General features: G+C 67.2%; 49 protein-coding genes and 1 pseudogene (1 of these 50 running past the window's edge). 26 read left to right on the forward strand and 24 right to left on the reverse strand.

Going from position 1 to position 56,498, the window contains the following annotated elements; genetic code table 11:
• Positions 1 to 194 precede the first annotated feature (194 nt).
• The 3 genes from QN347_RS03475 to QN347_RS03485 all read left to right on the forward strand — a co-directional run bounded on the left by QN347_RS03475 (position 195) and on the right by QN347_RS03485 (position 2,823).
• The gene (locus tag QN347_RS03475) at positions 195 to 1,280 is read left to right on the forward strand and encodes an ATP-binding cassette domain-containing protein (RefSeq protein ID WP_323493965.1); all 1,086 of its coding nucleotides are present in this window, start codon (positions 195 to 197) and stop codon (positions 1,278 to 1,280) included.
• 28 nt (positions 1,281 to 1,308) lie between these two features.
• The gene (locus QN347_RS03480; RefSeq protein WP_322163746.1) at positions 1,309 to 2,103 is read left to right on the forward strand and encodes a universal stress protein; all 795 of its coding nucleotides are present in this window, start codon (positions 1,309 to 1,311) and stop codon (positions 2,101 to 2,103) included.
• 81 nt (positions 2,104 to 2,184) lie between these two features.
• Entirely contained in the window at positions 2,185 to 2,823 is a 639-nt protein-coding gene (locus tag QN347_RS03485; RefSeq protein WP_322163747.1) for an NAD(P)H-dependent oxidoreductase, read from the forward strand.
• On the opposite strand, the gene QN347_RS03490 is transcribed toward QN347_RS03485, so the two are convergent.
• Together QN347_RS03490 and QN347_RS03495 are read right to left on the reverse strand one after the other, a co-directional pair.
• Positions 2,797 to 4,017 carry an acetate/propionate family kinase gene (locus QN347_RS03490; RefSeq protein ID WP_322163748.1) on the reverse strand — a complete coding sequence of 407 codons (1,221 nt, stop codon included), beginning with the start codon at positions 4,015 to 4,017 and terminating at the stop codon, positions 2,797 to 2,799. The genes QN347_RS03485 and QN347_RS03490 overlap by 27 nt on opposite strands.
• Positions 4,014 to 6,374 (reverse strand): phosphoketolase family protein, encoded by a 2,361-nt coding sequence (locus tag QN347_RS03495; protein ID WP_322163749.1) that lies wholly within the window; start codon positions 6,372 to 6,374, stop codon positions 4,014 to 4,016. Before QN347_RS03495 ends, QN347_RS03490 begins: the two co-directional genes overlap by 4 nt.
• A gap of 353 nt (positions 6,375 to 6,727) precedes the next feature.
• Between QN347_RS03495 and QN347_RS03500 the strand changes: the two genes are divergently transcribed.
• Positions 6,728 to 9,154 carry a hybrid sensor histidine kinase/response regulator gene (locus QN347_RS03500; RefSeq protein WP_322163750.1) on the forward strand — a complete coding sequence of 809 codons (2,427 nt, stop codon included), beginning with the start codon at positions 6,728 to 6,730 and terminating at the stop codon, positions 9,152 to 9,154.
• Here the strand turns inward: QN347_RS03500 and QN347_RS03505 are convergent.
• On the reverse strand, positions 9,151 to 10,209 hold the full coding sequence (locus QN347_RS03505) for a transporter (protein WP_323493966.1): 1,059 nt from the start codon (positions 10,207 to 10,209) through the stop codon (positions 9,151 to 9,153). The genes QN347_RS03500 and QN347_RS03505 overlap by 4 nt on opposite strands.
• Before the next feature lie 19 nt (positions 10,210 to 10,228).
• On the opposite strand from QN347_RS03505, the gene QN347_RS03510 reads away from it, so the two are divergent.
• The 4 genes from QN347_RS03510 to xth are packed head-to-tail and all read left to right on the forward strand — an operon-like array spanning position 10,229 to position 13,269.
• Positions 10,229 to 10,615 carry a DUF393 domain-containing protein gene (locus tag QN347_RS03510; RefSeq protein ID WP_322163752.1) on the forward strand — a complete coding sequence of 129 codons (387 nt, stop codon included), beginning with the start codon at positions 10,229 to 10,231 and terminating at the stop codon, positions 10,613 to 10,615.
• The gene (locus QN347_RS03515) at positions 10,612 to 11,106 is read left to right on the forward strand and encodes a DUF427 domain-containing protein (RefSeq protein WP_322163753.1); all 495 of its coding nucleotides are present in this window, start codon (positions 10,612 to 10,614) and stop codon (positions 11,104 to 11,106) included. Before QN347_RS03510 ends, QN347_RS03515 begins: the two co-directional genes overlap by 4 nt.
• A 10-nt stretch (positions 11,107 to 11,116) precedes the next feature.
• Positions 11,117 to 12,472, forward strand: a complete 1,356-nt coding sequence (locus tag QN347_RS03520) for an AarF/ABC1/UbiB kinase family protein (RefSeq protein WP_322163754.1) — start codon at positions 11,117 to 11,119, stop codon at positions 12,470 to 12,472.
• Positions 12,469 to 13,269, forward strand: a complete 801-nt coding sequence (gene xth / locus QN347_RS03525; RefSeq protein ID WP_322163755.1) for an exodeoxyribonuclease III — start codon at positions 12,469 to 12,471, stop codon at positions 13,267 to 13,269. Before QN347_RS03520 ends, xth begins: the two co-directional genes overlap by 4 nt.
• Here xth and QN347_RS03530 read toward each other — a convergent pair.
• The 3 genes from QN347_RS03530 to QN347_RS03540 form a co-directional block, all read right to left on the reverse strand.
• Entirely contained in the window at positions 13,262 to 13,537 is a 276-nt protein-coding gene (locus QN347_RS03530; RefSeq protein ID WP_229839168.1) for a hypothetical protein, read from the reverse strand. The two genes, xth and QN347_RS03530, sit on opposite strands and share 8 nt — an antisense overlap.
• Before the next feature lie 38 nt (positions 13,538 to 13,575).
• Complete coding sequence (locus QN347_RS03535; protein WP_133188340.1) at positions 13,576 to 13,797, reverse strand: hypothetical protein; 222 nt, start codon at positions 13,795 to 13,797, stop codon at positions 13,576 to 13,578.
• A gap of 99 nt (positions 13,798 to 13,896) precedes the next feature.
• The gene (locus QN347_RS03540; protein WP_323493967.1) at positions 13,897 to 14,922 is read right to left on the reverse strand and encodes an alpha/beta hydrolase; all 1,026 of its coding nucleotides are present in this window, start codon (positions 14,920 to 14,922) and stop codon (positions 13,897 to 13,899) included.
• Positions 14,923 to 15,074: 152 nt separating this feature from the next.
• Between QN347_RS03540 and QN347_RS03545 the strand changes: the two genes are divergently transcribed.
• Entirely contained in the window at positions 15,075 to 15,374 is a 300-nt protein-coding gene (locus QN347_RS03545) for a putative quinol monooxygenase (protein ID WP_322163757.1), read from the forward strand.
• Positions 15,375 to 15,399: 25 nt separating this feature from the next.
• Here QN347_RS03545 and QN347_RS03550 read toward each other — a convergent pair whose 3' ends face one another.
• Positions 15,400 to 15,657: a hypothetical protein gene (locus QN347_RS03550; RefSeq protein WP_322163758.1), complete on the reverse strand. Its 258-nt coding sequence runs from the start codon at positions 15,655 to 15,657 to the stop codon at positions 15,400 to 15,402.
• A complete protein-coding gene (locus QN347_RS03555) occupies positions 15,654 to 16,334 on the reverse strand; it encodes an arylesterase (RefSeq protein WP_322163759.1) in 681 nt (226 codons plus the stop codon). Before QN347_RS03555 ends, QN347_RS03550 begins: the two co-directional genes overlap by 4 nt.
• Between QN347_RS03555 and QN347_RS03560 the strand changes: the two genes are divergently transcribed.
• Positions 16,325 to 17,026 carry an ABC transporter ATP-binding protein gene (locus QN347_RS03560; protein WP_322163760.1) on the forward strand — a complete coding sequence of 234 codons (702 nt, stop codon included), beginning with the start codon at positions 16,325 to 16,327 and terminating at the stop codon, positions 17,024 to 17,026. The two genes, QN347_RS03555 and QN347_RS03560, sit on opposite strands and share 10 nt — an antisense overlap.
• Entirely contained in the window at positions 17,023 to 19,512 is a 2,490-nt protein-coding gene (locus tag QN347_RS03565; RefSeq protein WP_322163761.1) for an ABC transporter permease, read from the forward strand. Before QN347_RS03560 ends, QN347_RS03565 begins: the two co-directional genes overlap by 4 nt.
• Here the strand turns inward: QN347_RS03565 and arfB are convergent.
• Positions 19,509 to 19,931 (reverse strand): alternative ribosome rescue aminoacyl-tRNA hydrolase ArfB, encoded by a 423-nt coding sequence (gene arfB / locus QN347_RS03570; RefSeq protein ID WP_189674758.1) that lies wholly within the window; start codon positions 19,929 to 19,931, stop codon positions 19,509 to 19,511. The two genes, QN347_RS03565 and arfB, sit on opposite strands and share 4 nt — an antisense overlap.
• Positions 19,932 to 20,015: 84 nt before the next feature.
• Here arfB and QN347_RS03575 point away from each other — a divergent pair, with 84 nt between their 5' ends.
• On the forward strand, positions 20,016 to 20,501 hold the full coding sequence (locus QN347_RS03575; RefSeq protein ID WP_322163762.1) for a GAF domain-containing protein: 486 nt from the start codon (positions 20,016 to 20,018) through the stop codon (positions 20,499 to 20,501).
• Between the two features lie 297 nt (positions 20,502 to 20,798).
• Entirely contained in the window at positions 20,799 to 21,494 is a 696-nt protein-coding gene (locus QN347_RS03580; RefSeq protein ID WP_323493968.1) for an RcnB family protein, read from the forward strand.
• A 7-nt stretch (positions 21,495 to 21,501) separates the two neighbouring features.
• Here QN347_RS03580 and QN347_RS03585 read toward each other — a convergent pair whose 3' ends face one another.
• Positions 21,502 to 22,821 (reverse strand): M20/M25/M40 family metallo-hydrolase, encoded by a 1,320-nt coding sequence (locus tag QN347_RS03585; protein WP_322163764.1) that lies wholly within the window; start codon positions 22,819 to 22,821, stop codon positions 21,502 to 21,504.
• A 138-nt stretch (positions 22,822 to 22,959) separates the two neighbouring features.
• Positions 22,960 to 23,412, reverse strand: coding sequence for a universal stress protein (locus tag QN347_RS03590; RefSeq protein ID WP_133188318.1), 453 nt, complete (start codon positions 23,410 to 23,412; stop codon positions 22,960 to 22,962).
• A 140-nt stretch (positions 23,413 to 23,552) separates the two neighbouring features.
• On the opposite strand from QN347_RS03590, the gene QN347_RS03595 reads away from it, so the two are divergent.
• The 5 genes from QN347_RS03595 (at position 23,553) to QN347_RS03615 (ending at position 28,445) form a co-directional block, all read left to right on the forward strand.
• Positions 23,553 to 24,893, forward strand: coding sequence for a pyruvate dehydrogenase complex dihydrolipoamide acetyltransferase (locus QN347_RS03595; protein ID WP_322163765.1), 1,341 nt, complete (start codon positions 23,553 to 23,555; stop codon positions 24,891 to 24,893).
• The gene (locus QN347_RS03600) at positions 24,893 to 25,117 is read left to right on the forward strand and encodes a hypothetical protein (RefSeq protein ID WP_133188314.1); all 225 of its coding nucleotides are present in this window, start codon (positions 24,893 to 24,895) and stop codon (positions 25,115 to 25,117) included. The genes QN347_RS03595 and QN347_RS03600 overlap by 1 nt, the downstream gene beginning before the upstream one ends.
• A 10-nt stretch (positions 25,118 to 25,127) precedes the next feature.
• Entirely contained in the window at positions 25,128 to 25,526 is a 399-nt protein-coding gene (locus tag QN347_RS03605; protein ID WP_322163766.1) for an acyl-CoA thioesterase, read from the forward strand.
• Positions 25,519 to 26,913, forward strand: coding sequence for a dihydrolipoyl dehydrogenase (lpdA, locus tag QN347_RS03610; protein WP_133188310.1), 1,395 nt, complete (start codon positions 25,519 to 25,521; stop codon positions 26,911 to 26,913). Before QN347_RS03605 ends, lpdA begins: the two co-directional genes overlap by 8 nt.
• An 83-nt stretch (positions 26,914 to 26,996) precedes the next feature.
• Complete coding sequence (locus tag QN347_RS03615; protein WP_322163767.1) at positions 26,997 to 28,445, forward strand: hypothetical protein; 1,449 nt, start codon at positions 26,997 to 26,999, stop codon at positions 28,443 to 28,445.
• An 11-nt stretch (positions 28,446 to 28,456) separates the two neighbouring features.
• On the opposite strand, the gene QN347_RS03620 is transcribed toward QN347_RS03615, so the two are convergent.
• Positions 28,457 to 28,939 (reverse strand): polymer-forming cytoskeletal protein, encoded by a 483-nt coding sequence (locus QN347_RS03620; protein WP_322163768.1) that lies wholly within the window; start codon positions 28,937 to 28,939, stop codon positions 28,457 to 28,459.
• A gap of 35 nt (positions 28,940 to 28,974) precedes the next feature.
• Complete coding sequence (locus QN347_RS03625; RefSeq protein ID WP_322163769.1) at positions 28,975 to 29,808, reverse strand: hypothetical protein; 834 nt, start codon at positions 29,806 to 29,808, stop codon at positions 28,975 to 28,977.
• 227 nt (positions 29,809 to 30,035) lie between these two features.
• Between QN347_RS03625 and QN347_RS03630 the strand changes: the two genes are divergently transcribed.
• Positions 30,036 to 30,368, forward strand: a complete 333-nt coding sequence (locus tag QN347_RS03630; RefSeq protein ID WP_189674750.1) for a phasin family protein — start codon at positions 30,036 to 30,038, stop codon at positions 30,366 to 30,368.
• Positions 30,369 to 30,389: 21 nt separating this feature from the next.
• Here QN347_RS03630 and QN347_RS03635 read toward each other — a convergent pair whose 3' ends face one another.
• The 5 genes from QN347_RS03635 to QN347_RS03655 all read right to left on the reverse strand — a co-directional run bounded on the left by QN347_RS03635 (position 30,390) and on the right by QN347_RS03655 (position 37,266).
• On the reverse strand, positions 30,390 to 30,908 hold the full coding sequence (locus QN347_RS03635; RefSeq protein WP_322163770.1) for a GNAT family N-acetyltransferase: 519 nt from the start codon (positions 30,906 to 30,908) through the stop codon (positions 30,390 to 30,392).
• 110 nt (positions 30,909 to 31,018) lie between these two features.
• Entirely contained in the window at positions 31,019 to 32,524 is a 1,506-nt protein-coding gene (locus tag QN347_RS03640) for an efflux transporter outer membrane subunit (RefSeq protein WP_322163771.1), read from the reverse strand.
• Complete coding sequence (locus QN347_RS03645) at positions 32,521 to 35,721, reverse strand: efflux RND transporter permease subunit (RefSeq protein ID WP_322163772.1); 3,201 nt, start codon at positions 35,719 to 35,721, stop codon at positions 32,521 to 32,523. The genes QN347_RS03640 and QN347_RS03645 overlap by 4 nt, the downstream gene beginning before the upstream one ends.
• A gap of 9 nt (positions 35,722 to 35,730) precedes the next feature.
• Positions 35,731 to 36,909, reverse strand: coding sequence for an efflux RND transporter periplasmic adaptor subunit (locus QN347_RS03650; RefSeq protein ID WP_322163773.1), 1,179 nt, complete (start codon positions 36,907 to 36,909; stop codon positions 35,731 to 35,733).
• 174 nt (positions 36,910 to 37,083) lie between these two features.
• Complete coding sequence (locus tag QN347_RS03655; RefSeq protein WP_026046530.1) at positions 37,084 to 37,266, reverse strand: hypothetical protein; 183 nt, start codon at positions 37,264 to 37,266, stop codon at positions 37,084 to 37,086.
• A gap of 107 nt (positions 37,267 to 37,373) precedes the next feature.
• Between QN347_RS03655 and QN347_RS03660 the strand changes: the two genes are divergently transcribed.
• The 4 genes from QN347_RS03660 (at position 37,374) to QN347_RS03675 (ending at position 43,537) form a co-directional block, all read left to right on the forward strand.
• Positions 37,374 to 40,052 (forward strand): TonB-dependent receptor, encoded by a 2,679-nt coding sequence (locus QN347_RS03660; RefSeq protein ID WP_322163774.1) that lies wholly within the window; start codon positions 37,374 to 37,376, stop codon positions 40,050 to 40,052.
• 76 nt (positions 40,053 to 40,128) lie between these two features.
• The gene (locus tag QN347_RS03665; RefSeq protein ID WP_322163775.1) at positions 40,129 to 41,397 is read left to right on the forward strand and encodes an MFS transporter; all 1,269 of its coding nucleotides are present in this window, start codon (positions 40,129 to 40,131) and stop codon (positions 41,395 to 41,397) included.
• A gap of 67 nt (positions 41,398 to 41,464) precedes the next feature.
• The gene (locus QN347_RS03670; RefSeq protein WP_322163776.1) at positions 41,465 to 42,571 is read left to right on the forward strand and encodes an S-(hydroxymethyl)glutathione dehydrogenase/class III alcohol dehydrogenase; all 1,107 of its coding nucleotides are present in this window, start codon (positions 41,465 to 41,467) and stop codon (positions 42,569 to 42,571) included.
• Positions 42,572 to 42,688: 117 nt separating this feature from the next.
• Entirely contained in the window at positions 42,689 to 43,537 is an 849-nt protein-coding gene (locus QN347_RS03675) for a GGDEF domain-containing protein (RefSeq protein ID WP_189674745.1), read from the forward strand.
• A 276-nt stretch (positions 43,538 to 43,813) separates the two neighbouring features.
• On the opposite strand, the gene cydX is transcribed toward QN347_RS03675, so the two are convergent.
• The 3 genes from cydX to QN347_RS03690 are packed head-to-tail and all read right to left on the reverse strand — an operon-like array spanning position 43,814 to position 46,691.
• On the reverse strand, positions 43,814 to 43,933 hold the full coding sequence (gene cydX, locus QN347_RS03680) for a cytochrome bd-I oxidase subunit CydX (RefSeq protein ID WP_322163777.1): 120 nt from the start codon (positions 43,931 to 43,933) through the stop codon (positions 43,814 to 43,816).
• 18 nt (positions 43,934 to 43,951) lie between these two features.
• Entirely contained in the window at positions 43,952 to 45,094 is a 1,143-nt protein-coding gene (gene cydB, locus QN347_RS03685) for a cytochrome d ubiquinol oxidase subunit II (RefSeq protein ID WP_322163778.1), read from the reverse strand.
• A 16-nt stretch (positions 45,095 to 45,110) separates the two neighbouring features.
• Positions 45,111 to 46,691 (reverse strand): cytochrome ubiquinol oxidase subunit I, encoded by a 1,581-nt coding sequence (locus QN347_RS03690; RefSeq protein ID WP_322163779.1) that lies wholly within the window; start codon positions 46,689 to 46,691, stop codon positions 45,111 to 45,113.
• Between the two features lie 183 nt (positions 46,692 to 46,874).
• Between QN347_RS03690 and QN347_RS03695 the strand changes: the two genes are divergently transcribed.
• Positions 46,875 to 49,700 carry a hypothetical protein gene (locus tag QN347_RS03695; protein ID WP_322163780.1) on the forward strand — a complete coding sequence of 942 codons (2,826 nt, stop codon included), beginning with the start codon at positions 46,875 to 46,877 and terminating at the stop codon, positions 49,698 to 49,700.
• A pseudogene (locus tag QN347_RS03700) lies at positions 49,586 to 51,073 on the forward strand (APC family permease). The gene QN347_RS03695 and the pseudogene QN347_RS03700 overlap by 115 nt, the downstream one beginning before the upstream one ends.
• Here the strand turns inward: QN347_RS03700 and QN347_RS03705 are convergent.
• The 3 genes from QN347_RS03705 to QN347_RS03715 all read right to left on the reverse strand — a co-directional run bounded on the left by QN347_RS03705 (position 51,050) and on the right by QN347_RS03715 (position 55,468).
• Positions 51,050 to 52,657 (reverse strand): NAD(P)/FAD-dependent oxidoreductase, encoded by a 1,608-nt coding sequence (locus tag QN347_RS03705; RefSeq protein ID WP_322163781.1) that lies wholly within the window; start codon positions 52,655 to 52,657, stop codon positions 51,050 to 51,052. The pseudogene QN347_RS03700 and the gene QN347_RS03705 overlap by 24 nt on opposite strands.
• A 184-nt stretch (positions 52,658 to 52,841) precedes the next feature.
• Positions 52,842 to 53,990 carry an aromatic ring-hydroxylating dioxygenase subunit alpha gene (locus QN347_RS03710; protein ID WP_322163782.1) on the reverse strand — a complete coding sequence of 383 codons (1,149 nt, stop codon included), beginning with the start codon at positions 53,988 to 53,990 and terminating at the stop codon, positions 52,842 to 52,844.
• Between the two features lie 86 nt (positions 53,991 to 54,076).
• Positions 54,077 to 55,468, reverse strand: a complete 1,392-nt coding sequence (locus QN347_RS03715) for a M20/M25/M40 family metallo-hydrolase (protein ID WP_322163783.1) — start codon at positions 55,466 to 55,468, stop codon at positions 54,077 to 54,079.
• A gap of 235 nt (positions 55,469 to 55,703) precedes the next feature.
• Here QN347_RS03715 and QN347_RS03720 point away from each other — a divergent pair, with 235 nt between their 5' ends.
• Positions 55,704 to 56,498: the 5' portion of a zinc-dependent alcohol dehydrogenase gene (locus tag QN347_RS03720; RefSeq protein WP_322163784.1), read on the forward strand. The gene runs 246 nt beyond the window's last position; 795 of the gene's 1,041 nt are visible here — the first part of the coding sequence; the start codon lies at positions 55,704 to 55,706; the stop codon falls past the right edge of the window.

The raw sequence follows: 56,498 nt of genomic DNA on the forward strand, positions 1-56,498 counted from the left end.
GGCCGGGGGGGGTCTGCGCCCGGGGGTTGCCATGGGGGGGGGGGGGGGGGGCAGGGGGGGGGGGGGGGGGGGCGGGGGGGGCCCGCCGGGCCGGGGGGGGGGGGGCGGCGGCGGCGGCGACACTCGCGTGCCTCGGCACGCTGCTCCTCGTCGCAGATCGGCTCGCGACCGCACTGGAGGCCCCGGGGCGGGCGGTGCAACGCGCGACCGGGGCGTTGAAGGACGAGCTCGCCGCACAGGCTGCCGCCGCTGCCGAGCTCCGCTGTTACGCCCTCGAAGGCTGGGCCGCGGCGCGAATTGCCGAACGGAGCGAGACGCTCGGGGACGCCGTCGAAGCGCAAGCTGCGGTGATGGGCTGGTTCGAACTGGCGCAGGCAGTGGCGATCGCGGTCGCTGCGGGTGCGGTGGTCGTGCTTGCGCGGGGGCATGGTGCGGCAGTGATGGCGCTCTCCGCCCTCGCCGCGGCGATGACGATCGATGGCGCCGCACCGTTGGTGCGAAGCCTGGCGCAGCGCGGCGCAGTCCGCGAGGCGGAGGCGCGGCTGGGCGCACTGCTCGACGGCGGATCGCTATCACCGACACGCCAACTGGCGGTCGCGTGTCCATCGATTACCTTTGCGTTTGCCGATGGCCCACTGCTTCCCGGCGCACGAGTCCAGCTTGCCGGACGTTCGGGAGCCGGCAAGACACGCTTGGTCGAAACGCTGCTCGGCCTCCGGCCCGCCGAGCGCGGACAGGTCTGGTTCGACGATCGCGACCTCGTCGATATCGCGAGCGACCTCCGCCGCGAGATCTTCGGCTGGGTCCCGCAGGACGCGGCTTTGCTGTCGGGAACCGTCCGCGACAATCTGCTGCTAGGCTGTGCGCAGGCCGACGAGGCGGCGCTCTGGCAGGCGCTTCACGATGCCGCGCTCGACATGCGGGTACACGGTTTGCCGCAGGGGCTCGACAGCTGGATCGGCGAGAACGGTGCGCGGCTGTCGGGCGGCGAACGGCGGCGGCTCGCGCTCGCGCGGGCCTATCTCCGCCCGGCGTCGTGGCTGGTGCTCGACGAGCCGAGCGAAGGGCTCGACGCCGCGACCGAGGAAATGGTTATAGCGCGCCTCGCCGCCCGCCTGACGAGAACGCGGCAAGGACTGTTGCTGGTCAGCCACCGGCCGGCGTTCGCCGCGTTCTGCGACCAAGTCGTATCGCTCGACGTGCCAGGGTGGGCGCTGCGGGGCGGTCCGCCGCGCGTATCCGTAGGTTTCCCGATATCGGCGGGTGCCGCCGCCGCATAGCGTCGCATCATCATCAAGGGAGGCGGCGATGAAAAATGTTCTATTGCTCGTGCACGACGATACCGGGCAGGAATCGCGGATCCAGGCTGCGCTCGATCTGACCCGTGCGCTCGACGGCCATTTGTCGTGCGTCGACGTCGTGGTTCCGGCAACGCTCAACGGTGATTATTATGGCATCGCCGCGGTCGGCTTGCTCGAGGACGAACGGACTCGCGAATCCGAAAACAAGATCGAAATCGTCGCGCGGCTCGCCCGCGAGGATGTACGCTGGGATTGGACCGACGCGACTGGGCCGCTCGCCGACTCGGTGCTCGACGTGGCGAAACTCGCCGACCTGATCGTCCTGAGCCGCAAGCTCACCGATGAACGCGATCCCGACATGCGAGACGTCGCGAGCCGCGTGCTGATGCAAGCGCGCACGCCGATCGTTGCGGTGCCCGACACGCTGACGCGGCTCGCGCTCGCGCGCGTGCTGATCGCCTGGGATGGTCAGGGATCGGCAGCCGCGACGCTGCGGGCGTGCGTGCCGCTGCTGGCGCTTGCCGACGCGGTCGAGATCTTCATGGCGCGCGATGGCGGCGAGCGCACCGAGCCGACCGAGGCGGCGGAATATCTTTCGCGTCATGGCATCCACGCGACCATCCGGACGATCGACGACGGACTAACCGCCCCCGACCGTTTGATCGAGGCCGAAGCCGCACGCTTCAACGCCGATTACATCCTGATGGGCGGCTACACCCACGGTCGCCTGCTCGAGACGTTCGGCGGGGTGACCAAGCGGATGCTGGGCATTTGCAAACTGCCGTTGGTGCTGAGCCACTGAACGCATCCGCGCGGTCCTCCGTAGAATCCCGTAGCGCGCGGTCCGGCACCGCAGGGTATCGCGTTTATAAGGAGATCTCGCATGCCTGACACTCGTTCCAAGCCACCGCGGCACGTCGTCATCCTCTGCCATCCCGAGCAGGACAGCTTCAACGCAGCGATGGCCGCAGCGTATAGCGCGACGGTGCGCGAGCAAGGCCATGAGGTGATCGTCCGCGATCTCTATGCGATGGGGTTCCATCCCGTGCTGAAATCGGCCGAGCGCCCGGGGCCAGGCGAGCGCCAGTTTGCAGACGTCGCCGAAGAGCTCGCGGTGCTCAAGGACAGCGACGTCTTCGTCCTCGTCTATCCGATCTGGTTCGGTGGGCCACCGGCGATGCTCAAGGGCTATGTCGAGCGTGTGCTCGGCAGCGGGGTGCTGCCCGACGCGGTCTACGAGGGTACCGCCAAAGGCGTGCTGGCGGGCAAGCAATTGCTCAGTTTCACGACCTCGGGCCTGAAGGAGATATGGCTCGACGAGATGGGCCAGTTGCGCGCGCTCACCCAGGCGTTCGACCATTATATCGAACACGCCTTTGCGATGGCGCCGTCGCGGCACGTGCATTTCGGCCATATCACCCCCGACATGGAGCCGGGCTGGGCGCGGCGCCACCTCGAGGAAGTCCGCGGCCAGGCGCGCGCGATCGTCCGCGCGCTAGACGGGCTCGTCGTCGCGGAGTGAGGGGTTGCTCGCGCCGAGCAGGTCGGCACTGTGCAGCGCGATCTGCGCGTCCTCCTGCGCGGCGAGCACGCGGAGCACGACGCGCGAGGAATCGCCGCTGATCGTCTCGGCGCCAGCGGCATTGCGGGCGGGATCGAGCGCGACTCCCATCCAGGCGAGAGCCGTCGCGGCGGTCGCTCGCACCCCGCAATCATGCTCGCCGATCCCGCCAGTGAAGACGATCATGTCGACCCCACCGAGCGAACACGCCATCGCGGCGAGCATCTTGGCGAGCGAGTGCCCGAACATCGCGATCGCAAGCGCGGCGTCGGGCTCGGTCGGTGCGGCGGCGTTGAGCCTGCGCAGGTCGCTGTCGATCCCCGATATGCCGAGCATTCCGCTCTCGCGGTCGACCAGCGTGGCCAGCGTCGCGGGCGTGTAGCCGCAGTCGCGCAGCAAATGCAGCAGGATGCCGGGATCGAGGTCGCCGGTGCGCCGCCCCATGATCAGCCCGCCGGTCGGGGTCAGCCCCATGCTGGTGTCGATCGAGCGGCCGGCGCGCACCGCGGTGACGCTCGCGCCATTGCCGAGATGCGCGATGATCAGCCGCTCGGGCAAAGCCGGCCCGAGGTGTCGAACGATCGATTCACACGAGAGGCCGTGGAAGCCGTAGCGCCGTACTCCCCGATGGCGCAGTGCCTTGGGGAGCGGGAGTGTGCTCGCCACCGCCGGCATCGTCGTGTGAAAACTGGTGTCGAAACACGCGATCTGCGGGCAACCCGGGAAATATCCTTGCGCGGCGTTTATCGTCGCCAGCGTGGCGGGGATATGGACTGGCGCGAAGCTGCGGACGCTTTCAAGCTGATCGAGCACCGCATCGTCGATCAGCACCGGCGCGAGCAAGCGCGGCCCACCGTGGACGAGGCGATGCCCGATCGCCGCCGGTGCTGGAAGGTCCGAGCGTTCGAGCACATCGACGACGTGGCCGATCCACGATCCTGGCGCGGCCTCGCCGAGCGAATGGTCGACATGGAAGCGTCCGGTGGCGGAAGCTGCATGCAGCCGAACCGCACCGCCGCCCTCGGTCTCGATCTCGCCCGTCAGCAGCGGCTCGGCCTTGCCTTCGGCGACATCGAACAGCCCGAACTTGAGCGACGACGATCCGCCATTGAAGGTCAGGATCACCGTCCCCGCGCTTCCGGCTGCAGCAGTCACGCCGACCAGCGCCAGTCCAGGATCTCGGGCAGATCCTCGCCATGTTCGGCGATGTAGAGCTTGTGGCGTTCGATCGCCGCCCAATAGCGGTCGCGCGCCGCAGGCACTTGCGCCTTCAGCCTGGGGATCCGCTCGATCGCGTCGAGCGCGAGGCGATAGCGGTCGAGATCGTTGAGCACGACCATGTCGAACGGCGTCGTCGTCGTGCCCTCCTGCTTGAAGCCGCGGACGTGGATGTTGTGATGGTTGGTGCGGCGATAGGTCAGCGTGTGGATCGTCGCCGGAAAGCCGTGAAACGCGAAGATCACCGGCGTGTCGGTGGTGAACAGCGCATCGAAGGCGTGATCGTCGAGTCCGTGCGGATGTTGATCGCTCGGCTCGAGCACCATCAGGTCGACGACGTTGACGAAGCGGATGCGGATGTCGGGGACTTGCTCGCGCAGCAGCATCACCGCCGCCAGCGCCTCGAGCGTGGGGACGTCGCCCGCGCAGGCCATCACGACATCGGGCGCGTCGTCCTGCACGCCCGCCCAGTGCCAGATCCCCGCGCCCGCGGTGCAATGCCGCACCGCCTCATCGATGCCGAGCCATTGCCACTCTGGCTGCTTGCCCGCGACGATCAGGTTCACATAGTCGCGGCTGCGCAGGCAGTGATCCGCCACCGACAGCAGGCAATTGGCGTCGGGCGGGAGGTAGATGCGCGCGATATCGGAGGTCTTGTTGGCAACCTGATCGATAAAGCCCGGATCCTGGTGCGACAGGCCATTATGGTCCTGCCGCCAGACGTGCGAGGTGAGCAGATAGTTGAGCGAGGCGATCGGACGCCGCCACGCGATCTTGCGGCTGACCTTGAGCCATTTGGCGTGCTGGTTGAGCATCGAATCGACGATGTGGGCAAACGCCTCGTAGCACGAGAAGAAGCCGTGCCGACCGGTGAGAAGATACCCCTCGAGCCAACCCTGGCAGAGATGCTCGCTCAGCACTTCCATCACGCGCCCGCTCGGGCTCAGATTGACGTCGACCGGTTCGACCTCGCCCATCCACGCCTTGCCCGACACGTCATAGACCGCGTCGAGCCGGTTCGAGGCGGTTTCGTCGGGCCCGAACAGGCGGAAGTTCCGGCTGTCGAGATTGAGCCGCATCACCTCGCGCAGATACTGGCCGAGCACGCGCGTCGCTTCGGCCTCGACCGCGCCGGGAGCGGTGAGCGCGATCGCGAAGTCGCGGAAGTCGGGCAGCGACAGCGGCTGGAGCAGCGCGCCGCCATTGGCGTGCGGGTTCGAGCTCATCCGGCGATGCCCGGTCGGGGCGACCGCCGAGATCGCCTCGGTGATCTTGCCGTTCGCGTCGAACAGCTCGGCCGGGCGATAGCTGCGCATCCAGGCGTCGAGCTGGTCGATATGCTCGGGCTTCTTGAAATTGGCGATCGGGACTTGATGCGCCCGCCATGTGCCTTCGACGGGCAAACCATCGACGATCTTGGGGCCGGTCCAGCCCTTGGGCGTCCGCAGCACGATGATCGGCCAGCGCGGGCGTCCGCGGGAAGTGGCGGGGGTTTCGCGCGCATCGGCCTGGATCGTCTTTATCGCACGCAGCACCGTGTCGAGCGTCGCGGCCATCTGCTGGTGGAGCAACGCGGGGTCGTCGCCTTCGACGAAATACGGTTCGTGGCCATAGCCGTGGAGCAGCTCGGTCAGTTCGCTCTTGCCGATCCGCGCGAGGATCGTCGGGTTGGCGATCTTGAAGCCGTTGAGGTGGAGGATCGGCAGCACCGCGCCGTCGCGCGCGGGGTTGAGGAACTTGTTGCTGTGCCAGCTCGCGGCGAGCGGCCCGGTCTCGGCTTCGCCATCGCCGACGACGCAGGTGACGATCAGGTCGGGATTGTCGAACGCCGCGCCATACGCATGGGCGAGCGAATAGCCGAGCTCGCCGCCTTCGTGGATCGACCCCGGGCATTCGGGCGAGACATGGCTCGGGATCCCGCCCGGCCAGGAGAATTGGCGGAACAGCCGCTCCATGCCGCTGCGGCTGCGCTCGATCGCCGGATAATGCTCGGTGTAGGAGCCTTCGAGATAGGCATTGGCGACCAGTCCGGGGCCGCCATGCCCCGGTCCGATGATATAGATCATGTCGAGATCGTTCGCGACGATCAGCCGGTTGAGGTGCGCGTAGATGAAATTGAGGCCAGGCGTCGTGCCCCAATGGCCGAGCAAGCGCGGCTTGATGTCGGCGAGGCTGAGCGGCTGTTCGAGCAACGGATTGCCGCGCAAGTAGATCTGCCCGACCGAGAGATAGTTCGCCGCGCGCCAATACGCGTCGAGCGCCGCGACCTGTTCGGGGGAAAGGGGATCGGACATGAGCGGCTCCGCAAGGGCCCCGGGGCAGGACCAGCTGCCGACGCGGCGGCCCCGCGCGCAACCGCGCGAGATCCGGCGACCGACCCGACGCTCGTCGCCGTTTGAACGCGCGCTCGCTATACGGGCTTACCCGTAGAGCGCTCCGCTTGCATCCACTGCAGCGGCTTGCGGGCATATTCGCGATCGCGGCGAGGACTGACACGTCGGACCCCGGCACCCATCGCCACAATCGTCGAAATTGCTGGTGTGATGAGAGGTTGCGATGTGCCCTACGAGCACGGTAACGCTACTTTCCGGCATGCGCGCGCATGCCGCTTGCGGAGGTAGGGTTGGTACGCGGAACGCAAGACGGCATGCCGGAACGCAGCGGAACCGCTGCGCGCTCGCGCGTGGCCGACTTGCTGGACGCCGTCGACTGGGCGGCGCATCCGCTGGGCCCGCGCGAGGGCTGGCCGACATCGCTCAAGGCGACGCTTCATCTGCTGCTGGCGTCGCCCGAGTCGATGTACCTGGTGTGGGGCGAGACACGCACTTTCTTCTTCAACGACGCCTATGCGCCGATCCTCGGGCCACGCATCGACGGGGCGATGGGCGCGCGCTTCGACGTGGTATGGGCCGATGCTTATGCTGCGGTCGAACCGATGTTCCTCGATGCCCTGCGCGGTACGCCGTTCCGCGTCGTCGATCATCCCGTTCCGATGGCGCGCTGGGGCGAGCCCGAGGAAACGTGGTGGACCTTTTCCTTCTCGCCCGTCTTCGATGATCTGGGCGCGATCACCGGGGTGCTGTGCATCACCAGCGAGACGACTGCGACGGTCGTCGAGGTCGAATCGAAGCGCCGCGTCGACCTTGCGCTTCAGCAAGCCGAGCAAAGCCTGCGTCGCGCCGAGGAAGCGGGGCACATCGGCGTCTTTACGGTCGACCTCGCGGAGGGAACGTTCACCGGATCCGCCGAGTTCTACCATTTGTTCGGCCTATCCGATGATCGAACGACCGACGTGACTCGGATCGAGGACATGATCCTGCCCGAGGATGCCGCGATCGGCTCGAATGCCGCGGTGCGAGCCTCGCAGGCGATGGCGTTGCAAGTCGAATATCGCATCCGTCGCGCCGATACGCAGGAAGTGCGCTGGATCGAACGTCGCGCCGAATTCGAATATGATGCGAACGGCACCGCGGTGCGGCTGCTTGGCGTGGTGCAGGACGTGACCGAGCGCCGCGCGGATCGTGACGCGCTCGCCAAGCTCAACGCGACGCTAGCGGCGACGGTGGTCGAGCGCACCCAGGCCCTGCTGCTGCACGAGAACATCATCCAGTCGGACGCCACGGCGATTTGCGCGTTCGACACCGACTGTCGTCTCATCGCCTTCAACCAGGCGCATAACGACGCCTTTTTCCGAAGCCACGGTTTCTACACCAAGCTCGGCGAGGTGTTCTTCGAACTGTTCGTTCCCGAGCAGCGCGCGGCGATGCACGCCTTGATGACGCGTGCCTTGCACGGCGAAACCTTCGTCACCGAAGCCCAGTTCGGCAATCCAGAGATCGAAGCCCCGAGCTGGGAAATCCGCTATTCCCCGCTGCGCGACGCCGAGGGGCGGATCATCGGCGCGTTTCATCATGCGCGCGACGTGACCGGCCGGCTGCGCGCGAAGGCCGAACTCGCAACCGCGCAGGAGGCGTTGCGCCAAGCGCAGAAGATGGAGGCGATGGGCCAGCTGACTGGCGGCGTCGCGCACGATTTCAACAATCTGCTGACACCGATCGTCGGCGCGCTCGATCTGTTGCAGCGCAAGGGCCTCGGCGGCGAGCGCGAGAAGCGCTTGATCGACGGCGCTGCGCTGTCGGCCGAACGCGCGCGGACGCTGGTCCAGCGGCTGCTCGCCTTCGCGCGGCGGCAGCCGCTGCAGGCGGTTGCGGTCGACGTCGCTGCGCTGGTGCGCGGGATGATCGATCTCGTCGCCAGCACGATTGGTCCGCAGATCCGCGTACTGGTCGAGGCCCCCCACGACCTCCCCACCGCCACTGCCGACCCGAACCAGCTCGAGATGGCGCTGCTCAACCTGGTGGTGAATGCCCGCGACGCAATGCCCGATGGCGGAACGCTGCGGATCGCGGCGATGCCCGAGACGATCGTGCAGGACGGAGATCTCGCACCGGGCCGCTACATCTGCCTGTCCGTCACTGATACGGGCACCGGGATGAGCGCGGAGACGATGGCGCGCGCGGTCGAGCCGTTCTTTTCGACCAAGGGGGTCGGCAAGGGGACTGGGCTCGGCCTGTCGATGGTCCACGGCCTTGCCTCACAGCTCGGTGGCGCATTGCGGCTGCGCAGCACGGCGGGGGAGGGCACGTGCGTCGAATTATGGCTCCCGCAAGGGCAGGCTGTGGCACCGCTCGTCCCCGCAGCAGTGCCGCAATTGCTCGAGCCATCGCGCGGGACGGCGTTGCTGGTCGATGACGAGGAATTCGTGCGCTTGAGCACTGCAGCGATGCTCGGCGAGCTGGGATATGACGTAGTCGAGGCGGACTCGGCGGAGGCGGCGTTGGCGCTGATCGACGCCGGTGTGGCGCCTGATCTGGTGGTGACCGACCATCTGATGCCGGGAATGACCGGATCGGACTTCGCGCGGAGGCTGCTGCGCGGCGATCCGGCGCTGCCCGTGCTGGTGATCTCGGGCTATGCCGAGAGCGAAGGAATCGCGCCCGATCTGCCGCGGCTGACCAAGCCGTTCCGGCGCGACGAACTGCTCCGCAGCCTCGTCGCGCTCAGCCGCGGCTAGAAGCGGGTCGACAGACCGGTATACAGCTGCAGCCCAGGGGTTTCGCGGTTAAGCCCGATATACGCGGCGGCATCGAGCTGGAGCGTCTTGGTCAGCTGATACGAGGCCGCGAGATCGGCCGAATATTGCTGCGTGTTATGCCGCGGCTCGAAGCTCTCCTTGGTCCAAAATTCGGCATAGACCGTCGCATTCTTGCCGACCGGGTGCGACAGGTTGATGAGGTTGACGAGCTCGAAATGATGGCCCGTGACGGGGTCCTGGTTGGGCGAGCCTTGGTTGGCCGAGATATCGAACTCGGGGCTGGTGGTCAGCGTGAACTTGGCGGGCAGGGGAATGTTGACCGGAAGCGCTACGCTGCCCTCCCATTTGCCGTTGCCGACGACCGAACCAGCCGTCGGCGCCTTGACCGATCCGATCACCGCAACGTGCGTCATCGAACTGTCGGCGGTCAGTCGCTGCTTCGCGCGGACGAACAGATCGCCGACGCCGCCGTCGGTCGTCACGCTGCCATCGGCCATCCGCGTGCGGACGGTCTGGTACGGGGCGATGTTGACCTCGACATCGGTGTGCTTCGAGACGCCGTATTTGAGCGTGGGGTTGGTGTACAGGATCGTATCGGTGCGAACGCCGTCGAGCGTCTCGCGCGTCCAGTCGATGAAGTCGGTTTCGAGCTGGAAGGCGCCGGCGGGTACGGTGCACGCGACGCTCGCGCGCGTCGGGCGGTCGGTGCAGATCGGCGTCGGACTTGGCGCGACATTGTTTGGGAGCGGCCCGGTGCCCTGTGACGGATCGCCCTGCGCAGGTTCCTGCGCGAGCGCCACGCTCGGCATCGCTGCAAGGGCGAGAAGGATCAGTGCGCGTACGCGCGCGGTCGAGAGGGCGGTGCCGCAACGGTTGGTCATCGTCGTTCCATGCGATGCGCGCGCGGCCGGAGCAAGCGGCAGTGACATGATCGGGGTCAACCGCGACTGGTGCGTTTCCATCAGCACGGTGTCGATCGCATCGCAACGGACGCATTGCCAGCGCCCGCGTCCGGGTGCATCCGAACGCTGCACTCCGGCGTTAGGCAATCGCATGAACCGTGAAGCCCCCCTTGGATCGAAGCGCGTCACCGTCTGGTTTGACGGCGGTTGCCCGCTGTGTCGGCGCGAGATCGCCGGGATACGGCGGCTCGACCGGGCGCAGCGGATCGAGTTTGTCGACGTTTCGGGCGATGCTCCCGCGGCCTGTCCGATCGACCGCGCCGATCTGCTGGCGCGCTTCCATGCGCGCGAAGACGGCCAGATCCTGTCGGGCGCCGCGGCGTTCGCCGCGATGTGGCGCGCGATTCCGGTGCTGCGGCCGCTTGGATTGGTCGCGCGCAATCGTCACATATTGGCGATGCTCGAACACGCCTATCGTCTGTTTCTGCGGGTCCGCCCTCGGTTGCAGCGCCTCGCTTTGGGATGGGACCGCCGATGACACCCGAACCGATTCCACCAGCGCTCGGCCAGGAAAGCGTCTGGTCGTTCCCGCGCCCCGCGATCGCCGAGTTGAGTTCGGCGCGGATCGTGATCGAGCATCGCGGCGTCGTGCTCGCCGATACGCGCGCCAGTATCCGCACGCTCGAGACGAGCCATCCGCCGAGCTATTACATCCCGCGCGCCGATATTCTGGAAAGCGCGTTGCGCCGCGGTGCTGGCAGTTCGTTCTGCGAATGGAAGGGCGCGGCGACGTATTGGGACGTCGTGCTCGACGGCGAGACGCTGCCAAGCGTCGGCTGGAGCTATCCGAGCCCGACCCGCCCCTTTGCGCTGCTGAAGGATCATGTCGCCTTCTACGCCGCGCCGTTCGATCGCTGCAGCGTGAATGGCGAGACCGTCGTGCCGCAGCCGGGGGGGTTTTATGGCGGGTGGATCACCTCCGCCTTTGCCGGGCCGTTCAAGGGCGGGCCGGGCAGCCGATTTTGGTGAAGGCGTCTGCATGACCGACGATCGCGATTCTCGCGGAAAATCCGTTCCCAGCGGGCGCATCGCGCGGCTCGGGGTGTTCGGGCGGTTGGCCGGCGGGGTCGCGGGCGGCGTGCTGGCGGAAGGCGCGCGTCGGATCGCCGATGGCCAGCGGCCGAAGATGAGCGACTTGCTGCTCACCCCCGCCAATATCGGGCGCGTCGCCGATCAGCTCTCCCACCTGCGCGGCGCGGCGATGAAACTGGGGCAAATGATCTCGATGGACTCGGGCGATTTCCTCCCGCCCGAGCTGTCGCAGATCCTCGCGCGGCTGCGCAACAATGCGCATCACATGCCGCCAGCGCAGCTCCAGCAAGTGCTCGCGCGCGATTGGGGCAAAGATTGGCGGCGCCGGTTCGCGCGCTTCGATGCCGGGCCGCTCGCCGCGGCGTCGATCGGCCAGGTCCACCGCGCGCGGACCCCGGACGGGCGCGATCTGGCGATCAAGGTGCAATATCCCGGCGTCCGTGACAGTATCGATTCGGATGTCGACAATGTCGCGACGCTGCTGCGCGTGTCCGGCGCGCTGCCCAAGTCGATCGACATCGCGCCGCTGCTCGCCGAGGCGAAGCGGCAACTCCACGAAGAGGCGGATTACGTCCGCGAAGGTGAGCAGCTCGAGCGCTTCGGTGCGTTGCTGGCGGATGATCCCGCCTATGTCGTGCCGGTGCTCGACCGCGAATTCAGCGGTTCGGACGTCCTCGCGATGAGCTTTGTCGAGGGCGTGGCGATCGAATCGCTCGTCGATGCCGAGCAAAGCGTGCGCGATGCGGCGATGGAATCGCTGATGGCGCTGGTGCTGCGCGAGATGTTCGAGTTCGGCCTGATGCAGACCGATCCCAACTTCGCCAATTATCGCTATCAGCCCGCGACCGGAAAACTCGTATTGCTCGATTTCGGCGCGACCCGCCCGGTCGCGCCGGAGACGGCAGACGGCTATCGGCGGCTGCTGGAAGCCGGGTTCTCCGGAGACCGTGCGGCGGTGCGCGACGCCGCGCTCGGCGCTGGGTTCCTGGGGGATGCAGCGGTCGCGCGGCACGGCGCGCTGGTCGATCGGATGATCGACGTGATCCTTGTCGAGCTCAACCGCGCGGGCCCGTTCGACTTCGGTGACCGCGCATTCGTCGGCGTCTTGCGCGATCAGGGGATGGCGATGGCCGCCGACCGCGACACGTGGCACGTCCCGCCGATCGACACGCTGTTCGTCCAGCGCAAGATCAGCGGCACAGCCTTGCTCGCCGCGCGGCTAAAGGCGCGCGTCGATGTCAACGCGATGGTCGTGAAGGCGCTCGCGCCGGCAAGCGACCGCCCGGCCAGTGAAGCTGCGTGAAGATTGCGACGTACAACGTCAACGGGGTCAACGGCCGCTTGCCGGTGCTGTTGCGCTGGCTTGCCGAGAGTGGCCCCGACGTCGTGGTGCTGCAGGAACTGAAAGCACCGCACGACAAGTTCCCCGAGGCCGCGATCCGCGATCTTGGCTATGACGCGATCTGGCACGGACAGAAGAGCTGGAACGGGGTCGCGTTGCTCAGTCGCGTCGGTGAGATCCACGAGACGCGGCGGGGTTTGCCCGACGATCCCGACCCTGCGCAAAGTCGCTATCTCGAGGCGGCGGTCGCCGGGGTGCTGATCGGCGGCTTGTACCTGCCCAACGGCAACCCGCGGCCTGGGCCGAAATTCGAGTACAAGCTGCGCTGGTTCGACGCGCTGATCGCGCATGCCGCGGATTTGCTCGAGTCCGGTCTGCCGGTGCTGCTGGCTGGCGATTTCAACGTGATGCCGACCGAGCGCGACGTCTACAAGCCCGAGCGCTGGATCGACGATGCGCTGTTCGCGCCCGAAATCCGCGCGGCGTTCGCACGGCTGGTGGGGCAGGGGTGGATCGACGCGCTGCGCACGATCCACCCCGATGCGACGATCTACACTTTCTGGGACTACTTCCGGAACGCCTATGCGCGCGATGCGGGATTGCGGATCGATCACTTGCTGCTGAGCCCCGCGCTCGCCGGTCGCCTGGTCGATGCGCAAGTCGATCGCGACGTGCGCGGGTGGGACAAGACGAGCGATCACGCCCCCGTCCGGATCGAACTTGCCGACGCGCCCGTGCGCAAACGCCGGGCTAGCTGAGCCCCGCGAACCAATCGGCGTAGGGCGTATTGCGCGCCATGTGGCGCGTGTAATCAGGCGCGGCATCGTCCCACCAGACCGGCCCGCGTTCGCCGAGCGCGTGTTTGGCGGTATCGACCGCGGCGCGTGCGGTCTGTTCCGCGGTCTTGTCCTTGGCCCGCAGCGCCGCGCCGACCGCGCGGCGTGCATCCATCAAGTCCCCGACCAGCGCCGTGCGCGTTGCTGCGTCGAGCGCGGGATTGCTCTTGCGCCAGAGCCGCCCGCGCACGACGAAATAGCGCCCGTCGGGCGTGGTGGGATAGTCGCTCAGTGCTGTGCGCGCGCAGCAGCCTTTTGCGCGCGCGCCTGCTTGGCGTAGTGGTGGTGTGCGATCGCGCAGCCTGCGACGGCGCCCATCACGGCGTGGCCCTTGCCGACGAAATGGCCCGCAACGCCGCCGGCGGCAGCACCGCGGATGCAGCCCTTGGCAAGCACCGGCGAGGCCGAGGCGAGGGCGGCGGAGACGGCAATGAGCGAAACGATACGCATACACAATGTCCTTTGCAGAGGATCTGGAAACATCGGCCTTGCCGTTCTGGTTGCACGCTGTCGCGTGAAATTATCGTCACGTTTCGGCCGTTTCAGGAGTCACGGGCGCGCAAGTTCGGCGCGTAACAGCGGCGCGAAGCCGGCTGGATCCTCGACGTGCGGAGCATGGCCGGCGCCTGCAATGCGTACGATCCGGGCATCGCGGAAGCGACGGACCGCGACTTCGGCGGCTTGCGGCACCGTCTGGACCTGCTCGCGGACGTCCGCAGGCGCGGTATTGGCGCGAAACGCGGTCACGTCGCGCTGGCCGATAATGAGCGACACCGGCGCGGCGACGCGGTCGAGTTCGGCCGCGACGGGCTGCGTTTCGAGCATATCCGACAGCCGCGCCTGCGCGTCTCGCACGCGCTCGCCATCGGGTCCGGCATATTGCCCCGCCAGCATGGCGACCCACCGGTCATAGGCAGGTCGCCAGTCGCCGTGATAATAGGTGCGCAGTTGATACGCCTTGATCGACGCGGCGTTCGTCTTCGCCTCTTCCTGCCGCAGCGCGCCAAGCTCGGTATAGGGCACGCCTTGCGCCAGCGTGTCGTTGAGGCCGAGCGGATTGACCAGCACGAGCCGCTCGACTCGCTGCGGGTAGAGCAAGGCGAAGCGCACCGCGAGCACGCCGGCGGTCGAATGCCCGACGAGCAGGACCTTGCCCGCGTCGGCCTGGTCGAGCAGCGCTTGCGTCAGCGTCGCGAGCGAGGCGTAACTGTACTGATAGCCGATCGGCTTCGACGATTTGCAGAAGCCGATCTGGTCGGGCGCGAGGACGCGGTAGCCGTGCGCCGCCAAGTCGACGATCGTATCCTGCCATGTCGCCGAGCAGAAGTTCTTGCCGTGGAGCAGCACGACCGTCTTGCCGTTCGCCGCCGAGGTCGGCGCGACATCGAGATACGCCATCCGGACGGGCGCGCCTTGCGATTGCGTCTCGTACCAGCGGACCGGGAAGGGATAGGCGAAGCTTTCGAGATTGGCGCCGAGCGGTGTCGTCATGGGCGCGGGCTGGGACGGTGTCGCATCTTGCGCCATCGCCGATGAGGCGGTCGCGACCAGGAGGAGCGGGAGAAGACGGCGCATGGCGGGATTCCTAACCCCCGGGCAGCGGGGCACGACCGTCCAATGACCCGAGATGGCGCGGGTTCCATTGTTTCCTGGCCTCACCCTGCGCATGGCTTGCTTTGCCGCGCGCAAGACCCCAGGTCTGGGCTCACGAAACAGGAGTGAATTTCATGGCCGTCAAGATCGTCGCCTTCATCACCGTCAAGCCTGGTTCGGAAGAGGATTTCATTGCCGCCGCACGCACCTGCGTCGCCGCATCGCGCGCCGAGCCCGGTGTGCTTCACTACGAATTGTGGCGCGAGAACGAGGGCGCACAGCGCTTCGTGTTCAACGAGCTCTACGTCGATGACGCCGCCGTGCAGCAACATATGGCATCGGACCATTTCAAGGCCCTCGGTCTCGCCGCGCGCGATATCGCGACGGCGCGACCCGAGATCATCGTCACCCATCCGATCGACGTCGCCGACTGACCCCGCAGCTCGCGGCGCCGCGCGCTTAGTCGTCGTGCTGCTCGGTGAGCTCGATGAAGCGTCGCGCCGCCGCCTGGTCTGCGGTGGAGGTGAACGCGACGTCGAGATCGGGTGCCGCGCCGAGCATGTGGAGTAGCGTCCACAGGCCGAAACGCCGATCGCGGTCCTGCTCGAGCCCGAAATCGACGCGCATATGCTCGATCCCGGCCTGAAGCGCGGCGGGCGTGACGGCGGCGAGGTCGCTGCTCCCGAAGTAGCGCAGGAACTGGTCGTCGAGGTTCATTGCCGGGCACCCTGCGCAAGCGCACCGCGGACGCTGGGCAGCAAGCGGCCGACGATGATGTCGACGCCGCGGGCGTTGGGGTGAAGGCCATCGGCCTGAATCAGCCGGGGGTTCCCGGCGACGCCGTCGAGGAAGAAGGGGTAGCGCGGGATCGCATGCGCCTTGGCAAGGGCTGGATACACGCCGTCGAACGCGCTGACATAGTCGGGCCCGAGGTTGGGCGCCGCGCGCATGCCGGCGAGCAGCACGGGGATGTGGCGCGCCTGCAATTCGGTAAGGATCGCGTCGAGGTTTGCCTTGGCCTGCGCGACGGGAAGCCCGCGCAGCATGTCGTTCGCGCCGAGCTCGACGATCACCAGATCGGGCTTCGCGCCGAGCCCGCGCAACCCCCAGCGCAGCCGCGCACGCGCCTGTGCCGCAGTGTCGCCGGCGACCCCGCCGTTGCGAACCGTCGCCGCAATCCCGGCGCCTCGCAGCGCGGCTTGCAGCTTGGTGGTGAAGCCCGCTTCGGGGGGCAGGCCATAGCCCGCGGTGAGGCTGTCGCCGAACGCCCAGATCAGCGGCGCCTTGGGCGAGGCGGTCGCCCCGAACGGAACGACGACCGAAAGCAATGCGAGACCGCTGGCGACGATTTGCCGTTGCCAGCGATATCGCCCAAGGAAGACCGATGATGCCATCCACCGTCGATAGCGCGTTGATCGCCGCGCGCAATGTTTCGCTTGTCCTCGGGCGTCCGCCCGCCAGCGTCGAGATCCTGCGCGGGGTCGATCTCGATGTTGCTGCGGGCGACAGCGTCGCCTTGCTCGGGCCGTCGGGATCGGGAAAATCGTCGCTGATGGCGGTGCTGGCCGGGCTCGAGCGCCCGACCGGCGGGACCGTCTCGGTCGCCGGGCTCGATTTCACGACGCTCGACGAGGATGCGCTCGCGGTCGCGCGACGTGGACGGATCGGGATCGTGCTGCAGGCCTTCCATTTGCTCCCGACGATGACCGCGCTCGAAAACGTCGCGGTGCCGCTCGAACTGGCCGGGGAGGGCGATGCCTTCGCGCGCGCCGCGGCCGAACTCGCGGCGGTCGGGCTCGGCCACCGGATCGGCCATTATCCGGCGCAACTGTCGGGCGGCGAGCAGCAGCGCGTCGCGATCGCGCGCGCACTGGTCGGACGCCCCGCGCTGATCTTTGCCGACGAGCCGACCGGCAATCTCGACACGACGACGGGCGCGTCGATCATGGATATTCTCTTCGCGCGGCATGCGGCGAGCGGGACGACATTGTTCATCATCACCCACGATCCGGGGCTGGCAGCCCGCTGTGCCCGCGTGATCGAGCTTGGCGACGGGCGGATCGTCGGCGATCGGCGTAGCGCGTGACGCTCGTCTGGCGGCTGGCGCTGCGCGATTTGCGGCGCGGCGGGCGCGGGCTGTTGCTGCTCGCGATCTGCCTGTTCCTCGGGACCGCGGGGCTCGCAGGGATCGGTAGCCTTGCCGCGAGCATGATCGCCGCGCTCGATGTCGATGCGCGGCAGATCCTCGGCGGTGACGTCGAGTTCAACGTCTCGCAGCGCCGCGCAAGCGTCGATGAGCTCGCCGCGTTCGCGCGGATCGGGCGCGTTTCGGAGACGCTCTCGCTGCGCGGGATGGCGAGCGTAGGCGGTGCCCCGGTGCTGGTCGATCTGCGCGCGACCGATGCCGCCTGGCCGTTGCTTGGGCGCTTCCGCCTTGCGCCGGGGGCGTTGGCCAAGCGGCCGCATGGGCGCGAGATCGCGATTGCGCCCGCGCTGGCCGATCGGCTCGGCGTTAAGCCTGGCGATACACTCTCGCTCGGTCGGGCGCGGCTCCGCGTCATTGGCCTGATCGCGAACGAACCCGACCGGCTCGGGGCTGGCTTCGCGCTGGGGCCGCCGGTGCTGGTCGATTTCGCCGGGCTCGACGCGACGGCGCTGCTCCAGCCCGGCAGCTTGTACGAAAGCCATTACCGTATCGTGCTCGCGCAGCCCGGACGGGCGCCGGCTGCTCGCGATGCCGTGCTCCGCCAGTTTCGCGGCGCGGGCTGGTCTGCGAAGCTGAGCGATCAGGCGGCGGGCGGTTTCCGGCGCGGGATCGCGCAGCTCGGGCAATTCCTGCTGCTCGTCGGGCTTGCCGCGCTGGCGATTGCCGGGGTTGGCGTCGGCAGCGGCGTGGCCGCGTACCTTGCCGGCAAGGCGAAGATCATCGCGACGCTGAAGGTGCTGGGAGCGCGGTCGCGGACGATTGCGGCGATCTTCCTGGCGCAGCTCGGCGTCGTCGCGGCGGTCGGCATCGGGGCGGGGCTCATCGTGGGAGCGGCGCTGCCGTGGATCGTCACGGCATTTGCCGGTTCGGCGTTGCCGGTGCCGCCGCGTCTCGGCGTGTATCCGGTGCCTTTGCTGACCGCGGCGATCCTATCGGTGTTGGTCGCACTGCTCTTCGCGCTTCCCGCGCTGGCACGCGCGCGCTCGGTCCCGGCGGCGACGCTGCTGCGCGATACGCTGTCGGCGCGGCGCTGGCCGAGCCTCGGCGTGTTTGGCGGGATGATCGTTTTGATCGTGGCGCTGATCGCGCTCGCGGTCGCGACGGCGTCGGATCGCTGGCTGGCCTTGGGCTTCGTCGGCGCGATCCTCGCGTTGATCGCGTTGTTATGGGGCTGCGGTGTCGCGATCCGCGCGATCGCGGCGCGGCTGCCGCGTGCGCGCCACCCGTTGCTGCGGCTGGCGATCGCCAATTTGCACCGCCCCGGTGCGCAGACCGACCGGCTCGTCGTCGCGCTCGGGCTCGGCTTCTCGCTGTTCGTCGCGCTCGCGGTGATCGATTCGAGCCTAGGTGCCGAGCTGCGCAACGCTGCTCCCGCCAAGGCGCCGCGCTTTTTCGCGATCGACTTGCAGCCCGACGATGCCGCCACCTTCACGCGCGCCGTCCGCAGCGCGGCACCGAGCGCGACGATCGAGGCGCTGCCGTCGCTCCGCGGATCGATCGTCGCGCTGCGCGGGGTGCCGGTGAGCGCGATCAAGACGCTGCCGGCCGATGCGTGGGTGCTGCGCGGCGACCGGACGATCACCTGGGCGGCTCAGCTGCCGCCGCGCAATGCCGTCGTTGCCGGACGGTGGTGGCCCTCCGACTATCGCGGGCCGCCGCTGGTGTCACTCGAGGACAAGGCCGCCGCTGCGCTCGGGCTGAAGATCGGTGACACGATCACCGTTTCGGTGCTCGGCGTCGACGTGCCCGCAAAGATCGCGGCGCTGCGCAAGATCGACTGGGGCGGGCTCGGGCTCAATTTCGCGATTGTCTTCTCGCCCGGTTATATCGAGGAAGCGCCGCACGGCCTGCTCGCGAGTGTCTATGCCGCCCCGGCAAGCGACGGCGCGATCGCCCGCCAGGTTGCGACGGCCTTGCCCTCGGTCACGCTGATCCGCGTCGGCGACGTGATCGGACAGGTCAGCGCGATCCTCGGCCAGATCGCGCTCGCGATCCGCGCGGCGGCCGCGGTGACGGTCGCGGCCGGCATCGCGGTGCTGATCGGCGCGGTCGCGGCGTCGGGCGCGACGCGGCGCTACGATGCGGTGATCCTCAAGCTGCTCGGCGGCAGTCGCCGGCAGGTGCTCGGCGCGCAGGCGCTCGAATATGCGATCCTGTCGCTCGTCCTCGTCGTCGTGGCGCTGGCGATGGGATCGGCAGCGGGCTGGTACGTCGTCACGCAAGTGTTCAAGATCGGCTGGGCGCCGCGCTGGGATGTGATCGCGATGACGCTCGGGGCGGCCGTCGCGCTGACGCTCGGAACCGGGCTCGCGGGGAGCCTCCCGGCGCTGCGCGCGCGGCCCGCGAGCGCTTTGCGCGATCTCTAGTCGGTCACCTTGCCGCGGAGCGACTTGACGCTCGATCGCTTGGTCTTGCCGTCGAGCCGCTTGGCCTTCGCGGCCTTAGACGGCTTGGTCGGGCGGCGGCGCTTGGGGACGATCGTCGCCTCGCGGATCATCGCGACGAGGCGTTCGCGGACTTCCTGGCGGTTGAGGAGTTGCGAGCGCGCGCCTTCGCTGCGCAACACCAGCACGCCGTCGCGCGTCAGCCGCGATCCCGCCAGCACAGCGAGCCGGTTCTTGACCGCATCGGGCAGAGACGGCGAGGCGCCGACGTCGAAGCGCAGCAGCACCGCGCTGTCGGTGGTGTTGACGTGCTGGCCCCCTGGTCCACCGGCGCGGGTGAACGATTCCTGGAGTTCGTCGCTGTCGATGCTGATCGAGCGGGTGATCGGGATGGCGGCCATCGCGCACCCCTAAAAGATAAGCGTGGCGCGGTCGATCATGCAGGCGCGCTTTCACATGCGGTGCGAACGCGGTAGGGGCAGGGCATGTACGACTTCACGATCGACCAAAGCTCGAAGACCGAGCTCTACCGCGACCTCCTTTCGGCGCTCGATGCGCTGACCGATGGCGAACACGACGCCGTCGCCAATATGGCGAATGCCGCCGCGTTGATCTGGCAGTATCTGCCCGATCTTAACTGGGCGGGATTCTACAGGCTGGTCGGCGATACGCTCGTCGTCGGGCCGTTCCTCGGCAAGCCCGCCTGCATCCGCATCGCCATCGGCGACGGTGTGTGCGGCGCCGCCGCAAAGACGCGTACGACGCAGCTGGTCGAGGACGTTCACGCCTTTCCCGGCCATATCGCGTGCGACGCGGCGAGTCGGTCCGAACTGGTCGTGCCGATCGTCCATGACGGGCGGCTGATCGGCGTGCTCGATCTCGACAGCCCGAGCGCGGCGCGCTTCGATTCGGCCGATGCCGCGGGCTGCGAAGCGCTGATGGCGCTGCTCGCGCCGCGCATCGCGAGCTGATCCGAAACGGGACAGCCGTTAATCTAGAATCGCAGTGAGCGAAATGGTAGCTGACGGGTTAACACTTCGTACACACTTTGTGTGCGGCGCGGTTCCGGAGGCTTGACGATGCGACCCTTGATATTGGCCACACTGACGCTGGTCACTGCGTTTGGCGCGGGGCAGGCAGATGCGCAGCGCGTCCGTGGTGGGGCTGTTCCGGGGGCGCCGTATCCGGTGCCCAACGGAGCGATGCCCGCGCCGCCCGCGCCAATGCAGATGCAACCGCAGATGCAGCAGCAAATGCAGCGGCCGCCGATGAACGCGCCGCACCCGTCGTACAACGGCACGCGACCCGTCAACCGGCCCGATCGGCAACGCTGGGGCGGCGGCACCGGCGGCCATTGGCAGGGCGGCACCAACGCACCGGGCGGGTGGAACGCCTATCGCCAGCCGTCACGCGGCTATCGCCTGCCGCGGTATTGGTCTTCGCCGAACTTCTTCATCGGCGACTTTGCCGGTTACGGTCTGTCGGCTCCGCCCGCGGGCTATGGCTGGTATCGCTATTATGACGACGCCGTGCTGCTCGACTCGCGCGGTCGGGTCTATGATTCGGTCAATGGTCTGGACTGGGACGGCGGCTATGACGATGGCGGCTACGGCGCCGGCGGCTACGATCAGGCGGGTGGCTACGGCCGATCCTACCCGCCGCAGCGCCACCCCGCGCCGCTGCCGCCGATCGTCCAGAACGGCAACGTCACGACCTATTCGACCTCTTCTGGGTATGGCGGCGGATACGCCACGAGCTATGGCGGCGGTTATGCCTATCCGGGCGCGACCACCACGGTCGTGACGATCCAGTCGGCACCGATCGTGACCACGACGACGACCGAATATGTCGAAACCGTCCGCGAACGGCACGTCTATCGCGCCGCCCCGCGCAAGCGCTATTACCGTCCGGTGCGGCGCAAGCCCGTATGCCGCCCGGTCGAACAGCCCGTCCTGGGAAGCTGACCGGCCGCTACTTCGTGCGCGGCTCGGGTCCGGCAAAGCTCACCACGCTTTCCGACCCCTCCGCCGCGACAGCGCTCACGCCGACGAAGTGATCGTCGACGCTGATATCCTTGAGCACCGTGCTCGTCGCGCCGGCGGGCACGTCGCGTGAGGTCTGCCAGTCCTGCGTGTCGTTGCGGCGCCAGTGGACGCGGTACGTGCTGGCGCCGGGGACCGGCTGCCACTTCACCGTCGTGTCGAAGCTCAGCGCACCTGCGACCGTGACGCCATCGGGCGCGGCGGGGGCGGCGGCGAGGCGGCGGATCGTCGCGATGTTGATCGCGGTGACCTTGGCGAGATACGGGAAGTCCATCTTGTCGACCGTGTCGCCATACGGGATTCCGTTCTCGACGCGCACGTCCTGGTGCTGCTGCGTCCAATTCTCGGCGCCGACCGAAAAGCGCACCGCCGGATAGCCGAGCTTGAGGAACGGCTCGTGATCGCCGCCCCGCCCGAAGCGGTCGGGCCGGCGGTCGACGAACACGTCGAGCCCGCCGGGGATCGTGCCGGCGACACCGTCGATCGTCTTGGCGAGGCTGCGCGAGGGGCCGTCGTCTTCGCCGCCATTACCGCGCCGCGCGAGTTGCGCGGGGACATCCTCGATCGCGCGAATGCCTTCGGAAAAGACGCGGACGCGGTCGGCGACGCGGACGCCGTTCTGCCCCATCGTATTGCCGACGATATCGTTGTTGAGCATCGCCGAAACGGTCCAGCCGCGCGCCTTGGCGGTTTCCGCGAGCAGCGTGCCGCCGAACAGGCCCTGTTCCTCGCCCGAGAACACCGCATAGACGATCGTCGCGCGGAATTTTTCCTTCGACAGGATCCGCGCCGCCTCGAGCACGAGCGCAACCCCCGATGCGTCGTCGTTCGCGCCGGGCGCGTCGTGCGTCGCATCCATGCCGTCGCTGATTCGACTGTCGATATGTGCGCCGACGATGATCACGCGCTTGGGGTCGAGCCCGTGCTGGAAGCCGAGCACATCGACGACGTTGACGCCATTGGGAGCGCGCGCGTTGGTGAAGGTCCGCGCGATATTGGCGACGGTGATGCAGCCGTTGCAGCCATCGGCGATGCGCGTGAGTTCGCCACCCGTCCATGTCCGCGCCGCGCCGATCCCGCGCACCGGATCGTCGGGCGACGACAGCGTGTGGCGCGTGCCGAAGCTGACGAGTTTCTCGACCGTCGCCTTGAGACGTGCCGGGTCGGGCGCGGGGTGCGCTGCGTCCTTGGCGACGGCGGGTGTGGCAAGAATCGCGAGCATCGCGGCGGCGGTGGGAAGGGTGCGCATCGCCGCATCGTGGCGGGATCGCGGTATCGACGCAAGCCGCTCTGCCGTTCAACCTTCACCGGCATCCATGCGCGGCCGTTCGATTTACTGGCATACCGCATGGACCCCGGATCAAGTCCGGGGTGACGGGGTGCTGTATCAACTCAGCCGGTCGATCGCTTCGCGGTCGAGCGAGCCGGGGATGATCATCAGCGGGATCGGCAAGGCCGCGTCGGCGCCCGCGAAATGCGCGACCAAGGGCCCTGGCACCCCGCTCGCCGCCGCGGCGAGCACGAGCGCGGCGATATCGGGATTCGCGGCGATCATGTCGCGGATCACCTTCGGGCCTTCACCCTGTCGTACCGTCAAAGCCGGCTTGAGCCCCGATTCCTGCAGCAAGGTGCCCGCCGCTGCGGTGACGAGGCCCTCTGCGTGCTGGCGCGCTTCTTCCTCGATCGTCGCCTGGATGCCGGCGAACGCCGTGAATTCGGTCGGCGGGATCAGCGCGAGGATCTCGACCCCGCCCCCCGTCTTGACCGCGCGTCGTGCCGCGAAGCGCAATGCGATGCTGCTTTCTTGTGTCTCGTCGATCACGACCAGATAGGTCCGCATGGCGCTCGCTCTCCCCCCGCAGCGATATTGTGAGCGATAGGTGGGGCTAAGTAGCGCATCGTGCAAGCCATGGCCTTGACCATCCGCGCGCCGGGCGCGAGAGACGACCCCTACGGATTCGGTTAGATGAGGACGCGTTGATGCCGGTCGAAATCAAGATGCCCGCTCTTTCTCCAACGATGGAGGAAGGCACGCTGGCGAAGTGGCTGGTCAAGGAAGGCGATACCGTCAAGTCGGGCGACCTGATGGCCGAGATCGAAACCGACAAGGCGACGATGGAGTTCGAAGCCGTCGACGAAGGCACGATCGGAAAGATCCTCGTCGCCGAGGGGACCGACAACGTGAAGGTCGGCACCGTGATCGCGACGCTGCTCGCCGAGGGCGAGAGCGCTGGCGACACGACGCCTGCGCCCGCCGCGAAGGAATCCGAGCCAAAGCCGTCGCCGGTCGACCCCAACAAGACCGGCAGCGAAGCCAAGCCCGTCGAGCGCACGCCCGAACAGGCCGAGGATCACGGCAATCCGGCAGGCGGCGCTGCGCCCAAATCGGCTCCGGTTGCCCGCCAGGACGGCGATCGCGTCAAGGCGAGCCCACTCGCGCGCCGCATCGCTGCCGAGAAGAGCATCGATCTTGCGACGCTGCAGGGCTCGGGCCCGAACGGCCGGATCGTCCGCTCCGATCTCGAGGGGGCAAAGTCGGGCCATGCGCCGGCCGCTGCTGCCAGCGCACCCGCTGCGGAAACCGCAGCCCCGGCCCCCGTCGCCGCCGCCAAGCCCGCCGCGATCCCGGACATCCCGCACACCGCGGAAAAGCTCAGCAACGTGCGCAAGACGATCGCGCGCCGCCTGACCGAATCGAAGCAGACGGTTCCGCACATCTATCTCACGGTCGACATCCGTCTCGACGCGCTGCTCAAGCTGCGCGCCGAGATGAACAAGGGCCTCGAGGGCCGCGGCGTGAAGCTGTCGGTCAACGACCTGCTGATCAAGGCGCTCGCCGCCAGCTTGATCCAGGTGCCCAAGTGCAACGTGATGTTCACCCCCGACCAGCTGATCAGCTTCAGCCGCGCCGATATCTCGGTCGCGGTGTCGACCCCGTCGGGGCTTATCACGCCGATCATCAGCGGCGCCGACACCAAGGGCGTCGCGACGATCTCGGCCGAGATGAAGGACCTCGCCGCGCGCGCGCGCGACAACAAGCTCAAGCCCGAGGAATATCAGGGCGGCACCGCGTCGCTCAGCAACATGGGCATGTTCGGGATCAAGCAGTTCGAAGCGGTGATCAACCCGCCGCAGGGCATGATCATGGCGATCGGCGCGGGCGAGAAGCGCCCGTACATCATCGACGACGCGCTTGGTGTGGCGACGGTGATGTCGGCAACGGGCAGTTTCGACCATCGCGCGATCGACGGCGCTGACGGCGCGCAGCTGATGCAGGCGTTCAAGGCGCTGGTCGAATCGCCGCTGTCGATGCTGGCCTGATGATCGGCCGCCGGACCCTGATCGAGCTGCTGCACATCGCCGCCGGCGTGATCGGGGCGGCGGTGATCGCTTATGGCGCGGTCTGGGCGCTGCCGCACGCCGCGAGTCCGATCTGGGAAGTGGCGTTCGGCATGATGGCGGTGATCGTCTTCATGGGGGTTCGGCCGCTGCGCATGGCGTGGCGTGCCGACCGCAACCGTCACGATCCGGCGCTTCGCGACTGATCGCCGCGGCATGACCGATCGGCCCCCGACAACCGCACCGGCGATCCGCGCGACGGCGATGGCGTGCGACGCCAATCCGTACGGCAAGATCTTCGTCGGCTGGCTGATGGGCCAGATGGCGCTTGCCGCCGGTTCGGTCGCCTCGCGCCATTGCGGCGGACGCGCGCCCGTCGTCGCGGCGGACGGGTTCAGCTTCACCGCACCTGTCGATATCGGCGACGAGGTCTCGTTCCATGCCGAGATCGTCAAGACCGGGCGCAGCTCGATGACCGTCGCGGTGGATGTGTGGCGGCGCGACCGGCACAGTCCCGCCACGCAACGCGCCGCTCGCGGCACCTATATTCTTGTTTCGATGGGCGAGGACGACCGGCCGCGCCCGCTAGTGATAGAGGAATCCTCCCTTGGCTGACCAATTCGACCTCATCATCCTCGGTTCGGGCCCCGGCGGCTATGTCGCCGCGATCCGCGCGGCGCAGCTCGGTCTCAAGACCGCGATCGTCGAGCGCGAGCGCCTGGGCGGCATCTGCCTCAACTGGGGCTGCATCCCGACCAAGGCGCTGCTGCGGACCTCGGAAATCTATCACTACATGCAGAATGCCGAGAGCTACGGGCTCAAGGCGGACAACGTCTCCTTCGACCTCAACAAGGTCGTCGAGCGCAGCCGCAAGGTCGCGGGGCAGCTCAATGCCGGCGTCAAGGGGCTGATGAAGAAGAACAAGGTCACGGTGTACGAGGGCTTCGGCGCGATCACCGCGAAGGGCAAGCTGTCGGTCAAGCAGGGCGACAAGACGACCGAGCTCGAAGCCAAGCACATCATCATCGGCACCGGCGCGCGCGCGCGCGACCTGCCGTTCGCCAAGGCCGATGGCGAGCGGATCTGGACGTATCGCCATGCGATGGTTCCGCCCGAAATGCCGACCAAGCTGCTGGTCATCGGATCGGGTGCGATCGGCGTCGAATTCGCGAGCTTCTACAACGACATGGGCGCCGACGTGACGATCGTCGAAATGCTGCCGCGCATCCTCCCGGTCGAGGACGAGGAAGTCAGCGCGTTCATGGACAAGGCGCTGACCAAGCAGGGGATCAAACTGCTCGTCGGCACCGGTCTCGAGGCGCTGACGCCGAACGCCAAGGGCGTGACCGCCAAGATCAAGGGCAAGGACGGCACGGTCACGACCGAGGAGTTCAGCCATGCGATCGTCGCGATCGGAATCGTGCCCAATACCGAAAATATCGGGATCGAGGCGCTCGGCATCAAGACCGACCGCGGCCACATCGACGTCGACGGCTATGCGCGCACCAATGTCGAGGGCATCTATGCGATCGGCGACGTGACCGGCGCGCCGTGGCTCGCGCACAAGGCGAGCCATGAGGGCGTCGTCTGCGTCGAGGCGATCGCGGGGCTCAACCCGCACCCGTTCGAAAAGTGGAACATCCCGGGCTGCACCTATTCGCGCCCGCAGGTCGCAAGCGTCGGCCTGACCGAGGCGAAGGCCAAGGAAGCCGGTTACGAGCTCAAGGTCGGCAAGTTCCCGTTCATCGGCAACGGCAAGGCGATCGCGCTCGGCGAGGCCGAGGGCTTCGTCAAGACGGTGTTCGACGCCAAGACCGGCGAGCTGCTCGGCGCGCACATGGTCGGCGCCGAGGTGACCGAGCTGATCCAGGGCTATGTCGTCGCACGCCAGCTCGAAACGACCGAGGCCGAGCTGATGGAAACGGTGTTCGCGCATCCGACGCTCAGTGAGATGATGCACGAGAGCGTGCTCGGCGCGTACGGCCGCGCGATCCACATCTAAGCCAAGGAAATGCCCCGCAACGGGGGGGCGAGGGCAGCCAGTCGGCGCTTTACACTTATGCTGCGGCGCGTCATGCCCCCCTCATGACGCGCGCAACCGAGCAAAGGTCCACGCCGCCTCGCACCGACCGCGCGGCGGCCGCGAGGATCGGCGGGGCGACTTTGCTGCTGCTGCTTGGGTCGCTTGCGCTCTTCTGGCCAGGCATCGTGACCTACGACGGCATCGCGCAATTCGGGCAGGCGCTCGCCGGGCACTTCGAGGATTGGCATCCACCGATCATGGCGGGGCTGTGGCATGCGCTGCACGGGCTCGTTGGCGGCGGCGCGGCGCCGATGCTCGTGCTGCAGATGGTGCTCTATTGGGCGGGGTTTGGGGCGATTGCCGGAACGCTCGCGCGCGAAGAACGGCGGCATGCGGCGGTCGCCGTGCTGTGCATCGCGGGGCTGCCGCTGTTTCTCGGCTGGCAGGGCGTAGTGCTCAAGGACACGCAGATGCTCGGCGCGATGCTCGCTGCAGCAGGGATCTTTGGCTGGTGGCGGTTGCGGGGGGCGCGGCTGCCGGTCCTTGCTGGCGTGGCGGCGATCGTCTTGCTGGCCTATGCCACGTTGGTCCGCTCGAACGCGGTGTTCGCAACCGTGCCGCTCGTCGTGATGCTGTTCGGGCCGACGCGCTGGTGGGCGCGGGCGGTATTGACGCTGGCGGGCATCGTGGCTGTGCTTGGGCTCGCCCAGGCGATCAACCACGGCGTTCTTCGAGCGGCCGCGAGCGGAGTCGAGCGGACCGAGGCCTTTTATGACCTGTCGGCGATCGCGGCGCAGGATCCGGCGCAGGCCATCGGGCTGACCCGAGCCGAGGCGCGTACAGTGCTCGCGCGACACTGCGCCAAGCCGTTCTTCTGGGACCCGCTGGGAACCGCCGACCGCTGTGGCCCGACGCTCGAGCGCCTGCATGGTCTGACCGCCGGGCCGTTGTATCGGTTGCTCGCCGAAGCGATCGTGCGGCATCCGCTCGCTTATGCGACGCACCGGCTCGGCCACCTCAATTCGACCGAGCGCTGGATCGTCCCGGCAGGCTGGCCGAGCGCGGTGCCCCCGGGTGCGAGCGAAGCCAATCCGATCGGCTTGCACAGCCCCGGGCCCGCCGCGTCCCGCTGGCAAGTGCTCGCGCGGTGGAATGCCGAGCTCCCGCTTGGCTGGCCCGCCGCATGGCTGGCGCTGGCGGTGTGCGCGATCGTCGTCGCGCTGCGTCGCCCGCCGGCGCCGTTTCGCGATGTCGCGCTGGCGTTGCTGGGATCGGCGGTAGTGCTCGAGGCCAGCTTCACCGTCCTCAGCATTGCGTCGGACTTGCGCTATCACCTCTGGCCGATGGTCGCGACCGCGCTCGCGACGATCCTGTTATGGGCGCAGGCGCGCTGGTCGCGGCGCGCCGTGCTCGGGACAGGCGTCGCGCTGTCGCTGGTGATCGTCCCGGGAACCGTGGCGCGGCTGATACTCCCCGCAGCACCGACCTCCTACGCGGCATTGCTCCGCTAGGCGTCGCGGCCTCAGCCGGTCGTTGCGGTCGAGGTGAAGTGGACGACGTCGTCCATCGCGGTCGCCCGCACCGGAGGGGGCTCGAACGGGCTGACGGCGCCATCGGCGGTGATGTGCTTGAGATTTCCGTCCACCGACGCGCCGATCTCGATCGAGATCGTCTCATAATGCACATCGCCGATGATCCGGGCCGAGCGTTCGATCGTCAGCTGTCGCACCGCGACCGATCCCTCGATTGCGCCGCCGAGGCGGGCGCTCTCGGCGATCACCGCGCCGGCAATGCGGCTGTCCTGACCCTGGATCAGCGTCCCGCACTGGACGTCGCCGTCAACGCGGCCATCGATGTGGAGGTCGGCGCTCGCCGCGATATTGCCGGTGACGACGACATCGGCGCTGATCACCGAAAACGCGCCGCGCTTGCCGCTTCCCGATGGTATCGAATGGCCTGAAACGCCGCCGCCGCCATCGCGCGCCTTACCGTTGAAAATTGCCATCGTTCCCGCCCCCGACTGTCAAATTCGGCGGCGGCCTAGCACATCACGCGCGGCAGCGGCAGGGGGCGCGCTGCCACCGCCCACGCCATCGCAGGGTTGTCATTGGCGGCTCCGCGTTTGAGCACGGCCCGCGCCTGAAGCAGCGTCGCGCCGATCATCGCGATCGCCCCAAACGCCGCCGCGCCCACGCCGCCGGAGCAGGCGACCAGCATGCCGATCCCGACCAAGGCAGCGATGCGCCGGCGTGGTGCGCTGCGCTCAAGCAGCGCGGCGTGCAGCGCGAGTCCGCCAGCAAGCAGGAACGCGCTCGGATCGAGGCGAGGCAGGAGCATCGGGATCGCGAGCGCGCAGAGCAGCGCCCGCTCGCGCACTTCGGGAGGACGGAGCGGCTGGGTCGACGCCCATGCACCATAGGCCACCGCCGTGCCGAACGCGCTTGTCAGCGCCAGCCCGCCGAGCGGCAGCGTCCCGATCCACGGCAGCACCTGGAGGATCGTCCAAAGCGAAGGCGCGGCGGGGAGCGTGATCGGCGGCGGCAGCGCCAGGAACGGAGGAGCTGCGTGGGCGCGGGCCAGCAGCATCGCCAGCGCGAAGACCGGCGCAAGCGGCAGCAGCCGCCAGCGCACTCGCGCGCCGATGAGGACCGCCGCGACGAATGGCGCAAGGACCAGCGCGTTACGGTCGAACCCGACAGCCAGCCCATACCAGACGAGCATCGCGCCATAGTGACGCGCACCCGCCGCCGTGATCGCGACGAGGCACGCCGCCGGCCAGAACACCGCGCCATTGGCCACTACGCTGAGCGGCAGCAGCAACCACGCGGCCGCGCTCGGCGGCGGTATTCGCAGGGGAGGGGCGGGACGCAGCATGGTGTGTCTTTGCGCCGATCGGGTTGCCAGCGCGTTAAGGGTCTCCCGCCCGGCGATTTGCGCTCGGCGGATGGGGCGCTTAAGCTTCGCGTCTGCGCGCGGCACAGACCGCGGCAGAGGAGAGTCGGATGCCGCACCCCGTCAGCCACGTGCCAGCGCGACGTTCGCGCGACACTGTGCCGTGCCCGGCGCTCCGGTCGCACACCCTGTGGAAAGGACATCATCCCATGACCGACAAGATTCGCGACGCGTTCAACGAGACGATCGCCGAGCCCGCCAAGAAAGCCGGCGAGGCGATCAGAGACGCCGGCGGCAAGATGGCCGAGAGCGGGTCGGCAGTTGGGATCAAGATGCTCGATCAGGCCGAGGCCAATGCCCGCGAGGCGTTCGCCGCGATGCGCGCCGCCGCAGGTGCAAAGGATTTGTCCGAAGTGATGAAGATCCAGGGCGACTTCCTGCGCGACCAAGGCCAGCGCAGCATGGCGCAGGCGCGCGAAATGGGCGAAGTCATCCTGCAATTCGGCCGCGAAGCGGTCGGTGCGGTGCGCGGCGACAAATAGCCCGCCGCTGGCGCCCGTCGCTCAGCGTGCGGGCGCGGCGGTGCGCACGATGTCGTGGCTCAGGATCGCGACATCGTGCGTGTTGCCGGCGCGGTCGCGCACCTGGTCCCTGAGCAGCGCTTCGGCGCGAAAGCCGAGGCTTTCGAACAGCATGACCGATCCGATCTGATCGGGCGTCATGTGTGCGGTGATCTTCTCGAGCCGGCGTTCGAGCGCGATCGAGTATATCCCTTCGAGCAGATCGCGGCCCAGCCCGGCGCCGCGCTTGCCCGGCGCGACGAGCAGCCGGATCTCGCCGACATGCGCGCTCCAGCTGAGCGGATCGCGGACCAGCGCGGCGGTTCCGACGAATGTGCCGCCATCTTCGGCGATGAGACTGTCGATATAGCCTTCGTCGATCGCCGCGACCCAGGCGGCGATGACGCGCGGATGGCGCAGGTCGCGGCCGAGGAAAAGCAAGTCATGCTCGGGCAGCGTCTCGGCAAAGGCGAGCATCGCCGCCGCGTCCTTGGGCTCGAACCGCCGGATGTGATAGCCCATCTTGATCACTCCCCGGCGCGTCGATCCAAGAATCATTCTGGTCTAAGCCGCTGTGCTGCCATGCGCGCTTCGGCTTGTCACGCGCTCGTTCGGGCGCTGGGTGGCAATCGCTATGGCTGGGTCAATTTCGGCCCCGCCGCAGTCACTTCGAGTGTCGAATCGCCGCCGAGCGTGCGGTACAACGTCACCAGATTGCTGGCCTGGGTCAGCTGCGCGGTGACGAGGCTGCGCTGCGAGGAATAAAGCGATTGCTGTGCCGTCAGGCTTTGGAGGAAGGTGTCGATCCCGCCGCGGTAGCGCGCGTCGGACAGGCGGTAATTGTCGGTCGAGGCGGCGGTCAGCGCGCGTTGCGCATTGAGCTGCGCAGTGATCGTTCCGCGCCGGGCGAGCGCATCGGCGACTTCGCTGAACGCTGTCTGGATCGCCTTCTCATAGGTCGCCAGCGCATAATCGCGTTGCGCGCGCGATTGCACGACACCGGCGCGGCCGGCGCCGGCCCGGAAGATCGGATAGCTCGCACTCGGCGCGACCGAATAGTTGAACGCGCCGCCAGTGAACAGATTGCCGAGCGAGCTGCTCGCGAGCCCCGCGAGCGCGGTGAGCGAGATCGTCGGGAACAGGGCAGCGCGCGCGGCACCGATCTCGGCGTTGCTCGCGCGCAGTTCATACTCTGCCTGAACGACGTCGGGGCGGCGCAGCAGGATGCTCGAATTGAGCCCGGCAGGAAGCTCGGCAATCGTCGGCGCGGCTTCCTCGATCGATGCGGGGAGCAGGGCCGGATCGACCGGCGCGCCGACCAGCAGCTGGAGCGCGTTGACATCCTGCGCAACCGCCGTGGTTTGCGTGGCGAGATCCGACAAGGCGGTCTGCTGCACGATCTGCGCCTGGGCGAGGTCGGTCCGCGGGGCGATGCCGCCGTCGAGCCGTAATTTTGTCAGTGCCACGCTGCGGGCCGATAGCGCCGCGGTCTCGCGCGCGATCTTGAGCAAGCTGACGTCCGACGCATAGGTCAGCCACGCCGTGGCAATGTCTCCGACCAGCGTCAGGCGTGTCGCGCGCGCCGTCGCCTCGCTGCCGAAATAGCGATTCTGCGCGGCGGTGGTCAGCGAGCGGACCCGCCCGAACAGGTCGATCTCGAACGCGGTGATGCCGAGGCTGGCCGAAAAGGTGTTGGTCGCGCCGCCGCTCGTCGTGATCGTGCCGGTGGAGCCCGTGCCGGTGTTGCCGGTGCCGGTTCCAGTCCCGGTCCCGTTTGCAGTGTTCGACACACCGCGCGTCCCGTTGTCGCGGCGCGTATAGCCCGCCGAACCGCCGATTTCGGGCATCAATTCCGCGCGCTGGATGCGGTATTGCGCGCGCGCGATCGCGATGTTGGCCGCGGCGGCGCGAAGGTCGCGGTTGTTGACGAGCGCTTGCTCGATCACTTTCTGCAAACGCGGATCGCGGAAGATGTCGCGATAGCTGACGCTCGGCAGCGTCGCCTCACTCTGCGCGAGATAGGCGTCGCCGACCGGCCAGCTCGGCGGGACCGGCAGCGCAGGCTCGACATATTTGGGCGCCAGCGAACACGCCGACAGCGCGGCGAGCGAGACGAGCGAGACAGTCTTGCGGATCATGCGGTCGCCTCGCCCTGGCCGGAAGGACGCGTTGGGGGCGTCTCGTCGGCAGGCTTGTGTTCGTGGTGGAGCTTTTGCGAGATGCCGCGTGCGCCGCGACGGATCATCACGAAGAACAACGGGATGTAGAAGATCGCGAGGATCGTCGCGGTCAGCATCCCGCCGATCACCGCGGTGCCGATCGCGACGCGGCTGTTCGCGCCGGCGCCGGTCGAGATCGCCAGCGGCAGCACGCCGAAGATGAAGGCAAAGCTCGTCATCAGGATCGGGCGCAGTCGGATCCGCGCCGCCTCGAGCGCAGCATCGATCACGCGCTTGCCCGACTTCTCGGCTTGCTCGGCGAACTCGATCATCAGGATCGCGTTCTTCGCCGCCAGGCCCATCGTCGTCAGCAGCCCAATCTGGAGATAGACGTCGTTCTGCAGACCACGGAGCGTCACGGCGAACACCGCGCCGACCAGGCCAAGCGGAATGATGAGCAACACCGCGATCGGGATCGACCAGCTCTCATAGAGCGCGGCGAGACACAGGAACACGACGAGCAGCGAGATCCCGTACAGGAATGGCGCCTGGCCCGACGACAGCCGCTCCTGATACGACAGGCCGCTCCACGCAACGCTCGTGCCGGGATACTGCGCAGCGAGTTGGGTCATCTTCTCCATCGCGGTGCCCGAGCTCTGCCCCGGCGCGGCCTGACCCGAGAATTCGTACGACGAAATCCCCTGGAAGCGCGCGAGCGAGGGGGCCGCGGTGCTCCAGCTCGTCGTGGCGAAGGCCGAGAAGGGGGTCATCGCGCCGGTCGAGCCGCGGACATACCATTGTGCGAGATCGTCGGGCGACGAGCGGTACGGTGCGTCGCCCTGGACGTAGACGCGCTTGACGCGACCACGGTCGTTGAAATCGTTGACATAGCTGCCACCCCACGCCGTCGAGAGCGTCGAGTTGACGTTCGCTTGGGTGAGCCCGAGCGTGCTGAGCTTCTGCGCGTCGAGATTGACCTGTAGCGTCGGCTGGTCATCGAGGTCGGTCGGGCGCACCGCCGCGAGCGTCTTGTCGGCGCGTGCCGCCGCCAGCAATTTGTCGCGCGCCGCCTTGAATTCGTCACGGCTCAGGCCGCCCGAATTGAGCAGTTCCATCGTGAAGCCGGTCGACTGGCCGAGCCCGCGCACCGGCGAGGGAACGGTCGCGTAGAATTCGACGTCGCGCAGACCGCTCAGCGCCTTGGTCGCGCGCCCGGTGATCGCCTCGGCACCATTTTCGACGCCGCTGCGATCGGCCCAATCCTTGAACGCGATGAAGCCGCGCCCGGCATTCTGCCCGCCCGACCCGCCGCCGCCGCCGGCGACGGTCAGATAGCCGGCAACGTTCTTGGCCTCGGGGCCGGCAAAATACTTCTCGATCTCGAGCTGCGCCTTGCGCGTCGAATTGAGCGTCGCGCCTGGCGCGAGATTGTACTGGATCTGCGCGATGCCCTGGTCCTCGTTGGGGAGGAAGCCCGTCGGCAAGCGCAGGAACAAGATCGCGAGGATTGCGATGACGCCGGCATAGATCAGCACGAACAGCCATTTGCGATCGATCACCGTGCTGACGGCGGTGCCGTAGCGATCGATCGTCTTGTCGAAGCCGGTGTTGAACCAGTCCTTGGCCGGCTGCGTCTTGCGCGCGAGCCAGCCGTCCTGCTTCATGTCCTGCTTGCGCTTGAGCAGCGTTGCGGTCAGCGCCGGGGTCAGCACCAGTGCGACGACGACCGAGAGCACCATCGCCGAGACGATCGTCACCGAGAACTGGCGATAGATCACGCCGGTCGATCCGCCGAAGAACGCCATCGGCAGGAACACCGCCGACAGCACGAGCGCGATCGCGATCAGCGCGACGGTGATCTCGTTCATCGACTGGATCGTCGCATCGCGCGGCGACATGTCGGGATTCTCTTCCATCAAGCGCTCGACATTCTCGACCACGACGATCGCATCGTCGACGAGCAGACCGATCGCGAGCACGAGCCCGAACAGCGTCAGCGTGTTGATCGAGAAGCCGGCAAGCGAGAAGATGCCGAAGGTGCCGAGCAGCACCACCGGCACCGCGATCGTCGGGATCAGCGTCGCGCGCCAGTTCTGCAGGAACACGAACATGACGACGACGACGAGCAGGATCGCCTCGAACAGCGTCTTCTCGACTTCCTCGACCGACAGCTTGATGAACGAGGTCGAATCCTGCGGGAAGCTGTAGGCATAGCCGTTGGGGAAGGCCTTCGAGGATCGCTCGATTTCGGCCTTGACCAGTTCGGCCGTGCTCAGTGCGTCGGCGCCCGGCGCGAGGCTCACCGCGATGCCGGCGCCCGGATGGCCGTTGACGCGGCTGGTGACGTTGTAGCTTTCGGCGCCAAGCTCGATCCGCGCGACATCCGACAGATGCACCGAGGAGCCATCGGGCTGCGTCTTGACGACGATCGCGCGGAACTGCTCGGGGGTCGACAGACGCGTCTGCGAGGTCACGGTCGCATCGAGCACTTGCTCGGCGGTGTTGGGGACGCCGCCGATTTCGCCCGCGGCGACTTCGGCGTTCTGCGCGGTGATCGCGGTGGTGATATCGCTCGGGATCAGGCTGTAGCTGGCGAGCTTGTTGGGATCGAGCCAGATGCGCATCGCATATTGCGCGCCGAACACGTTGATGTCGCCGACACCCTTGATGCGGCCGATCGTGTCCTGCAGGTTCGAGACCAGATAGTCCGACACGTCCTGGTTGGTCGTCCGGTTGGTCGTGTCATAGATCGCGGCGATCAGCAGGAAGTCGGGGTTCGACTTGGTTACCGTCAGACCTTGCTGCTGGACCTGTTGCGGCAAGCGCGACAGGGCCTGCTGCACCTTGTTCTGCACCTGCACCTGCGCGATGTCGGGATCGGTCCCCTTGTCGAAGGTCGCCGTGATCGTCACTTGGCCGCGCGATGATGAACTCGTGGCGAAGTAGAGCAAGCCGTCGATCCCGGTGAGCTGCTGCTCGATGACCTGCGCGACCGAATTCTCGAGCGTCGCCGCCGACGCGCCGGGATAGGTCGCGCGGATGTTGACCTGTGGCGGCGCGATGTCCGGAAACTGCTCGACCGGCAGCGTGTAGATCGCACCGACGCCCGCGAGCATAATGATGATGGCAACGACCCAGGCGAAGATCGGCCGGTCGATGAAGATGCGAGAGATCACAGGGCGGACTCAGTTCTTCTGGACGGCTGCATCACCCGTCTTGGGCGACTTGATCGTTTGCGGCGCGCTTGCGGCAACGGGCCTGATGGTCTGGTTGACCTTCACCTTGCCGACGCCTTGCGTAATGATCTTGTCGCCAGGGTTGAGGCCGGTGGTGACGATCCAGTTGGTACCCTGCGTCGCCGTCGCGGTGATCGGGCGCTGGACGGCCTTGTAGCCACCCTTGCCGTCGGCGCCGACGACATAGACCGTCGCCTCGCCCTTGGGCGTGCGAGAAACCGCTTGCTGCGGAACGAGGAAGGCGTTCGGATTGATCGACTGCGCAAAGCGCGCGCGGACGAACATGCCGGGCAGCAACAGCCCCTTGGGATTGGGGAAGCGTGCGCGCAGCGTCACCGTGCCGGTTGCCGCATCGACCACGACTTCGGAGAATTCGACGTCGCCGCTGAGCCCGTAATCCGAGCCATCCTCCAGCTTGAGCTGGACATTCGCGCGGGTCGCCACCGATCCCCCCGATGCGAGCGCGCGGCGGAGCCGCAACAGGTCTGCGCTGGCCTGCTGAATGTCGACATAGATCGGATCGAGCTTCTGGATCGTCGCCAGCGGGTCGGTCTGGCTCGCGGTGACGAGCGCGCCGACGGTGTAGAGCGAGCGCCCGATCCGCCCGGTGATCGGCGCGGGTACGGTCGTGAAGCGCAAATTGATCTTGGCGGTGTCGAGCGCCGCCCTGGTCTGCGAGACCGTCGCGGCGGCCTGGCGTGCGGCGGCGGCGGCGTCGGTGTAATCCTGCTTGGCGACCGCTTGCATGTCGGCGAGCGGCTTGTACCGATCGGCCTTGACGCGCGTCGCCTCGGCATTGGCGATCGCGCTCGCGACGTTCGCGTTCGCCTGGTTTGCAGACGCGCGGTAGAGACTCGGGTCGATCTGATAGAGCGGCTGCCCCTGACGGACGAGCGCACCTTCGGTGAAGAAGCGGCGACGGATCAGGCCGGTAACCTGCGGGCGGACTTCCGAACTCTGATAGGCGGCGGTGCGGCCGGCGAGTTCGGTCACCAGCGGGACGCTGCTCGGCTGGATGACGATATAACCGACTTCGGGGGGACCCTTGGGGGCGCCACGGCCGCTCTTCTCCTGTTTTGCGCTGCCGCAGCCCGTCAGCAGAAGCGCCGATGCACCGATGACGATCATCGAGCGCAGGGAAGAAAACTCAGCCGCCATTGTGTCCACCGCTCTCAAGGCTGTTCCCGCACGGTGGATACCCTACGGAACGGTCGCCAAACGCTGCCTAGTAGCGATTGTTCCGGGGGCTTATCAACTGTCCCGGTACGGCCACAATTCAACCATTACCGAACCCTATGCGCATTACCGCAGCTTCGCGATGGTCAGTCCGTCGGCCTTGGCACGGTCCTTGGTCGATTCTTCGCTGCGCTTGAGCGCCTTGGAGATCGCCTTGAGCGCCATGCCCTTTTTGGCCAGCGTGTGCAGCTTCTGGATCTCGTCGGTCGTCCAGGGCTGCCGATGGCGTTCGAATCGCTCTTCACTCATTGGGCTGTCCTACGGCAGCCCCGATCGAAGTTCCAGCCATGCGCGCCTTCGACATACTCTTGCGACATAAGCACGCTAGCCGACGGGAAAGACATTTTGGGGCTACGATGATCCGCACAACAAAACTGCTTACGCTCGCGCTCGCGGCGACCCCGGCGTTCGCCTCGGCGCAACAGGCGACGACCAAAAGCACGACCAAGCAGGCGCCAGCAGCGGCACCGGCGGCGGCGCCCGACGATAGCGAGGACGGCCCCGATATCGTCGTGCGCGGGGCAAGGCAGCCTGGTTCGGTGATCGGCGACATTCCGCCCGAACAGCAGCTCAGCCCCGCAGACATCCGCTCGTACGGGGTCAGCTCGATCACCGAGTTGCTGACCGAACTCGCGCCGCAGATCCGCAGCGATCGCGGCGGCGGCGGTGCGCCCGTCATTTTGCTCGATGGCAAGCGGATCTCGGGTTTTGCTGAAATCCGCGATCTGCCGACCGAGGCGATCGCGCGCGTCGACATCCTGCCAGAGGAAGTCGCGCTCAAATATGGCTACACCGCCGACCAGAAGGTGGTGAACTTCGTCCTGCGCCGCCGCTTCCGCGCGGCGACGGTCGAGCTGTCGGACAAGCTCGCCACCGAAGGCGGGCGAAACGCGCCGCAGGGGGAACTCGACTTGCTCCAGATCGCCAATAAGGGGCGGGTCAATCTTCACCTCGAATATCAGCCGGTCGAGGCGCTGACCGAGAGCGAACGCAGCATCCTCCCGACTGTCCGTCCGACGATTCCAGGCGCGACCACCGTGGCGACCGATCCGACCGACCAGCGGCCGTTTCGCACGTTGCTGCCCTCGGGCCGCACGTTCAACGCGAACTCGACCTACGCGCGCAGCTTTGGCGCGGTTTCGGGAACGCTGAACGGGACGCTTTCGGCGAGCAACACGACCGGACTGCAAGGGTTGCCAAGCACGACGCTCATCGTTCCGGCGGGCAATCCTTTTTCGGCCAGCGCGGTGACGGTCAGTCGAACGCTGGGAGGGGACTTCTCGCCGCTCAAGCAACGCACTTCAGCGATCGCGGCGCACCTGGGCACGACGTTCAACGGCGCGATCAGCACGGCGTGGCAATGGTCGGTGACGGGCACCTATGACCATTCCGAATCGAAGACTTTTACCGATGCGGGGCTCGACGCGACCGCGTTCAACGCGCGGCTCGCGGCCAATGACCCGACCGCGAATCCGTTCAACGCGCTTGGTGCCTCGCAGATCGGGACGCGCGCGACGACGCGCGGCTATTCGACCTCCGACGAGGGGAAGCTCGACGTGCTGCTCAACGGCACGATTTTCAAGCTGCCCGCGGGCGAGGTTTCAACGAGCGTCCATCTCGGCGGCGACATCAGCAGCTTCAATAGCCGCTCGTATCGGGCCGGGCTGACCTCGACCGGCGCGGTGACACGCAATATCGTCAATGGCCAGCTCAACGTCGACGTGCCGCTGACCAGCCGCGCGAAGGACGTCCTCGCGGCGATCGGCACGCTCTCGGTCAACGGCAATGTCGCGGTCAACCACCTCTCCGATTTCGGGACGCTGACGACGCTTGGCTACGGGCTCAACTGGTCGCCGATCGTGCCGCTGCGGATTATCGCATCGGCGACGATGCAGGATACCGCGCCGAGCGCGACGCAGCTCGGCAATCCGCAGATCGTCACGCCCAACGTGCCGGTTTTCGACTATGTGCTCGGGCAGAATGCGAGCGTCACGACGGTTTCGGGTGGCAACCCCAATCTGATCGCGAGCAACAGCCACACCTACAAGCTCAGCGCGACGGTCAAGCCGTGGAGCACGAAGGACCTGTCGCTCACCGCGACATATATCGACGCACGGATCGAAAATCCGATCGCCGCCTTCCCGACCGCGACCGCTGCGATCGAAACGGCCTTCCCGTCGCGCTTCACGCGTGTGCGCGATGCCAATGGCGATCTGGTGCTGACCCAGCTCGACACGCGACCGATCAATTTCGCGCAGAGCAGCCGCTCCGAGCTGCGCTGGGGGATCAATTTCTCGATGGCGCTCAAGTCGAAGCTGCAAAAACAGATCGAAGCGTGGCGCGCTGGGACGGGGCTGAACCCGTTTGCCGGGATCAAGATTCCCGACAGCGTACAACGCCAGATCGCGCAAGCGCGAGCGGAGCGCGGCGGGGGTGCCGGCGGACCTGGTGGTCCAGGTGGTCCAGGCGGTCCTGGTGGTCCCGGCGGCCCCGGCGGCGGGCGTGGCGGCTTTGGCGGCTTCGGGGGTGGTGGCCGTGGCGGCGGCGGCGGGCGGCTGCAGTTCGCGCTTTACCACACGTGGCACTTCAGCGAGCGCGTGCTCGTCCAGCGGGGTGGCCCGGCGCTCGACCTCTTGAAAGGCGACGCGATCGGCTCGAACGGCGGGCAACCGCGCCACGAGCTCGAGGGGCAGGCGGGCTACAGCAACAACGGCATCGGCGTGCGCCTGTCGGCGAATTGGCAAAGCGCGACCGACGTCAACGGCGGAACGCTCGGCAACCCGCAGAATCTGCATTTCTCGTCGCTCGGTACGCTCGGCGTGCGGTTGTTCGGGGATCTCGGGCAGCGGCTCGATCTGGTCAAGGCACACCCGTGGATGCGCGGGATGCGCGTCGCGCTGGCGGTCGACAATCTGTTCGACACGCGCCAGCGCGTGACCAATGCGAGCGGGACGACGCCGGTCGCCTATCAGCCCGATTATCTCAATCCGCTCGGGCGCACGGTGCGCATTTCGATCCGCAAGCTGTTCCTCTGACGCGAGGCACGCTTCGGTAGCGATCGGCCCGGGCGCGCCTCTTGCGCCCGGGTCGCGCTGCGGCGACAAGCGGGCGATGGCATCGCCCGATTTCTCGCTGCTCACCAAGCGCCGCTTTGCGCCGCTGTTCGTCGTCCAGTTCCTCGGCGCGTTCAACGATAATGTGCTCAAGTTCGCGCTGCTGTTCCTCGCCAATTTCGGGGTGCATCGCACGGGTCTCAGCGGCGAGATGCTCGCGACGGTCTCGACCGGCATCTTCATCCTGCCCTATTTCCTGTTCTCGGCGATCGGCGGGCAAACCGCCGATGCGATCGACAAGCGCATCCTGATCCGCTGGATAAAGGCCGCCGAGATCGCGATCATGGCGGTCGCTCTGGTCGGCTTTGCGACCGGGTCGATCGCGACCCTGCTCGTCTGCCTGTTCCTGATGGGGCTGCACTCGACGATCTTCGGCCCGGTCAAATATTCGATCCTGCCGCAGCATCTCGGTCACCACGAAATGATGGGCGGCACCGGGCTGATCGAGGCGGGCACCTTCCTCGCGATCCTCGGGGGGCAGTTGCTCGCGGGCGTGCTCGCGCCGTGGGAGGCAGGGCTTGCCGCGACCGGGCTCGCCTGCGTCGGGTTCGCCGCGAGCCTTGCGATCCCGCCGGCACCGCCGTCGGGCAAGCAGCACCGCATCGACTGGAACGTCTTCCGCGGCACCGCGGACATCCTGCGCACTGCGCGCCGCGACCGGCTTGTCGTCCTGTCGATCCTGGGGATCAGCTGGTTCTTCGCCGCGGGGGCGGTCTTGGTTTCCGAATTCGCGCCGCTCGTCAGCGGTACACTCGGGGGATCGAAGGCGGTGGTGACGCTATTCCTGCTCGTCTTCTCGACCGCGATTGCGATCGGCTCGCTGACCGTCAACCGCTTGCTGCGGGGCGAGGTCTCGGCGCGTTACGTGCCGCTGTCGGCGGCGGTGATGGGCGGGTGCATGATCGACCTGTGGGCATCGACGCACGGCTTCCAGGTGCGCGCGGCGGGGCTCGATATCGCGCACTTCTTCGCCGCGGCCGGGAGCTGGCATATCTTGATCGGGCTCGCGGGCATTTCGTTCGCGGGCGGGATGTTCATCGTGCCGCTCTACGCGATCCTCTCGACCGCGACGCCGGCGGCCGAACGCTCGCGCGTGATCGCGGCGAACAACATCGCTAACTCGATCGTCACCGTGCTGGTGGTGATCGTCGCGACCGCGATGATCGCGCTCGGCAGCGATGTGCCGGGGGTGATCGGGATGCTCGGTGTGGCGACCTTGGGCGTGGCGCTCGTGCTGCGCGGCATGCCGCGGCGGGGGATCCTCTGACCGGGCCGGCGGTTGACGCAACCGGGCGTAGCCGTAAGGGATTGGCGACCGTCTCGAGGAGTGCCCCATGAAAACCCGCGCCGCCGTCGCCTTTGCCGCCAAGCAACCGCTCGAGATCGTCGAGCTCGACCTCGAAGGCCCCAAGGCGGGCGAAGTGCTGGTCGAGATCATGGCGACCGGGATCTGCCACACCGATGCGTACACGCTCGACGGGCTCGACAGCGAAGGGCTGTTCCCGAGCGTACTCGGCCATGAAGGCGCCGGAATCGTGCGCGAAGTCGGACCGGGCGTGACGAGCGTGAAGCCGGGCGATCACGTCATCCCGCTCTACACCCCCGAATGCCGCCAGTGTAAGTCGTGCCTCAGCGGCAAGACCAACCTGTGCACCGCGATCCGCGCGACGCAAGGCAAGGGGCTGATGCCCGACGGCACCTCGCGCTTCTCGTACAAGGGCGAGACGATCTTCCACTACATGGGCTGCTCGACCTTTTCGAACTTCACCGTGCTCCCCGAAATCGCGGTCGCGAAGATCCGCGAGGACGCGCCGTTCAAGACGAGCTGCTACATCGGCTGCGGGGTGACGACGGGCGTCGGCGCGGTGGTCAACACCGCCAATGTCCAGGTCGGCGACAATATCATCGTGTTCGGGCTCGGCGGGATCGGCCTGAACGTGCTGCAGGGCGCGCGGATGGCGGGCGCGAACATGATCGTCGGCGTCGACATCAACCCTGATCGCGAGGAATGGGGCCGCAGGTTCGGCATGACGCATTTCGTCAATCCGAAGGACGTCGGCGATCTCGTCGCGCACCTCGTTGCGCTGACCGATGGCGGGGCGGACTATACGTTCGATTGCACCGGCAACACGACGGTAATGCGGCAGGCGCTCGAGGCGTGCCACCGCGGGTGGGGCACGTCGATCATCATCGGCGTGGCCGAAGCGGGCAAGGAAATCAGTACGCGCCCGTTCCAGCTCGTCACCGGGCGCAACTGGCGCGGTACCGCGTTCGGCGGCGCGAAGGGGCGGACCGACGTGCCGAAGATCGTCGATTGGTACATGAACGGCAAGATCGAGATCGACCCGATGATCACGCACGTCCTCAGCCTCGAGGAGATCAATACGGGCTTCGAGCTGATGCACGCCGGCGAAAGCATCCGTAGCGTGGTCGTTTACTGATCGACCACCGCTATTCCGGCGTAGCCGCTGATGAAAGCGGCCCGGTATTGGGGATTAACGATTCAGAAACCGCGATCCAATAGCGCCGATCATGGGTGAGGTTGCCGGAGTATAGGCATGCGTTTTTATCAAGCCACGCGGTTTCTGTTTCCGCGTAATTTCCAGTTCCGCATGTTCAGCATCTGCTTTGGCGCGGTGCATTTGCCGATCATCGTCTTCTGCGTGAGCGAGTTGGTGCTGGCGCGGTGGGATTGGCGCCTTTTCGCGGCATTGCTCGTCGCGACGCTGGTCGGGACGGTCACCGCGATCGTCGCGCTGCGCGGGCTGCTCGCGCCGGTGGCGCATGCGACCGATTTGCTGCAGTCGTTGCAACGCGGCGAGCCCGTCCCGCCGGTGCCGACGGGCGGCGATGATCTGGTAGGGGCCTTGCTCGCCTCGGTCGCGCGCGCTTCGGCGGAAACCCATGCGCGCGTCGAGCGGCTGGCCGATGCCGCCGAAAAGGACGTGTTGACCGGGCTGCGCAACCGCCGAGGTTTCATGGACGCGATCGCACCGGTGTTGCGCGACGACCGCAATTCGGTGGTCGCGGTGCTCGACCTCGATCATTTCAAGGCGGTCAATGATCGTCATGGTCATGACGAGGGCGACCGTGTCCTGGTCGAGTTCGCCAAGCGGCTGCAGACCGAATTGCGCCGATCGGATCTTCCCGCGCGCTGGGGCGGCGAGGAATTTGCGATCCTGCTGCCCGACACCGCGCTCGACGAAGCGACCGAGATCGTCGAACGGCTGCGCGCCTCGCTCCATCGCGACGAAATCGGCCATCGCGGCGGCGACGCGCTGACCTTTTCGTGCGGGCTCGCCGTCGTGCGCGACTACGCGTCGCTCAAATCGGCGATGCTTCGCGCCGACAGCGCCTTATACGATGCCAAGCGTTCGGGCCGGGATCGCGTAAGAAGCGTGGCGTAAGGTGCGCCCGGACTTAGTGCGCGAGGAATAGCGGGAGGTAGGCTGTGCATGAGCAAAGCACGCTTCGTACCTCCGAACAGCGCTTCGGCGACGCGCCGAGGGCCACCCATCCCGCTTTAACCCGCATAACACCGTTGGAGCAGCTTGCGCTCAGCCACGCCTGACGTTCAGTCGAGCCCGCCGCCCCGGACGTTGCTGCCAGCGAACCGCGCCGTTTATGCGAAACCGCTGCCGATCGTTCGGATCGCCTGCGGTCTTTTGGCCCGCAAGCGTGGATCACGCGTGCGGCGGAGCGTCTTCATCGTCGGTCGGCAGATGGAATTCGTGCCACATACCGTTGAGGATGCCGAAGCCGACCGCGAGGCCGAGACCCAAGACCCAAGTGAAATACCACATCGTCTAGTCCTTTCGGGATCAGTAGAAATCGGGGTTGGTGGCGACGTCGGCGGTCGTGACGCGGCCCCACATCACCTTGAACGCCCAGCTCGTGTAGAGCAGCACGATCGGCAGCAGGATCGCGGTGACGAACAGCATGAGCCCGAGCGTCGCCGGGGTCGATGAGGCGTTCCACACCGTCAGACTCGAATGCGGATCGATGCTCGAGGGCAGGATATAGGGGAACATCGACAGGCCGACGGTCGCGATGATCCCGGTGATCGCCAGCGCCGAACCGCCGAACGAGCTCTTCTCGGCGCCCACGGTAATACCGACGAACGCCAGCACCGCGCCGCCGATGCCGAGCACTGGCGCGATCAGCATCCAGCGATGCAGCGCGTAATTGCCGATCCAGGCACCCGCGAGATGCTGCGTCGTGGTGCGCAGCGGGTTCGACTGGCCGAGCGGATCGGCCACCGACTGCATGTGATAACCGATGTCGCCGAACGCGACGTACAATCCGCCCCCGGCAAACAGCAGCAGCGTCAGGATTGCGGCAACCGCGCCGAAGCTGCGCGCGCGCCGATGGACGGGGCCGCCACGCTCGACCTTGAAGGTCAGCCACGTCGCGCCGTGGAGCGCGAGCATCGCGACCGAGAGCAGCCCGCACAGCAAGGCAAACGGCGTGAACAGGCCGAGCAAGCCGCCTTCGTAGAACGACCGCAAGTCGCTATCGAGCCGGAACGGCGCCCCGAGCAGGACATTGCCGACCGCGACGCCGAACACCAGGGCGGGGACGAAACCGCCGACGAACAACGCCCAGTCCCACCGGCTGCGCCACGCCGCGTCGGGGCGCTTCGAGCGATATTTGAAGCCGACCGGGCGCAGGATCAGCGCGGCGAGCAGCAGGAACATCGCGAGGTAGAAACCCGAGAAGCTGACCGCATAGACGAACGGCCACGCCGCGAAGATCGCGCCGCCGCCGGTGATGAACCACACCTGGTTGCCCTCCCAGGTCGGGCCGACCGAATTGATCACCATCCGCCGCTCGGCATCGTTGCGCGCGACGAACGGGAGCAAGCTGGCGACGCCAAGATCGAAGCCGTCGGTGACCGCAAAGCCGATCAGCAGCACGCCGAGCAGCGCCCACCAGATCACGCGCAGCGTTTCATAATCGAACATTGTCCGTCCTTTCGGTTCAGGCGGCGACGGGGAGAATGGGAACCACGACGGTATCGCTCTGGTCGGGCACGGGATCGTCGACATGCTCGAACGGGCCCTTGCGGATCGCCGCGATCATCAAGCGGACTTCGATCACCGCGAGCGCGCCGTAGAGCACGGTGAAGCCGATGATCGTCGTCCACAACGCCGCGACGCTCAGCGTCGAGGTGGCGAGGAAGGTCGGCAACACGCCTTCGATCGCCCAGGGCTGACGGCCGATCTCGGCGAGCATCCAGCCAAGCTCAATCGCGATCCACGGCAGCGGGATCGAATAGAGCGCGATCCGCAGGAACCAGCGCGTGCTGTCGTGGCGGCGCAGGCTCGCCAGCACGAACGCGGTGGCGAACAGCGCGATCATGTAGAAGCCGATGAACGCCATCGCGCGGAAGCTCCAGAACATCAGCGGGACGTTCGGGACGACGTCCCATGCAGTCGCCGCAATCAGCTGCGGGCTTGCCTGGCGGGGATCGGCGACGTGCGCCTTAAGGAGCAAGGCATAGCCGAGATCGCGCTTGTGGAGCTCGAACCGTGTGCGCTCGCGGACATTGGTCGGGTCGGTCTTGAGCTTCTGGACGGCGTCGTATGCGACCACGCCCGATGTGATCCGCTCCTGCGCCTTCAGCACGAGTTCGGACATGCCGGCGACTTCGGTGTCGAGGCTGCGCGTGGCGATCAGCCCGAGCACCCACGGCACTTCGACGGCGTAGTGCGTCGTTCGTGCGGCGACATCGGGGATGCCGATCAGCGTGATGCCGGCGGGGGCGGGGGCGGTATGCCACGCCGCCTCGATCGCGGCGAGCTTCATCTTCTGGTTGTCGGTGAGCGCGTACCCGCTCTCGTCGCCGAGCACGACGACCGACAGCGACGAAGCGAGGCCGAACGCCGCGGCGACCGCCATCGAGCGTTTCGCGACGCCGACATATTTGCCGCGCAGCAGATAGAGCGCCGAAATGCCGAGCACGAACACCGCCGCGCAGACATAGCCGGCGCTCACGGTGTGGACGAACTTGGCCTGCGCGATCGGGTTGAACAGCACCGTGCCGAAATCGCTGATTTCCATCCGCATCGTTTCGGGGTTGAAGGTCGCGCCCGCGGGGTTCTGCATCCAGCCATTGGCGACGAGGATCCACAAGGCCGACAAATTGGTGCCGAGCGCGACCATGAAGGTGACGCCGAGATGCGCGAGCTTGGACATCTTGTTCCAGCCGAAGAACATCAGCCCGACAAACGTCGCCTCGAGGAAGAACGCCATCAGCCCTTCGATCGCGAGCGGCGCGCCGAAGATGTCGCCGACATAATGCGAGAAATACGACCAGTTGGTGCCGAACTGGAACTCCATCGTCAGCCCTGTAGCGACGCCGAGCACGAAGTTGATCGCGAACAATTTGCTCCAGAAGCGCGTGATGACGCGCCAGATCGGCCGGTCGGTCATCACATAGACCGATTCCATGATCACCAACATGAAGCTCAGGCCGAGCGTCAGCGGCACGAACAGGAAGTGGTACAGCGCGGTCAGGGCAAATTGCAGCCGCGACAGGTCGACGACACCTGGATCCATGGTCAATCTCCGTTAACGCCGCACAGCAGCGGTCGCCCGGCTTCACCCGATTTCGCACCGCAGCAGATATTGGGGTTTTCCCGAACGAAGGGGGCGGCGGAGCGTCGCGATACAGGGCGAACGCTCCATAGGCTGTGTCGCCAAAATGTCGTAAGCCCGCGCTACGGCGTCGGGATGGGTATCATGCACAAAGCATTTCTGTTTGGTGGCTTGCTCGCGATCACCGCGTCGGTTGCGGCACGCGACCATTCCGAGCCAGGCGTCGCGCTGCCGACCGGGCAGCGGCTGACCCCGCTGGCAGCACCAGGCGCACGATTCGAACCGCTGACGACGCGCATCGCGCCGCACCCCGAGTATGTCGCCGATGGCGCCGCAGCGATTGCGGTCAGCCCCGACGGGCGCGAGATGCTGGTACTGACCAGCGGGTTCAATCTGTTCAACGGCAGCGATGGCAAACGGCTCCCCGCGCAGTCGACACAATATGTCTTTCGCTACGCGATCGACGCGCGCGGCGGTCGGTTGCTTCAGACGACGCGCGTGCCGAACAGCTATTCGGGGATCGCGTGGCAGCCCGACGGCCGCGGTTTCGTCGTCGGGGGTGGAGTCGACGATGTCGTCCATCGGTTCGAGGCGCACGGAAGCCGCTTCGCCGAGACGCGCGCGCCGATCGCGCTGGGGCATGCGACCGGAAACGGTGCCGAGGTCAAGCCGCAGGCGGCGGGGCTTGCGGTCAGCCCCGATGGGCGACACGCGCTGGTCGCAAATTACTACAATGATTCGATCAGCCTGATCGACCTGGCGGCGGGCAAGGTGATCGCCGAGCGCGATCTGCGGCCTGGCAAGATCGATCCCGCGCAAGCCGGCGTTCCGGGCGGCGAGAACCCGTTTGCGATCGTCTGGATCGATGCGACGCATGCCTGGGTGTCGGCACCACGCGATCGGCAACTCGTCGCGCTGGAGATCATCGGCGCTGCGGTCCGTGTGACAGGCCGCGTGGCGACGCTCGGTGCGCCGACCGCACTGCTGGTCGATCCACGCCTCGGCCGGCTCTACGCGACCGAGGACAATGCCGACCGGCTGGCGATCATCGACCTCAAGACCGGCCGTCTCGCCGCCGAGCCGCGGCTCGGGCTGCCGGACGCACTTGGCGCGGCACCGCTCGCCAAGGGGCTCAATGCCAATGCGCTGGCGTTGCTCCCCGATCACCGCTTGCTCGTGACGATGGGGGGAATCAACGCGGTCGCCTTGGTTACGCCGCGCGCCGATGGCGCGAGCGTCGACGGGCTCGTGCCGACGGGCTGGTATCCCAGCGCGGTCGCAGTGAGCCGCGATGGCGGTCGCGTATTCGTCGTCAATCGCAAGAGCCCGCCGGGGCCGAACCCGCTCGGCTGCGCGCCGAAGCTCGCTATCTATCGCGGCCAGCCCAATGCATGCGGCGCCGCCAACCAATATATCTTCCAGCTCGAAAAGGCCGGGCTGCTGCAGTTCGCGCTCCCCAAGCCAGCGGCGTTGGTGCGCACCACGCTGCAAGTCGCCGACAATATCGGGCTGACCGCAACGCAGGCGCGCGCGGCCGCGAACACGACGATGGCGGCGGTGCGTGCGCGGATCAAGCACGTCGTCTTCATCATCAAGGAAAACCGGACCTACGACCAAGTGCTCGGCGATCTCGCGGTCGGAAATGGCGATCCGCGGCTCGCGATCCTTGGCGAGCGGCTGTCGCCCAATCATCACCGCCTCGCGCGCGACTTCGTCACGCTCGACAATTTCTATGACAGCGGCGAGCAGTCGAGCACCGGCTGGACCTGGTCGACCGCGGCGCGCGTGCCAGACCTCCTCGAGAAGACCGCACCGGTCAATTATGCCGGGCGCGGGCTGGCGTATGAGGCGGAGGAGGCCGATCGCTTCATCTACACAGCACAGACGCCCGCTGAGCGGCACGCGACGAATCCGGCGGTCTCGACCGATCCCGATCTGCTGCCCGGGCCAGCGCTGCTCACTGCGCCCGATGGCGATCGTGACGACGAGACGGGCCAGGGTTTCCTGTGGAATGCCGCGATCCGTGCCGGGCTGAGCGTTCGCAATTACGGCTTTTCGGACGCTTCGGTCTACGATCTCGGCAAGCCCGGTTTCATTCCGCTCGAGCGCGAGCCGGCGAAGACAGGGACGCGGATCTACACGCCGGGCGACCGCTTGCTGGCCTCGCGCAGCGACCCGTATTTCCGCGGCTTCGACCAGAAGATGCCCGATTATTGGCGCATGCTCGAATGGCAGCGCGAATTCGCCGTGGCGGACGCGAAGGACGCAGTCCCCGCGCTCACGCTGCTGCGGCTCAGCCACGATCATTTCGGCGATTTCAGCGATGCGATCGACGGGGTGAACACCGTCGAGACGCAAATGGCGGACAATGACTATGCGCTCGGCCAGGTCGTCGAGACGATCGCGCAGAGCCGCGCGCGTGATTCCACCCTGGTCTTCGTGATCGAGGATGATGCGCAGAACGGTGCCGACCATGTCGATGCCCGGCGCAGCGTGGCGTTCATCGTCGGGCCGATGGTGCGCCACAACGCCCTGGTCTCGACGCGCTATACCACCGTCAGCCTGTTGCGGACGATCGAGGCGGTGCTCGGCCTGGCGCCGCTCGGGTTGAACGATGCGCTCGCGGTGCCGATGGCCGATGTGTTCGATCCGGCGATGACGGGCTGGCGCTACCACGCCGTCGCCGCCGACGTGCTGCGCGCGACGCAATTGCCGATCCCGCGGGATCGCTTCGTGGCGGCACCGGTGGCTGCCGGATGTGCCCCGCACGACGCCGCTTATTGGGCCGCTGCGATGCGAGGACAGAATTTCGCGACCGAGGATCGCCTCGATACCGATGCTTTCAACGCCGCTTTGTGGAACGGGCTCGGCGCTGGCGCGCAGCCGAGCACGCGTGGCGGCGAGGATTTCCGTGTCCAGCGTACCGCTTTGCTCTCGGGCGTTCCTGCAGCCGAGGCCTGTCACCGCTAGCAGCGCGGAATTCGCGGCGACGGAAATCGCTCTGGCAAAGCGCTGCACAGCGTGCTCCATTCGCTGGCGAAGGGAGCTGCCGCATCGAGTCGGAGTCGCACCGCCCATTCGGATTCTGGACCGCGACCGCGCTGGTGGTCGGCGGGATGATTGGCTCGGGCATCTTCGTCCTGCCCGCACAACTTGCGCCTTATAGCTGGACGAGCATCGTGGCGTGGATCGTGGGCGTCAGCGGCGCGATGTTGATCGCCTGGGTGCTCGCAAGGCTGACGGCGGCGATGCCCGAAGCGACGGGAGTGGTCGCGATGTGCGGCGCCGGGCTGGGTCCGCTGTGCGGCGTGCTCGTCGGGTGGAGCTATTGGATCGGTATCTGGTCCGCCAATGCGGTGATCGCACTGACCGCAGTGCGCTATCTCGCGCAATTCGTGCCGATGATCGGCGCGACGGCGCTTGCCCAGGCGGTGTCGGCGACGGTGCTGATCTGGCTGTTGACGGTGCTCAACCTCGGCGGTGCGCGGCTGGCGGGGGCGTTCCAAGTCGGCACGACGGTGATCAAGCTCGTCCCGCTTGGTGCGATTGTCCTGATCCTCGTCGGGATCGCGTGGCGAGGTGGGGTGGGGCATTCGGCCGGGCCCTATGCGGATTTCGCATGGGGCGGTCTGACGCCGGCGCTGACCTTCGCCTTCTACGCGATCGTCGGGTTCGAAGCGGCGAGCGTCGCCGCCGAGCGGGTGCGCGATCCGGCGCGCAATGTGGTGCGCGCGATGCTGTTCGGGCTCGCGCTGACGGGGGTGCTGTATCTCATCGTCTGCACCGGCATCATCTTCGCATTGCCGAGCGCGGCTGTCGCCAATGCGCAGGCACCGTTCGCGCTGTTCGTCTAGACCTTCTGGGGGCCTTGGGCGGGGCTTGCGACCGCAGGCTTCGCCGCGATCGCGGCGATCGGCGCGCTCAACGGCTGGACGCTGGTGCAGGGCGAGGTGCCGCTCGGCATGGCGCGCGCCGGGCTGCTGCCGCGCTGGATCGGTGCAACCAGCGCGCGCGACGTGCCGGTTGCGATCCTGCTCGTGTCGAGCACGCTCGCCAGCTTGCTCGTTCTGTCGAACGCGACGCGGTCGCTCGGCGGGCTGCTCGACTTCATGCTGCGGCTGACGGCAGCGGCGACGATCTGGCTCTATGTCGGCGCGTGCCTCACCGCGCTGATCCTGCGGATCGCGCCCGTCGCCGCCGCGCTGGGGCTGGCCTTTGCCGCGTGGGCGATGTGGGGCGCGGGGATCGAGGCGATCGGCCTGAGCGTCGGGCTGATGCTGACCGCGATCCCGCTGTATCTGCTGCGGTATCGCGCGGCGCTATCCGAAGACGCGCCCGACTAGACTGCGATCGCGCAGGATCTCGTGCGCCGCATTGTGCCCCGGCGCGCCGGTCACGCCGCCGCCGGGATGCGCGCCCGATCCGCACAAATAGAGCCCCTTGATCGGCCCGCGATAGTCGCCGTGGCCGAGCACCGGTCGTGCCGCCCAAAGCTGATCGAGGCCCATCGCCCCGTGGAAGATGTCGCCGCCGACCAGCCCGAACTTGCGCTCGAGATCGAGCGGCGAATGGATCTGGCGCGCGATCACGCTCGCCTTGAAGTTGGGGGCGTGCGCGGTGACGGTGTCGATGATCAGGTCGGCGACCTCCTCGCGCGCATCGTCCCAAGAGCGGCCATCTGGCAGCGTCGGCGCGAATTGCTGGCAGAACAGGCTGGCGATATGCTGGCCGGGCGCTGCGAGGCTGTCGTCGACCGTCGTCGGCAGCTTCATCTCGACGATCGGCTGTTTCGACCAGCCATATTGCTGCGCGTCGATGAACGCCTGGTCCATGTAATCCATGCCGGGCGCGATGATGATCCCGGCGGTATGATGCTCGGCCTTGTCCTTGCCGCGCAGCACGCTGAAATCGGGCAGTTCGGACAAAGCGACGTTCATGCGGAAGGTGCCGCTGCCGGTCTTGAACCCGGCGATCCGGCGGTTGAAGTCGGCCGGCAGATCGGAGGAATCGACCATCTGGCGATAGAGCAAGGCCGGGCCGACATTGGCTGCGACGATCTTGGCAGCAATCTCTTCGCCCGACTCAAGGCGGACGCCCGCGACTTTGCCACCTTCGGTCAGCAGCTTGGCGACGGGAGCGTCGAGGCTGATCTCGACGCCCGCTTCGAGGCAGGCGTGCGCCATCGCCTGCGTGATGGCGCCCATCCCGCCGACCGAATGGCCCCAGGCGCCGTATTTGCCGTTCACCTCGCCGAAGACGTGGTGGAGCAGGACATAGGCGCTGCCCGGGGTCGAGACGCCGGCATAATTGCCCACCACCGCGTCGAAGGCGAAGGCCGACTGGACATGGTCGTCCTCGAACCAGCCGCCGAGGAAATCGCGCGCCGATTTGGTGAAGATGTCGAGCAGATCGCGTTGCTGCTCGATCCCCATCTTGGCGACGGGCCAGCCCTGCGCCGCACCCGCGAGCAGCGCGCGTAAACCGCCGCCGACATTGGGCGGGGTCTTGAGCGCGAGATCGCGGAGCACTTGCGCGACCTTTTCGAGCGCGGCGTCATAGGCCGGGTAGGCGTCGGCATCCCTCTGGCTGAAGCGCGCGAACTGCGCTTGCGTGCGCGCGGTGCCGCCGCCGAGCGTGAGATAGGTGTCGGGGAAGGGGAAGAAGTTGCTGATCGTCCGCTCGATGATGCGAAAGCCGCGATCGTGCAGCTTCATGTCGGCGATGACCTTGGGGCGCAGCAGGCTGACGGTGTAGCTCGCGGTCGAATTGCGGAAGCCGGGGTGGAATTCCTCGGTTACCGCCGCCCCGCCGACGACATGGCGGCGTTCGAGGATCCGGACCTTGAGCCCGGCGCGCGCGAGGTAGAAGGCGCAGACGAGGCCGTTATGGCCACCGCCGATGATGAGCGCGTCGTAGCGTTTGGTCATGCTTGCTCCCGCCTTCCTACTTCTTACCCCCTCCCGCCTTCGCGGGAGGGGTGGGGGAGGGTCTTCTTCTTCTTCAACGACCGAAAGAAAAAGACCCTCACCGACTTCGACTAGGCCCGCCTGAAGAAGGCGGACCAAGTCTGCGTTTCCTCTCCCGCGAGCGGGAGAGGAAGCCCGCAGAGCACTACCCCCGCGACCATCCCGGCGCGGGCGCACGCTGCAACCGCGCCTCCGGGATGCGCTCGCGGATCTTCCGCGCGAAGCTGCGCAGGCACACCTCGCTCCGCCCGATCGGCCCTGCGGTGTAGCTGCGCGACGCCATCCCTTGCTGGACGCGCTCGATCAGCCAGGTGTCCTCGGCATTGACGACGCGGTTGATCCGCCAATTGGCATAGCGCACGAGCTTCATCTCGCGCCGGTCATCAGGCAGCGCGAACGCCATTTCGCGCAGCACGCTGGTGGTCGGCGTCAGCGGGAGCCATTGCATGAAATCGATCTGGTCGGCGTAGAGATCGAACGCCATGTTGGGCCACAGCTTGAAATAGAGCCATAGCCGCTGGTTGGCTTGCGGCAGATGATCGACGTGCGGCAGATGCGTCTGGTAGAACCGCTCCCACGGATTGTCCGAGGCGCGGTCGACGATCTGGCCCGACATCTTGTCGACGAACGGTGCCGCCTCGATCGCATAGCTCTTGCCGAACAGCCGGCTCAGCCCGTCATGCGCGACCGGGATGTGCAGATTGTCCGAATAATTGTCGCCGACGTTCTTCCAATTGACCGCGCGCTCGCGCAGCCGAACGGGCGAGAGCGCCTGCATCGCCTCGACGCGATACGGCGCGATTTCGGCATCGTAGGGCGCCATCATCGCGGCGACCGACGGACCATCGCCTTCGAGCCGGACAAACACGAAGCCGCGCCAGATCTCGAGCTCGACCGGGGCGAGGCCGTGCGCCTCGAGCTCGAGCGCGGGATAATCGCGGCGCATCGGCACGCCCGACAGACGGCCGTCGGTCTCGTAGCTCCAGGCGTGATACGGGCAGACGAACTTGCGCGCACATCCCGTCGGCCCCTCGACGAGCCGCATCGCGCGATGGCGGCAGACATTGGCGAAGGCGCGCAGCGCACCGTCATCGCCGCGCACGACGACGACGCTCTCGCCGAGATAGTCGATCGTGTGGAAATCGCCGGCGTTGGCGATCTGGTTCTGGTGGCAGACGATTTGCCACGACGGCCGCAGCACACGCTCGACCTCGACCGCATGATATTCGGGATCGGTATAGAGCCAGCCGGGCAAGCTCCAGTCGGCATCAGGATCGGGGGGACACGGCGCCATGCTGAGCTCCGATTGCGGGTGTGCCGAACTTAGGATCGGCGTGCGCCCCGGGCAAGACCGGGGCGCATCAAGCGCGTTTGCCGCGGTTACTTCGACAGATCGGTGAACAGCAGCTTGTAGTAGCGAATCCCCGGTTCGATCGTCGCGATCGGCGTGCGCTCGTCGAGGCCGTGGCTGAAATCGTCCGACGGCTTGATGAAGGTCGGGCTCGCGCCATAGCTCGCGACGTGGTGCGAGCGGAACCACATGCTGTCGCTCGCGCCCGAGGCCATCGCCGGGAAGACGGGCACGCCCGGATAGACCTGGCCCATCGCGCGGGTGATCGCGGCGATGAAATCGGGGCGCATCGGCGATGCGTCGTTCGCGACCGAGCCTTCGCTGACATCGGCGATCGTCAACGACGGGTCGGCGATCACGCGGCCGAGCTCGGCCATGATGTCGGCTGGCTTGTGGCCGGGGAAGATCCGGCAGTTGATGTTGGCGGTCGCGCGCTGTGGGAGCGCGTTCTCGGCGTGTCCGCCGTTGACGAGCGTCGGGACGCAGGTCGTGCCGATCTTGCCGACGGTCGCGGGATTGGCGGTCAGCGTCGCGATCGCGGCCTTGTCGGTCGGGTCGGCGACGTACGCTTTCAGCGCGGCACCGATCGCGGGCTCCTCGAACGGCGCGGCCTTGGTCAGCGCCTCGCGCGTCAGCGGGCTCAGTTCGGGCTTGAACTGATACGCGCCGACCTTCTCGAGCGCTTTCGAAAGCTCGACGATCGCGTTGACCGGGCGCGGCATCGACGAGTGGCCGCCGGGGTTGGTGACGGTCAGCCGGAAATCGGCATAGGTCTTCTCCGCGCCGTTCCACGTCCAATATTTGGGCTTGCCGGTCGCCTCGTCGAGTACGCCGCCGCCGCCATCGACGTTGAGCACGATATTGGCGTCCTTGAGCCGCTCGGCGATCAGCGTCGAGGTCTTCATCGCGGTTTCCTCGTCACCCGAGAATTCGATGACGATCGACCGTTTGGGCTTATAGCCGCTGCGCCGCAGGTCGGTGAGCGCGGTGATCGCGATCGTCCCGTCGAGCTTCATGTCGGTCGCGCCGCGGCCGTAGAGATAGCCGTTCTCGACCACGGGGGTGAACGGATCGCGCTTCCAGTCGGCGGGCTTGGCCTCGACGACGTCCATGTGCCCCGAAATCACCATCGGCTTGAGCGACGGATCGCTGCCGCGCCACGTGCCGATCAGATAGGCGGTGTCGTCGACGGGCACGATCTCGACATCGGCATCGGCAAAACCGCCCGCGACGAGCGCCGCCTTGTAGAGCGCGGCGACTTGCGGGGTCTGGTTGCCCGGGCCCTTTACCGAGCGCAGCGCGATTGCCTTCTTGGCGAGCTCTAGCGCGGCATCGGCCGACGCCGCGGCGGTGGGGGCGGCCGCGTGCGCGCCGCCCGTCAGGATGGTGGCAGACAGGAGAACAGCGAAGACAGCGCGCATGCAGGGGTCCTTGGCGGGAGGCGCTTTGAACCTAGCGCTCAGGCTGACCGGCGCAAGGCAGTTGCCGGTCGGAGCTATGCGTATTTTCCGAGTCTGCCCAAACGCGGGTCGCGACTTCTAGGGAAGACAGGCCAGAGCGCTCGTGCAGGCGGCCGTGTCGCGGCACAGCTGTCAGCGTGTCGCGCGCGTGTCAGGTCGAAACGATTCTCGCATTTCCCCCGGAAGGAGCCTGCTCATGGCCAAGACAATGCACGCCGCGGTCGTCACCGCATTCGGACAGCCGCTGGCGCTTCAGGTGGTTGCGATCCCGACGCCGGGGCCCGGGCAGATCCTCGTCAAGACCGAGGCGTGCGGGGTCTGCCATACCGATCTGCACGCCGCGAAGGGCGATTGGCCGGTCAAGCCCAACCCGCCTTTCATCCCCGGGCATGAGGCGATCGGCATCGTCGTCGCGCTCGGCGCCGGAGTGACCCGCGTCAAGGAAGGCGACCGCGTCGGCGTGCCCTGGCTCTATTCGGCATGTGGACATTGCGAATATTGCCTGTCGGCGTGGGAGACGGTGTGCGGCGAGGCCAAGTTCGGCGGCTACACGCAAAATGGCGGCTTCGCCGAATATCTGCTCGCCGACCCCGACTATGTCGCGCATATCCCCGCCGGGCTGAGCGCGGTCGAGGCCGCGCCGCTGATCTGCGCTGGCATCACGACGTACAAAGGCATCAAGGAAACGCAGGCGCGGCCCGGCGAATGGGTCGCGATTTCGGGCTGTGGCGGGCTTGGCCATCTCGCGATCCAATATGCCAAGGCGATGGGGCTGAACGTCGCCGGGATCGACATTGACGACGGCAAGCTCGCCCACGCGACGCGGCTCGGCGCCGATCTCGTCATCAACGCAAAGACGCATAGTCCCGCCGAAATCCTCAAGGAGAAGACCGGCGGCGGGGCGCACGGCGTGCTGATCACCGCGCCCTCGCTCGCCGCGTTCAAGCAAGGCGTCGCGATGACGCGCAAGCGCGGCACCTGCGTGCTCGTC

The organism is Sphingomonas sp. 10B4 (genome assembly GCF_035019905.1).
Lineage (GTDB): Bacteria > Pseudomonadota > Alphaproteobacteria > Sphingomonadales > Sphingomonadaceae > Sphingomonas > Sphingomonas glacialis.

What these genes read in the sequence shown, in the direction of transcription:
- QN347_RS03480 (WP_322163746.1), top strand. Translation starts at nt 1,309, where the DNA reads ATGAAAAATGTTCTATTGCTCGTGCACGACGATACCGGGCAGGAATCG.
- QN347_RS03485 (WP_322163747.1), top strand. Translation starts at nt 2,185, where the DNA reads ATGCCTGACACTCGTTCCAAGCCACCGCGGCACGTCGTCATCCTCTGC.
- QN347_RS03495 (WP_322163749.1), bottom strand. Translation starts at nt 6,374, where the DNA reads ATGTCCGATCCCCTTTCCCCCGAACAGGTCGCGGCGCTCGACGCGTAT.
- QN347_RS03500 (WP_322163750.1), top strand. Translation starts at nt 6,728, where the DNA reads ATGCCGGAACGCAGCGGAACCGCTGCGCGCTCGCGCGTGGCCGACTTG.
- QN347_RS03510 (WP_322163752.1), top strand. Translation starts at nt 10,229, where the DNA reads ATGAACCGTGAAGCCCCCCTTGGATCGAAGCGCGTCACCGTCTGGTTT.
- QN347_RS03515 (WP_322163753.1), top strand. Translation starts at nt 10,612, where the DNA reads ATGACACCCGAACCGATTCCACCAGCGCTCGGCCAGGAAAGCGTCTGG.
- QN347_RS03520 (WP_322163754.1), top strand. Translation starts at nt 11,117, where the DNA reads ATGACCGACGATCGCGATTCTCGCGGAAAATCCGTTCCCAGCGGGCGC.
- QN347_RS03535 (WP_133188340.1), bottom strand. Translation starts at nt 13,797, where the DNA reads ATGCGTATCGTTTCGCTCATTGCCGTCTCCGCCGCCCTCGCCTCGGCC.
- QN347_RS03540 (WP_323493967.1), bottom strand. Translation starts at nt 14,922, where the DNA reads ATGCGCCGTCTTCTCCCGCTCCTCCTGGTCGCGACCGCCTCATCGGCG.
- QN347_RS03545 (WP_322163757.1), top strand. Translation starts at nt 15,075, where the DNA reads ATGGCCGTCAAGATCGTCGCCTTCATCACCGTCAAGCCTGGTTCGGAA.
- QN347_RS03550 (WP_322163758.1), bottom strand. Translation starts at nt 15,657, where the DNA reads ATGAACCTCGACGACCAGTTCCTGCGCTACTTCGGGAGCAGCGACCTC.
- QN347_RS03560 (WP_322163760.1), top strand. Translation starts at nt 16,325, where the DNA reads ATGATGCCATCCACCGTCGATAGCGCGTTGATCGCCGCGCGCAATGTT.
- QN347_RS03555 (WP_322163759.1), bottom strand. Translation starts at nt 16,334, where the DNA reads ATGGCATCATCGGTCTTCCTTGGGCGATATCGCTGGCAACGGCAAATC.
- arfB (WP_189674758.1), bottom strand. Translation starts at nt 19,931, where the DNA reads ATGGCCGCCATCCCGATCACCCGCTCGATCAGCATCGACAGCGACGAA.
- QN347_RS03575 (WP_322163762.1), top strand. Translation starts at nt 20,016, where the DNA reads ATGTACGACTTCACGATCGACCAAAGCTCGAAGACCGAGCTCTACCGC.
- QN347_RS03580 (WP_323493968.1), top strand. Translation starts at nt 20,799, where the DNA reads ATGAACGCGCCGCACCCGTCGTACAACGGCACGCGACCCGTCAACCGG.
- QN347_RS03585 (WP_322163764.1), bottom strand. Translation starts at nt 22,821, where the DNA reads ATGCGCACCCTTCCCACCGCCGCCGCGATGCTCGCGATTCTTGCCACA.
- QN347_RS03590 (WP_133188318.1), bottom strand. Translation starts at nt 23,412, where the DNA reads ATGCGGACCTATCTGGTCGTGATCGACGAGACACAAGAAAGCAGCATC.
- QN347_RS03595 (WP_322163765.1), top strand. Translation starts at nt 23,553, where the DNA reads ATGCCGGTCGAAATCAAGATGCCCGCTCTTTCTCCAACGATGGAGGAA.
- QN347_RS03600 (WP_133188314.1), top strand. Translation starts at nt 24,893, where the DNA reads ATGATCGGCCGCCGGACCCTGATCGAGCTGCTGCACATCGCCGCCGGC.
- QN347_RS03605 (WP_322163766.1), top strand. Translation starts at nt 25,128, where the DNA reads ATGACCGATCGGCCCCCGACAACCGCACCGGCGATCCGCGCGACGGCG.
- QN347_RS03615 (WP_322163767.1), top strand. Translation starts at nt 26,997, where the DNA reads ATGACGCGCGCAACCGAGCAAAGGTCCACGCCGCCTCGCACCGACCGC.
- QN347_RS03620 (WP_322163768.1), bottom strand. Translation starts at nt 28,939, where the DNA reads ATGGCAATTTTCAACGGTAAGGCGCGCGATGGCGGCGGCGGCGTTTCA.
- QN347_RS03625 (WP_322163769.1), bottom strand. Translation starts at nt 29,808, where the DNA reads ATGCTGCGTCCCGCCCCTCCCCTGCGAATACCGCCGCCGAGCGCGGCC.
- QN347_RS03630 (WP_189674750.1), top strand. Translation starts at nt 30,036, where the DNA reads ATGACCGACAAGATTCGCGACGCGTTCAACGAGACGATCGCCGAGCCC.
- QN347_RS03635 (WP_322163770.1), bottom strand. Translation starts at nt 30,908, where the DNA reads ATGGGCTATCACATCCGGCGGTTCGAGCCCAAGGACGCGGCGGCGATG.
- QN347_RS03640 (WP_322163771.1), bottom strand. Translation starts at nt 32,524, where the DNA reads ATGATCCGCAAGACTGTCTCGCTCGTCTCGCTCGCCGCGCTGTCGGCG.
- QN347_RS03650 (WP_322163773.1), bottom strand. Translation starts at nt 36,909, where the DNA reads ATGATCGTCATCGGTGCATCGGCGCTTCTGCTGACGGGCTGCGGCAGC.
- QN347_RS03655 (WP_026046530.1), bottom strand. Translation starts at nt 37,266, where the DNA reads ATGAGTGAAGAGCGATTCGAACGCCATCGGCAGCCCTGGACGACCGAC.
- QN347_RS03660 (WP_322163774.1), top strand. Translation starts at nt 37,374, where the DNA reads ATGATCCGCACAACAAAACTGCTTACGCTCGCGCTCGCGGCGACCCCG.
- QN347_RS03665 (WP_322163775.1), top strand. Translation starts at nt 40,129, where the DNA reads ATGGCATCGCCCGATTTCTCGCTGCTCACCAAGCGCCGCTTTGCGCCG.
- QN347_RS03670 (WP_322163776.1), top strand. Translation starts at nt 41,465, where the DNA reads ATGAAAACCCGCGCCGCCGTCGCCTTTGCCGCCAAGCAACCGCTCGAG.
- QN347_RS03675 (WP_189674745.1), top strand. Translation starts at nt 42,689, where the DNA reads ATGCGTTTTTATCAAGCCACGCGGTTTCTGTTTCCGCGTAATTTCCAG.
- cydX (WP_322163777.1), bottom strand. Translation starts at nt 43,933, where the DNA reads ATGTGGTATTTCACTTGGGTCTTGGGTCTCGGCCTCGCGGTCGGCTTC.
- cydB (WP_322163778.1), bottom strand. Translation starts at nt 45,094, where the DNA reads ATGTTCGATTATGAAACGCTGCGCGTGATCTGGTGGGCGCTGCTCGGC.
- QN347_RS03690 (WP_322163779.1), bottom strand. Translation starts at nt 46,691, where the DNA reads ATGGATCCAGGTGTCGTCGACCTGTCGCGGCTGCAATTTGCCCTGACC.
- QN347_RS03695 (WP_322163780.1), top strand. Translation starts at nt 46,875, where the DNA reads ATGCACAAAGCATTTCTGTTTGGTGGCTTGCTCGCGATCACCGCGTCG.
- QN347_RS03705 (WP_322163781.1), bottom strand. Translation starts at nt 52,657, where the DNA reads ATGACCAAACGCTACGACGCGCTCATCATCGGCGGTGGCCATAACGGC.
- QN347_RS03710 (WP_322163782.1), bottom strand. Translation starts at nt 53,990, where the DNA reads ATGGCGCCGTGTCCCCCCGATCCTGATGCCGACTGGAGCTTGCCCGGC.
- QN347_RS03715 (WP_322163783.1), bottom strand. Translation starts at nt 55,468, where the DNA reads ATGCGCGCTGTCTTCGCTGTTCTCCTGTCTGCCACCATCCTGACGGGC.